We start from the raw sequence: 57671 nt of genomic DNA on the forward strand, positions 1-57671 counted from the left end.
ACCTACCCCGGCGGCGCTCGTCCCAAGCGTGCACGACCGACCCCCCGCCCTCCCGGCTCAGGGCGGGTGAGAGCGGGTGAGAGCGGGTGAGAGCGGGTCAGAGCGGGTCGAGCAGGCGGCGCAGGAAGCGGCGGGTGCGCTCCTCGCGCGGGTCGGCGATCACCTGCGCCGCCGGCCCGCGCTCGGCGACCACGCCGCCGTCGAGGAAGAGCACCTGGTCGGCCACCTGCTGGGCGAACCGGATCTCGTGCGTGACCACCACCATCGTGGTGCCCTGCTCGGCGAGGTCGCGCATGACGGCGAGCACCTCGCCCACCAGCTCCGGGTCGAGCGCGGAGGTCGGCTCGTCGAAGAGCACCACCTGGGGGCGGATCGCCAGCGCCCGCGCGATGCCCACCCGCTGCTGCTGACCGCCGGACAGCTGGGACGGCAGCGCGTCCTCACGGCCCTTCAGACCGACGCGCTCCAGCAGGACCAGCGCCTCCGCGCGGGCCTCCTCCCGCGGGCGGCCCTGCACCACGACCGGCCCCTCGAGGAGGTTCTCCAGCGCCGTGCGGTGCGGGAAGAGGTGGTGGGCCTGGAAGACCATGCCGCTCTGCGCCCGCAGCCCGGCCTCCGCGCGCAGCGCGGCGCGGCGCCCCAGCTGCGGCAGGGCGGAGAAGTCCACGGAGACGTCGCCGATCCGCACCGCGCCCGCCTCCGGACGCTCCAGGGCGTTGAGGCAGCGCAGCACCGTGGTCTTGCCCGAGCCGGACGGCCCGATGAGCACGCTCACGGTGCCGGTCGGCACGGCGAGGTCCACCCCGCGCAGCACGCGGGTCTCGCCGAAGGACTTCTCCAGGCCGGTGGCCTCGAGGAGCGGCCCGCCGCTCCCGCCGCTCCCGCCGCTCCCGCCGCTCACGCGGTCACGTACCTGTTCAAGCGGACCTCCAGCCGGTCCTGCAGCGCCGCGAGCACCGCGCAGACCACCCAGTAGTAGACGGCGGCCAGGCCGTACAGCGTGAGGAACTGGAAGGTGGGCGCGGCGATCTGCTGCGCCACCCGGAACATCTCCGTCACGAGCACCACCGACACCAGGGAGGTGTCCTTGAGCAGCGAGATGAGCGTGTTGCTCAGCGGCGGCACCGCCAGGCGCGCGGCCTGCGGGGCCACCACGCGCCGCAGCGTGGTCCCGTAGCCCATGCCCACCGTGGCGGCGGCCTCCCACTGCCCGCGCGGCACGGACAGGATCGCGCTGCGGACCACCTCCGCGGCGTACCCGCCCACGTTGAGGCTGAGCGCGAGGATGGCGCTCGGCCACGGGGCGATGGTCAGACCGACCGCCGGCAGCGCGTAGAACACGATGAACAGCTGCACCAGCAGCGGCGTCCCGCGGATGGCCGAGACGTACACCCGCGCCGCGCCCGAGACCAGCTTCACGGGTGAGAGCCGCATGAGGGCGACGACGACGGCGATGGCCAGCCCGACGGCGAACGACATCGCCGTCAGGGGGATGGTGCCGAGCACCAGCCCCTGCAGCAGCGGCCACGCCGAGGTGCGCAGCAGGTCCCAGTCGAGCACCGGTCTCCTCCGGGTCCCGGGTCAGCCGCCCGCGTCAGCCCGAGACGTCCTCGCCGAAGTACTTCTGCGAGATCTGGGCGAGCGTCCCGTCGGCCTTGAGCTCGGCGAGCGCCTCGTCGACCTTCGGCGTGAGCTCCGAGCCCTTGGCGAGGGCGAACGCCTGCTGGCTGGTGTCGGTGGTCTTGGCGGCCACCTTCACGGAGGTGTCACCGGTGGTCTTGAGGTAGTCCAGCGCGGCGAGGTCGTCGTTGACGGTGGCGTCGACGCGGCCCTGCTTGAGCAGGGTGACGGCCTGGGCGAACCCCTCCACGCCCTCGACGTCCGCGCCGGCGTCCTTCGCCACCTGCGCCCAGTTGCTGGTCAGCGACTGGGCCGTGGTCTTGCCGGCCAGCGACTGCAGCGACGTGATCGAGGTGTCGTCGGCGCGCGTGATGATCGCGCCGGTGGAGGTCGTGTACGGGGTGGAGAAGTCGTACAGGGCCTGGCGCTCGGGGTTCACCGTGACCTGGTTGGCGATGACGTCGTAGCGGCCCGCCTCCAGCCCCGCGAAGATGGCGTCCCAGGTGACGTCGGTGAACTCCACCTGCATGCCCATCTTCTGCCCGACCGCGGTGATGACGTCGACGTCGTAGCCGGTGAGCTTCCCGCCGTCGGCCTGGTCGTGGTAGGTGAAGGGCGAGTAGGTGCCCTCGGAGGCCACGCGCAGCACGCCGCCCCCTGAGTCGCCGCCGGACGCCGAGCCGGACGGCGCGGCGCTGGAGCTCCCGCCGACGATGCCGTCGGCGGGCGAGCTGCCGCCGCAGGCGGACAGGGCCAGAGCGGCAGCGGCGGCGAGCAGGACGAGGGGGGAGCGGCGGAGCACGGGTGACCTCCGGGGTCGGTGGTGGTGCGAGGGCCCGGGGGTGTCCGGGGCGGGGGCGGCGCTGCGCTGCTGAGCACCGCCCCCGGCTGCAACGCTGGATCAGGCGCGGATCTGCCGCCGGCTCGAGATGACGCCGGTGTCGAAGCCCGCGAGGTGCAGGCCGCCGTGGAACCGGGCGTGCTCGATCTTCACGCAGCGGTCCATGACCACGGAGAGGCCGGCCTCCTCGGCCCGGCGGGCGACCTCCTCGTGCCACGAGCCGAGCTGCAGCCAGAGCACGTTCGGGGCCTTCCCCCCGCCCTTCGACTCGCGCAGGGCGAGCACCTCGTCGAGCACGCTCGGCAGGTCCTCGTGGCGGCGGAAGACGTCCACGACGTCGGGCACCACCGGCAGGTCGGCCAGGCTCGCGTAGACGGGGCGCCCGAGGATCTCCTTGGCGCGCGGGTTGATGAAGTAGACGTCGTAGGGCGAGCTCGACAGCAGGTAGGTCGCCACGAAGAAGCTGGCGCGGGCCTGGTTCTCCGAGGCCCCGACGATGGCGATGCTCGTGGCCTCGCGCAGCAGCGCGAGGCGCTCCGGCGCGGTCGGCCCCACCCAGGTGCGGGTGTTGTCCACGGTGAGAGTCACGCGTCAGCTCTCCTTCACGGCCGCGGTCAGGGCCTGGTCGAGGTCCCAGAGGATGTCGTCGAGGTCTTCCAGCCCGACGGAGATGCGCACCAGCTCCGGCTTCACGCCGCCGGCCTCGAGCTGCTCGGCGCTCAGCTGCTGGTGCGTGGTGGACGCCGGGTGGATGACGAGGGTGCGGGTGTCGCCCACGTTCGCGAGGTGCGAGGCGAGCTGCACCGCCTCGATGAAGCGCCGCCCGGCCTCGCGGTCACCGGCCACGCCGAAGGAGAACACCGACGACGGGCCCAGCGGCAGGTACTTCCTGGCCCGCTCGAAGTGGACGTGCGAGGGCAGGCCCGCCCAGTTGACCCAGGCGACGCGGGGGTCGCGGTCGAGCCACTCGGCCACGCCGCGGGCGTTGCGCAGGTGCTCCTCCATGCGCGGGGCGAGGGTCTCCACGCCCTGCAGCAGCTGGAACGCCGACTGCGCGGACAGCGAGGGCCCGGTGTCGCGCAGCTGCTCGGAGCGCAGCTTGGTGAGGAAGCCGTACTCGCCGAAGTTCTGCCACCAGCGGATGCCGTTGTAGCTGGGCACCGGCTCGGTCATCTGCGGGAAGCGGCCGCTGCCCCAGTCGAACCGGCCGCTCTCCACCACGACGCCGCCGAGGGTGGTCCCGTGGCCGCCGAGGAACTTGGTGGCGGAGTGGATGACGATGTCCGCGCCGTGCTCGATGGGGCGCACGAGGTACGGCGGGGTGAGCGTCGCGTCCACGACGAGCGGCACCCCCGCGGCGTGCGCCACCTCGGCGAGCCCGGCCAGGTCGGCGACCTCGCCCGAGGGGTTGGCCACCACCTCGGTGTAGACGGCCTTGGTCTGGTCGGTGATGGCCGCGGCGTAGTCGGCGGGGTCGGTGCCCGCGACGAACGTCGTGTCGACGCCGAACCGGCGCAGCGTCACGTCGAGCAGCGTCACCGTGCCGCCGTACAGCTGCGAGCTCGCCACGACGTGGTCACCGGCACCGGCCAGCGCGGCCAGCGTGATGAACTCCGCGCTCATGCCCGAGGCGGTGGCGACCGCGCCGATGCCGCCCTCGAGGGAGGCGATGCGCTCCTCGAACGCCGCGACGGTGGGGTTGGCCAGGCGGCTGTAGATGTTGCCGTACTTCTGCAGGCTGAAGAGGTTGGCGGCGTCGGCGGTGTCCTCGAAGACGAACGACGTCGACTGGTAGATCGGCACGGCGCGGGCGCCGGTGGCCGAGTCGGGCGTGCCGCCCGCGTGCAGCGAGCGGGTGCGGAAGCCCCACGTGCGCTCGGCGCCGGGCCTGTCGGCCACGGGGTCGGGGGAGACCGCGCCGGGCACGGTCTGCGGGGTGGCGTCCTCGGTGCTGACCTGGCCCGCGGTCTGCGGGTCCACGGCGGCGCCGCCGGGGGTGTCCTGGCTCATGCGTCCATCCTCTCTCTGGCTGTCGTGGGGTCAGCGGGCCGCGCGGGCGCGACGGGCCTCGATGCCGTCGCGGACGGCGTCGACGGCGCGCTCGTCGGACAGCGACGTCGTGTCGCCCGGCGCCCGCCCCTCGAGCAGGTCCCCGAGGATGCGCCGCATGATCTTGCCGCTGCGGGTCTTGGGCAGGTCGCGGACCACCACGACGTGCTTGGGCTTGGCCACCGGCCCGATGACGGTGGCCACCTGCTGGCGCAGGGCGGCCTCGAGGCCGGCGTGCCCGTCGGCGTCCTCGAGCACCGACCGCCTCGACGGGATGACGAAGGCGGCCACCGCCTGGCCGGTCAGCTCGTCACCGACGCCCACCACGCCGGCCTCGGCGACGTCGGGGTGCGCCACCAGCGCCGACTCCACCTCCGTGGTCGACAGGCGGTGCCCGGAGACGTTGACGACGTCGTCCAGGCGGCCGAGCAGCCACAGGTACCTGTCGGCGTCGTAGCGGGCGCCGTCACCGGCGGCGTAGTAGCCCTGCACGGCGAACTGCCGCCAGTAGGCGTCGCGGTAGCGCTCGGGGTTCCCCCACACCGTGCGGGCCATGCCCGGCCACGGCGTGCGGACGACCAGCCAGCCGCCCTCCCCGGGCTGCACCTCGGCCCCCGTGTCGTCGACGACGGCGGCGTCCAGGCCCGGCAGCGGTCGGGTCGCCGAGCCCGGCTTGAGCGTGGTGGCGCCCGGCAGCGGCGCCACCACCGTGGCGCCCGTCTCGGACTGCCACCACGTGTCGACGACGGGCGCGCTGCCCCCGCCGACGTTCTCGCGGAACCACATCCACACCTCGGGGTTGATGGGCTCCCCGACGCTGCCCAGCAGCTTCAGCGAGGACAGGTCGTACCGGGCGGGCACGTCGTCGCCCCACGTCATGCAGGCCCGCACCAGGGTGGGTGCCGTGTAGTAGGTCGTCACCCGGTGCTTCTCGATGATCTCGAAGTGCCGGCCCGGGGCGGGGAAGTCCGGGACGCCCTCGTACATGACCTGCGTGACGCCGTTGAGCAGCGGCCCGTAGATGGCGAAGGAGTGCGCCGTCACCCAGGCGAGGTCGGCGGTGCACCAGTGGACGTCGGTCTCGGGGTGGGCGTCGAAGTGCGCCCAGTGCGCGTACCGCGCGTGGGTGAGGTAGCCGCCCGTGGTGTGCAGCAGGCCCTTCGGCTTCCCGGTGGAGCCGGAGGTGTAGATGATGAAGAGCGGGTGCTCGGCGGGGAACGCCACGGCCTCGTGGACCGGCTCCGCGACGTCGACGGTCTCGTGCCACCACACGTCGCGGCCCGGCGTCCACGGGATCGCCTCGCCGGCGTAGGCCTCCTCGCCGGTGCGGCGCACCACGAGCACGTGCTCGACGTGGTCGAGCCCGGCGACCGCCTCGTCGACGGCGGCCTTCACCGGCACCGCCCTGCCGCGGCGGAACTGCCCGTCGGTGGCCACGACGACCTTCGCCGTCGTGTCCGCCACCCGGAACCGCAGCGCCTCCGCGGAGAAGCCGCCGAAGACGAGGGAGTGCACCGCGCCGATGCGCGCGCACGCCAGCACCGTCACCAGCGTCTCGGGGATCACCGGCAGGTACAGGACCACGCGGTCACCGGGCTCGACGCCGAGCGCCGTGAGCGCGTTCGCAGCGCGGCTGACCTCGGCGAGCAGGTCGGCGTAGGTGACCGTGCGGGTGTCGCCCCGCTCGCCCTCGAAGTGCGTGGCCACCCGGTCGCCGTTCCCCGCAGCGACGTGCCGGTCCAGGCAGTTGACGGCCGCGTTGAGCGTGCCGCCGTCGAACCACCGCGCCGACGGCACGGACAGCTCCGCGAGCGGGTCCGTGACGTCGGCGCCGTCGGCGAACTCCGGCGGCGACCACTGGAGCACCGTGTGCCACGGCGTCTCCCAGTCCAGGTGCCCCGCCTGCTCCGCCCAGAAGCCCTCCGGGTCCTCCTCGCCCCGCTGGCGCCAGGTCTCCGCGGTCGCGGCGTCGAGGTTGGCCACCCGGGCGACGGCCTCCGGTGCGGGGAAGGTGCGCTCCTCGGCGAGCAGGGTGGTGAGGGTGGCGCTGGAGGGCTGCGCCGAGAGCGGGGCGGCGACGGGGCGGGACATCGGGCGGGTCCTCCGGGCGGGGTCGGGCTTCAGGGGCGAGGGTGGGGTGTGATCTCTGGTGCGCAGCCTGTCGGGCTCGTGCTGCTCGTGGTGGCCACGGCGCTGCACCTGGGCTTCCAGCTGGTGGTGACCGTGCTGGTCTACCCGGCGCTGCTGGCCCCCGAGGCGGCGCAGGACGACGGCGGCGAGGGGGCGGTGCGCGCCGAGGCGCGCTGGCGCCTGGCGCACGAGCGGCACCGCCGGCGGATCACGCCGGTGGTCGCCCTGGTGTACGGGCTGCTCGGGCTCGCTGACGGGTGGGTGCTCGTGGCGGGGCCGCACGACGGGTGGCGGGGCGCAGCAGCGCTGGTGTCGGTGGCCGCGGCCGCCGTCGTCGTCGTGGTGACGGCGACGACGGCCGGCCCGGCGCACGGGGTGCTCGCCAGCCGCGGCCGGTCCGAGGCGCTGGTGCGCCGTCTGCGGCGCGCAGACGCCGTCCGGCTGCTGTTCGCGGCGGTGGCGGCCGGCGCCGCGGTGGCGGCCGTGGTGGTGAGGACCGGCTGAGCGCTCACGCCCACCGCCGCAGCGCCCAGCGCTCGAACAGGCCGACCACGGCGTCGCTGAGCTTGCCCAGCACCGCGAGGGTGATGATCGCCAGGAAGATCCTGTCGGTGCGGCCGTTGTTGACGCTCTCGGTGAGCAGGTAGCCCAGGCCGATGGAGGAGGCGAGCAGCTCCGCGGCCACGAGGAACAGCCAGGACTGCGCCAGCGCCAGCCGCAGCCCCGCGATGACCGCCGGGACCGCTGCGGGCAGCTGCACCTGGGTGAGCAGCGAGACGCCGCGCAGCCCGTAGGCGCGGCCCGCCTCGACGAGCCCGGCGTCGACGTGGCGCAGCGCCGAGGCCGTGGTGGTGAAGACCGGGAAGAAGGCGCCGATGGCGACCAGCGTCAGCTTGGGCGGCTCGCCCAGGCCGATCCAGAGCAGGAGCAGCGGGACCCACGCCAGGGAGGGGACCGCGCGCAGCGCGCCGATCGTCGAGCCGAGCAGGGCGTCCGCCCAGCGCGAGAGCCCCACCAGCGAGCCCACCGCCAGGCCCGCCGCGGCGCCGAGCGCGAAGCCCACGAAGACGCGCTGGGCGGAGATGGCGATGTGCTGCTGCAGCAGGCCGCGCTCCCACAGGTCGCCGGCGGCCCGGACGACGGCGGCGGGGGAGGGCAGCTGGGAGGGCGGGTAGGCGCCGGAGCTCGCGGCCAGCTGCCACGCGGCGAGCAGCACGAGCGGCAGCACCGCGCCCCACCACGGCGAGAGCCGCGTGCGGGCGCCGGCCGCGCTGGCGGCAGCGGCCTTGCGCGGGCCGTGGCCGGCGCGCCGGCCGCGGGGCGACGACGGGTCGTCGGCACCGCCGAGGCCGGCCGCCTCGGCGCTCCGCCCGGTGAGCGCCACGGGGTCGACGGTCACGAGGGGTCGGCCTTCTGCGCGTAGGCCGGCTCGAACAGGCTCTCCAGCGCCGCGTCCACGGTGCCCTGGTCGGCGACGTCGCCGTTGGCCACGAACAGCGGGCCGATCTTCTCCAGCACCGCCGCCTGCGTCGCGCCGGGCACGGGGGAGATGTCGAGCTTGGTGCGCCCCAGCGTGGTGGTGGCCACCTGCGGGTCGATGCCGGCGACCTCCGCCAGCAGCGCGGTGGCGGCCTCGAGGTTGGCGGGGACCCAGGCGCGCGCCTTCTCGTAGGCGTTGACGACGGCCTGGGCGAGGTCGGGGTGCTCGGACAGGAAGTCCTCGCGGGCGTTGAGGACGCCGTAGGAGTTGAAGTCGATGTTGTCGTACACGATCTTCGCGCCGCTCTCGGCCTGCGCGGCCGCCATGATCGGGTCGAGCCCGGCCCAGGCGTCCACGTTGCCGGCGTCCAGCGCGGAGCGGCCGTCGGCGTGCTGGAGGTTCTCCAGGGTGATGTCCGACGTGGTCAGCCCGGCGGTGCCGAGCGCCTGCACGAGGAAGAAGTAGGGGTCGGTGCCGGTGGTGGCGGCCACGCGCTTGCCGCGCAGGTCGGCGACGCCGGTGATGGGGGAGTCCTTCCCGACCACCACGCCGGACCAGTTCGGCTGGCTGAAGACGTCGACCACCTTGATCGGCGATCCGTTCGACCGGGCCAGCAGCGCCGCGGCCCCGGCGGTGGAGCCGATCTGGATGTTGCCGTTGCGGAGGAACTCGTTGGCCTTGTTCGACCCGGCGGACTGCACCCACTCCACGGTGACGCCCTGGCCGCCGAGCTCGGACTCGAGCCAGCCCTGGTCCCGGATGACCAGGCTGAGCGGGTTGTAGGTGGCGAAGTCGAGCGTGAGCGTGCGCGCGGCCTGGGAGCCGGAGGCGGAGCCCTCGGCGGAGGCGGCGGGCGCGGCGCCGGAGGCGTCCTCCCCCTGGGCGCAGGCGGCGAGCCCGGCGGCGCCCAGCGGCGCGAGGGCGAGCAGGCCGAGCAGGGAGCGGCGGGAGGGCTGGCTGGGCAGGGCGGTGCTGGGCATCGGGAGCCTCCGGAGGTCCGTCGAGGTGCAGGCGGGCACGGGGTGGGTGGTCGGGGTGGTGCGTGGGGCGGCGCGGGGCGCCGGCGGGGGTGCGCTCAGGCGCGCGGGACGCCGAGGAGCTCGAGGAGCTCCGCGCGCAGCGAGGCCAGGTGGGCGTCGCCGCGGTCGCGCGGGTGCGCGACGTCCACGGCGGTGGTGCGCAGCACGCCCGCGCCGGCCTCGGGCGGGGCGCCGTCGGGGCGACCCAGGACGACGACGCGGTCGGCCAGGTGCAGCGCCTCGTCGACGTCGTGCGTGACGAGCAGCACGGTGGTCGGCGTGGCCGCCAGGACCTCGAGCAGCAGGTCCTGCATGGTCAGGCGGGTCAGGGCGTCCAGCGCGGCGAACGGCTCGTCGAGGACGAGCACCCCGGGGCGCCGGGCGAGGGCGCGGGCCAGCGCCGCGCGCTGCGCCATGCCCCCCGACACGCTGCGCGGCCGGTGCTCGGAGAAGCGCGCCAGCCCGACGACGTCGAGCAGGGCGGCGACGCGCTCGCGGCCCTCGGCCCTCGGCGTGCCGCGGGGCAGCCCGAGGGCGGTGTTGCCCGCGAGCGTGCGCCAGGGCAGCAGGCGGGGCTCCTGGAAGGCGACGGCGCAGCGCGGGTCGTGGTCTCGCACCGGGCCGCCGTCGAGCAGGACCGTGCCGGAGTCCGGGGAGTCCAGCCCGGCGACGGCGCGCAGCAGCGTCGACTTCCCGCAGCCGGAGGGCCCGAGCAGCGCCACCACCTCGCCGGCGGCGACGTCGAGGTCGACGCCCTCGAGCACGACGTGGTCGCCGAACCGGCGCCCCACGCCCTCGAGCCGGACGGGGACCGCGGCCCCGCCGCCGCGCGCTCCGGGCAGCGCGGTGCCGGTGGGGTGCTGAGCGGGTGCGCTGACGGCGCTGGACACGACGGCCTCCATCGGTCCTGGCGGTAGCACCGGTCCGCGGGGGCCCCACGGGTGGTTGCTGCGGCGTCGCTGAGCCAGGTCTCTCGGCCGCTCGGGATGGTCGTCCCCGATCCTACGGCGTCCGGGCGCGTGCGCTGGTGGGGGAGGTGCCGGCGGCCGCGCGGGCCGGCCCCCGGGGAACCCCGCCGGGTGACCGGGCCGTCGCCCGGGGGCGTCCGCTCGGGGGAGGACACCCCCCGCGCGGGGGGTGGCGTCGCCCGGTCGGAGTGCTCGCCGGTGGACATCCCCTCGGGAGCCCCTCGATGCTCGCCGACGTGGACACCGCGACGGAGCAGCTGATCGCCTCGCTCGAGGCGCTGCTCGACGCCGCCAGCCTCGACGGGCCGACCTCGGAGGTCGTCCCGCTGGAGGACTGGGCCGCTGAGCAGGCATGATGAGGCGGTGGTGACGGACGGCGCCCGGCGCGCCCGGGGCGACCTCGAGCGGGAGGTGCTCGCGGCGCTGACCTCCGCCGGCACCCCCTCCACGCCCGCCGAGGTGCGCGAGCGCCTCGGGACCGGCCTGGCGTACACCACCGTGATGACCACGCTGGTCCGCCTGCACGACAAGGGCCTCGTGGCGCGCGAGCGCGACGGGCGCGCCCACCGCTACTGGGTGGCGGACGCCGCGGACGTCGCCGCGGCCCGGATGCGCCAGGCCCTCGAGGCCAGCGACCGCCGGGACGCCGTGCTGGCCCGCTTCGTCGGGGACCTGTCCCCGGAGGACGTGCCCGTGCTCGAGCGCCTCCTGCGCGACGCCGAGCGGCGCGGCTGAGGGCGGCGGACGTGCTCTACGCGCTGCAGGCGCCTGTGGTCGCCAGCCTCCTGCTCGCGCTGGGCGCCCCCCTCGTGGCGCGCCGGTGCCCGCCCCGGGCGGCCACCGTGGTGCTCGCGGCCTGCGCCGTCGGCACCTCGCTCACCACCGCGGTGGTGCTGCTGCTCCACCTCGTCGTCCTCGTGGCGCGGGTCCCGGCCGTCGCCTCGCTGCTCGGCTACGACGCCCACCGGCTCGCCCACCACGTGCCGGTGCCGGCGGGTGCGTCGCTGCTGGCGGTCGGCGTGCTGGTCGCGGGGGTCGTGCGGGTGCTCGTCCTGCGGCGCCGCCGCGCGGCTGCGCTGCGGGCCGCTGACGACCTCTGCTCCCGCCTGGGCGGCCCGGTGGGCGGCGTCGTGGTGGTCGACGACGGCGCCGAGGCGTTCGCGCTGCCCGGTCGCGGCGGGCGCGTGGTCGTCTCGCGGGCCCTGATGGACGCGCTCCCGGCGCCCGAGCAGGCGGCGCTGCTGGCCCACGAGCGCGCCCACCTGCGCGACCACCACGACCTGCTGCGCTCCGCCACGGCCTGGGCCGCCGCCCTCGACCCGCTGCTGGTGGGCCTGCTGCCCGCGGTGCGCTACGCCAGCGAGCGCTGGGCCGACGAGTCCGCGGCGGCCGTCCTGGGGGACGACCGCCCGCTCGTGGCCCGGGCGGTGGCCCGTGCCGGGCTGCTGCGCAGCGCGGTGGGGGACCGGGGGCCGTGGCGGGGGGTCGCCCTCGCCGGAGGCGAGGGCGACGTGGTGCAGCGGGTGCGGGCCCTGCTCGGCCGCCGTCCCGGCAGCGGCCGGCCCCTCGCGGCTGCCGGTGCCCTGTGCCTGGCCCTGCTGCTCGTCGCCGGCGGGCACGCCGTCGAGGACACCGCGGAGGTGCTCCAGCACGTGCTCAGCGGCGGCCAGGACCTCGACGGCGGGCTGGCCGCCGTGCACCTCGTCCACGCCGCCGGCCACCGGGCGGTGGAGCAGCTGACCGGCTGACCGTCACCCGTCCGGCCCAGCGCTCGCAGGACCCCGGCTGGGAGTTCCCCCGAACTTCTACTACTTTCTCGGTAGTAGTCGATCGGGGGAGCGACGTGGCACGACCGCTGGCGCTGGAAGCGCCGTCCAGGGGCCGCAGGGCTGCTCGCCGGGCTCCCGACGGGGGGCGGCCAGCGCCGGCGGGCACCGGTGCCGCCTTCCGCCCCGACGTCGAGGGGCTGCGGGCCGTCGCACTGGGGCTCGTGCTGCTCTTCCACGTTGGCGTGCCGGGCTCCGGCGGTGGCCGCCTCGGTGTGGACGTGTTCTTCGTCATCTCGGGCTTCCTCATCACCGGGCTGCTCGTGCGCGAGGTGGAGCGGACCGGCCGGGTCGGCCTGGCCGCCTTCTACGCCCGGCGCGCCCGGCGGATCCTGCCCGCCGCCGTCGTCGTCCTGCTCGTGGCCCTCGCCACCACGGCGGCGCTCGCGCCGCAGCTGCTCGGCAGCACCGGGCGCGACGGGACCGCGGCGTCCCTGCAGGTCGCCAACTGGCGCTCGGCGCTGGCAGACCCGGTGCACCTGCACCCCGACGCCTCCGCCAGTCCCCTGCTGCACTACTGGTCGCTGGCGGTGGAGGAGCAGTTCTACCTGCTGTGGCCGCCCCTGGTGCTGCTCGCGGCGGCGGTGGCCCGGAGGCGCGGGACGTCGCTGCGGCGCTCGCTCGCGGTGGCGGCCGGGGCGGTGGCCGTGGTCTCGCTGGCGTGCTCGGTGGTGCTGACGCCGCTGCTGCCCACGCTCGCCTACCTGTCCTCGCCCACCCGCGCGTGGCAGCTCGCCGCCGGTGCGCTGCTCGCGCTCGGAGCGCCCCGGCTGGTCGCCCTCGCGCAGAGCGGCCGGCTCGGTGCCCTGCGGCGCTGGGTGCCCGCCCTGGGCTGGGTGGCGCTCGCCGTGGTGGTGAGCAGCTCGCTGTGGACCGACGACGTCCCCTACCCCGGCTCGGCGGCCCTGGTCCCGACGCTCGCGACCGTCGCGCTCATCGCCGCCGGCACGCCCGGGCTCGCCGAGGGCGCAGCCGCCCCGCGGGGCGCGGGGCGGCTGCTCTCAGCGGGCCCGGTGCGCTGGGCCGGGCGCGCCTCCTACTCCTGGTACCTGTGGCACGTGCCGGTGGTCTTCGCCGGGGAGCAGCTGGGACTGTCCGGCTGGCCGGTCCTGCTGGCCCTGGAGGTGCTGGTGGCGGGTCCCCTGGCCGCCCTCACCCTCGTGGCCGTCGAGCAGCCCTTCCGCAGCTCCCCGCGGTTCGCCGGGGCGCGCCGGGGACTGCTGCTGGGAGCAGCCGCCACCGCCGTGGGCCTGGCGGCGTCGCTGGCGGCGGTGCTGCTCGCGTCGTCCTGACCCCGGGGCCGGTGTGGCCCGCAGGGCCCCCGCGCGGGCCCGTCCTGCACCAGACTCCGGCCGCGTGGAGCACCCGAGCCCCGTCGGCGCCTCGCCGTGGCAGATCTCGACCCTCGGCGCCGCGCGCCTCGACTCACCGCTCGCGCCGCTGATCGAGGCGCGCGAGCGCAGCGAGAACTACGTCGACGAGAGCGACCTGGTCCTCGTCGACGACGTCCTCTCCACGGCGAGCGAGCGCGGCGTGCCCGTCGAGCAGCTGCCGGGCCTGGAGCCGGGCGGGCCCCGGCGCAAGATCTTCTTCGACCCCTCCAAGCTCCGCGTCGGCATCGTCACGTGCGGCGGCCTGTGCCCCGGCCTCAACAACGTGGTGCGCGGCCTCGTGCTCGAGCTGTGGCACCAGTACGGCGTGCGACGGGTCCACGGCTTCCGCAACGGCTACGAGGGCTTCGTGGCGTCCTACGGCCACGAGGTGGTCGACCTCACCCCGGAGTCGGTGCGCGGCATCGACGAGCAGGGCGGCACGGTGCTCGGCACCTCCCGCGGCCAGCAGGACCCGGAGGACGTCGTCGACTGCCTGGAGCGCCTGGGCATCGGGGTGCTCTTCGTGGTGGGCGGCGACGGCTCCATGCGCGGCGCCCTGGGCATCGCGGGGGTCGTGGCGCAGCGCGGCCTGAAGATCAGCGTGGTGGGCGTGCCGAAGACCATCGACAACGACATCCCCTTCATCGACCACAGCTTCGGCTTCCAGACCGCGTTCGCCCGCGCCGCGGAGACCATCCGCTCGGTGGTGGTGGAGGCCCGCTCCACCCCGCACGGCGTGGGGCTGGTGAAGCTCATGGGCCGGCACTCGGGCTTCATCGCCTCCTACGCCGCCCTGGCCCGCAACGACGCCGACTACGTGCTCGTCCCCGAGGTGCCCTTCGGGCTCGAGGACGACGACGGCCGCGAGGGGCTGCTGTCGCTGGTGCAGCGGCGCGTGGCCGAGCGCGGCAACGCCGTGGTGGTGGTGGCCGAGGGCGCCGGGCAGGACCTGGTGCCCGGCGACGGCGTGGACGCCTCCGGCAACGCGGTGCTGGGAGACGTGGGGCGCTACCTGCGGCGCCGCCTGCTCGACTCCTTCGCCGCGGCCGGGCGGCCGGTCAACCTGCGCTACGTCGACCCGAGCTACGCCATCCGCAGCGTGCCCGCCAACGGCTACGACGCCGTGTACTGCCTGCGGCTGGCCCACGCCGCCGTGCACGCGGCGATGGCGGGGCGGACGGCCATGGTGGTGGGCCGCTGGCACGGGCGCTTCGTGCACGTGCCGATCGAGCTGGCCATCAGCCGGCGCAACGTGGTGGACCCCCACGGCGACCTGTGGCTGTCCGTGCTGGAGGCGACGGGCCAGCCGACCCGCGTCGGCTGAGGGTCAGAGCCGCGGCGGGGTGTGTTGGCCCTTGATGACGAAGAACGAGCCGCGGATCGTGCCCGCGAGCTTGGAGCGCTGGCGGGCGAACCTGAAGCGGTCCGCCAGCTCCGCCGGCACCTCCATGCCGTCGGAGAGCTTGAAGCCGACGGCGCGCTTGGAGCCCTCCTCCAGGCCGTAGAGGACGTTGACGCTCAGCCCGCACTCGTAGAAGACGTACGTCCAGCTGGTGCCCTCGACCACGAAGGTGGTCGCCTCCAGCGCAGGTGAGGCGATGACGAGGTCGCGCTCGGCGGCGAGCAGGGACGCGACCCAGCCGGCGAGCTCCGCGCCCGGCCCGCCGGGTCCCGCGGGCTCGGTGGCGAACGCGTGGCCGTGCTTCGTGCGGAAGTAGCGGGCCTCGTTGGCGCGCAGGCCCGCGAGGGCCGGCGCGACGGGGGAGGGCTCCAGGCCCTCGGTGGAGACGGTCGTGAAGTCGACGACGTGCGCGGCGGGGACGGGCATGGCGCGCATCCTGCCGGGGGGTGACGGCCAGGTCATCGGCCGTGCGGGAGGACTGGAGCGGATGACGGGAATCGAACCCGCGTAATCAGTTTGGAAGACTGAGGCTCTACCATTGAGCTACATCCGCACCACCGTCAGTCACGACCCCGGAGACGGGGCCGAGGCGGACGGCGCGGGCACGAGCGTAGCGGCACGGCGCGCGGTCCCGGGCGCGTAGCCTTCATACCGCCCGCTGGGCACGGGGTGTGGCGCAGCCAGGTAGCGCGTCCGCTTTGGGAGCGGAAGGCCCCCGGTTCGAATCCGGGTACCCCGACGAGCGGCGATAAGGTGGCCGGCAGTGCCCGGCGCGGTTCGGTGCTGCCCGCGCGAGCCTGCACCACCACGCCGCCGGCGCGCTCCTCGCGCGCCGGACCTGAACGCCTGGCTGACCGACCGTCTCAAGACCTGGAGAACCCCTGCCGTGAAGAGCGACGTCGAGACCCTCAACCCGACGCGGGTCAAGCTCACCGTCGAGGTGTCCTTCGCCGAGCTGAAGCCGAGCCTCGACAAGGCCTACAAGTCGATCGCCGGCCAGGTCTCGGTGCCGGGCTTCCGCCGCGGCAAGGTGCCCGCGCGCGTGATCGACCAGCGCTTCGGCCGCGGCGTCGTGATCCAGGAGGCCGTCAACGAGGCGCTCCCGGGCTTCTACCAGCAGGCCGTCCAGGAGTCCTCGGTGCGGCCGCTGGGCCAGCCCGAGGTCGAGATCACCGAGGTGCCGGTCGGTGAGGGCGCCGACGCCGGCGAGCTGAAGTTCACCGCCGAGGTGGACGTCCGCCCGACCATCGACCTGCCCGACTTCTCCACCATCGCCGTCTCCGTGGACGACGTGGAGGTCACCGACGCCGACGTCGACGCCAAGCTCGAGGAGCTGCGCGTCCGCTTCGGCACCCTCGTGCCCGTCGAGCGCGCCGTGCAGACCGACGACACCGTCAGCCTCGACCTCAAGGCCGAGGTCGACGGCGAGGAGGTCGACACCGCCGAGGGCATCACCTACGTCGTGGGCCGCGGCACCATGCTCGAGGGCATGGACGACGCCCTCGAGGGCGCCGCCATCGACGAGGAGCGCTCCTTCACCACCACGCTGGCCGGCGGCGAGCGCGCCGGCGAGACCGCCGAGGTCACCGTGGTCGTGAAGTCCGTGAAGGTCCGCGAGCTGCCCGAGCTCGACGACGACTTCGCCCAGCTGGCCAGCGAGTTCGACACCGTCGACGAGCTGCGCGCCGACCTGCGCACCAAGGCGCAGGACGAGGCCGAGTTCCGCCAGGGCGTGCAGGCGCGCGACAAGGTGCTCGAGGCGCTGCTGGAGCAGGTCGAGATCCCCGTGCCGGACGGCGTCGTCGAGGACGAGGTGCACCGCCACCTCGAGAACGAGTCCCGCCTCGAGGACGACGAGCACCGCGCCGAGGTGACCGAGGAGACCCGCCGCGTGCTGCGCACGCAGTTCCTCCTCGACGCCGTGGCCGAGGCCGAGCAGGTGACCGTCGCCCAGCAGGAGCTGGTCGAGTACATCGTCGCCCAGGCCCCCGCCTACGGCATGGACCCGAACTCCTTCGCCCAGGCCATGGACCAGGCCGGCCAGGTGCCGGCGCTGGTGCAGGAGGTCGCCCGCCGCAAGGCGCTGGCCGCCGTCCTGGAGAAGGCGACCGTCACCGACGCCTCCGGCAACAAGGTCGACCTCGGTGACGAGGACGACGACGCCGAGGGCGCCGAGCCCGCGACGGACGAGACCGCCGAGGACGCTGCTGAGGCGCGCGCCGCCGAGGAGAAGCCCAAGCGCACCCGCGCCAAGAAGCCGGCCGCAGACGCCGAGGCCGCCGAGGGCTCCGAGGACGCTGCTGAGGCGCCCGCCGCCGAGGAGAAGCCCAAGCGCACCCGCGCCAAGAAGCCGGCCGCTGACGCCGAGGCCGCCGAGGGCTCCGAGGACGCTGCTGAGGCGCCCGCCGCCGAGGAGAAGCCCAAGCGCACCCGCAAGCCGAAGACCGAGGCCGCCGAGGCCGCAGGCACCGCGGAGGCCGCCGAGGGCGCTGAGGGCTCCGGCACCCAGAGCTGACCCGGCGCTCCGCGCACGCACCGCGGAGCCGCCGCCACCGCCGGACAGGTCAGACCTGACGGGCACGGGGTGGCCCTGTGCCAGCAGCACTGGCACAGGGCCACCCCGTTCTGTTCGCGGACTGGTGCGGAGCCCCCCAGCGGGTCGGCCGGCGCAGCCGGCGCGGGCTCCGGCGGCCGCGGTCGTCGTCGTCCTCCTGACCTGCGGGAGGGCCTCGGCGGCGTGCGCTCGCAGCGAACAGGGGCGCAGACCGGGACTGCCGCGCCTGCGCCCGGCGCTAGGGTCGACAGCGTCGCCAACCCGTCACCGGGGGCGACCACGACGGTGGCCGGAGCGTTCCGGCCTTGACGGATGGAGAGCGACTCCCGTGAGCGATTCCCGGCCGCGCGGACACGAGGCTGCCGACGTGACGGCCCGCAGCCAGCCCTCGTCCCCCATGGGGCTCGACGAGCACATCTACCAGCGCCTGCTGCGCGAGCGGATCATCTGGCTCGGCTCGGACGTCCGCGACGACAACGCCAACGCCATCTGCGCGCAGCTCATGCTGCTCGCCGCGGAGGACCCCGACCGCGACATCTGGCTGTACATCAACAGCCCCGGCGGCTCGGTCACCGCGGGCATGGCGATCTACGACACCATGCAGTACGTCAAGCCCGACGTCGCCACCGTCGCGATGGGCCTGGCGGCCTCCATGGGCCAGTTCCTGCTGGCCAGCGGCGCCAAGGGCAAGCGCTACGCCACCCCCCACGCGCGGATCATGATGCACCAGCCCTCCGGCGGCATCGGGGGCACGGCGAGTGACATCGCCATCCAGGCCGAGCTCATCCTCGACATGAAGCGCACGCTGTCCCAGCTCACCGCTGACCAGACCGGCCAGTCGATCGAGCAGATCAACAAGGACAACGACCGCGACCGCTGGTTCACGGCGGCGCAGGCCAAGGAGTACGGCTTCATCGACCACGTCATCACCAGCGCCGCCGACGTCCCCGAGGGCGGCGGCACCGGTGCGGCCGCGGCCTGAGCACGCGAGCAGAGTCAGGAGCCAGCAGATGAGCAACCCCACCTTCCCGCACGGCGCGCCGTCGTCCCGCTACGTCCTCCCGCAGTTCGAGGAGCGCACGGCGTACGGCTTCAAGCGCCAGGACCCCTACACGCGCCTCTTCGAGGACCGCGTGATCTTCCTGGGCGTCCAGGTCGACGACGCGTCCGCGGACGACGTCATGGCCCAGCTCCTCGTCCTGGAGGCGCAGGACCCCGACCGCGACATCACGCTGTACATCAACAGCCCCGGCGGCTCGATGACGGCGCTGACCGCGATCTACGACACCATGCAGTACATCCGCCCCGACATCCAGACCGTCTGCCTCGGGCAGGCGGCCTCGGCCGCGGCGGTGCTCCTGGCCGCCGGCAGCCCCGGCAAGCGCCTCGCGCTGCCGAACGCCCGCGTGCTCATCCACCAGCCGGCGAGCCCCGGCGGTGACTACGGCCAAGCCTCGGACATCGAGATCCAGGCGGCCGAGGTGCTGCGCATGCGCTCCTGGCTGGAGACCACGCTGGCCAAGCACACCGGCCGCACCGCGGAGCAGATCAAGGTCGACATCGAGCGCGACAAGATCCTCACCGCCGACCAGGCCAAGGACTACGGCCTCGTCGACCAGGTGCTCGAGAGCCGCAAGGCCTCTGCGCTGACCTCCGCGTGACGTGGCGGGCGGTGCCCGGCGGACACACCGCCGGGCACCGCCCGCAACTGCGCTCGTCCCGCTGACAGAGAGTCGTCAGTGGTGTTCCATGGACCTACCCGCGCGGGTGCGCGGGACGACTCGAGGAGGCCCCCCACGTGGCACGGATCGGCGATGGCGCGGACCTGCTCAAGTGCTCGTTCTGCGGCAAGAGCCAGAAGCAGGTCAAGAAGCTGATCGCGGGCCCCGGGGTCTACATCTGCGACGAGTGCATCGACCTGTGCAACGAGATCATCGAGGAGGAGCTCGCTGAGGCCAGCGAGCTCGGCCTGGTCGAGCTGCCCAAGCCGCGCGAGATCTTCAGCTTCCTCGAGCAGTACATCATCGGCCAGGACGACGCCAAGCGGGCGCTGAGCGTGGCCGTCTACAACCACTACAAGCGCATCCAGGCGTCCGACCCGGCCAAGAAGGTCGAGGAGCCGGTCGACATCGCGAAGTCGAACATCCTGCTCATCGGCCCCACCGGCTGCGGCAAGACGTACCTCGCGCAGACGCTGGCCAAGATGCTGAACGTGCCGTTCGCCATCGCCGACGCCACGGCCCTCACCGAGGCGGGCTACGTCGGCGAGGACGTCGAGAACATCCTGCTCAAGCTCATCCAGGCCGCTGACTACGACGTCAAGAAGGCCGAGACGGGCATCATCTACATCGACGAGGTCGACAAGATCGCCCGCAAGAGCGAGAACCCGTCGATCACGCGCGACGTCTCCGGTGAGGGCGTGCAGCAGGCGCTGCTGAAGATCCTCGAGGGGACGACGGCGTCGGTGCCCCCGCAGGGCGGGCGCAAGCACCCGCACCAGGAGTTCATCCAGATCGACACGACGAACGTGCTGTTCATCGTGGGCGGCGCCTTCGCCGGCCTGGAGGAGATGATCCAGGGCCGCATGGGCAAGAAGGGCATCGGCTTCGGCGCCCCGCTGCACGCGGCGTCGGACCTGCCGAGCATGTTCGGCAAGGTCATGCCGGAGGACCTGCTGAAGTTCGGGCTGATCCCGGAGTTCATCGGCCGCCTGCCGGTCATCACCACGGTGCGCGAGCTCGACGCCGACGCCCTGGTCCGCATCCTCACCGAGCCGCGCAACGCGCTGGTCAAGCAGTACCAGCGGATGTTCGAGATCGACGGTGTGGAGCTGGAGTTCTCCGACGAGGCGCTGGTCGCCGTCGCCGAGCAGGCCATCCTGCGCGGCACCGGGGCCCGCGGTCTGCGCGCGATCATGGAGGAGGTCCTCCTCCCGGTGATGTTCGACCTGCCCAGCCGCGACGACGTCGCGCGGGTCGTGGTCGACCGCGACGTCGTGCTGAAGAACGTCAACCCGACGCTGGTGCCCAAGGACAAGGCGTCCGAGGCCCGCAAGCGCGAGCGCCGCGACAAGTCCGCCTGACGGTTCGCCTGCAGGGTGACCGTGGACCCCGTGTCCCGGTCAGGCGCCCCTGACCGGGACCCCGCGTCCACGGTGGGGCCCAGGTCGCGCGTGTGCTGCGCCCACAGGCGCCCGGACGGCCCAGGCCGTCCACAGGTGGTCGACGGTGCGCGGCGGGACGAGACGGCCTGCGGCCAGCCTCGACCAGGTGCGCCCCTCGACCGTCCTGGCAGCCCTGCACGCGGTCGGCGGCGTGGCCACCTGGGAAGCGCTGACCAGCGCCACCAGCTCGAGCGCGGTCTCGCGTCGAGAGCTGGCCCCTGCTGAGCGGGTCGGACCAGCGCGCGCCCGCGGTCGTGGCCGTGCGGCGCTGGGTCACGACCGCCCTGCGCCTCCGTCAGGAGCTCTCACGGCACCCGCGACTGCGTGGGCGCCGAGACCTCGCGGTGCTGCTCGACAGGATCGACGCGGGCTGCCGTAGCGAGCTGGAGCTGTGGGGCTACGACCGGGTGTTCTCCGGACCGCAGTTCGCCGAGCTCGAGCGGCAGGTCCCCGTCCGGGTGGGCGGACGGTCCCACCTGCTCGACTGCTTCGACCGGCGGGCGCTGCTCGCCGTCGAGCTGGACGGGCGCCAGCACCACGACAGCCCTGCGCAGCGGGAGCGGGACCTCGCGCGGGACGCCGCGGTCGCCGAGCTGGGGATCCTCGCGGTGCGGTACGCGCACCGCCGGCTCACCACCGACCCGCGGGGGTGCCGGGAGCAGGTGCTGCGCCTCGCCGAGGTCCGTCGCCGGCAGCCCGGGGACCGCTCGCAGTGACCGTGGACGCTGTGTCCCNNGGGACACAGCGTCCACGGTCGGGCCCGATGAGGGGCCCGAGCGCGTCAGGCGGTGGGGGGAGCCAGCTCGACGTCGGAGACGGTGACCTCAGCGACGTCGGCGCTGGTGATGCGGAGGTCGCGGACGCGGCCGGCGGCGGCCAGGTCCGCGGCCCCGGCCTCGAGCAGCGGCACCAGCGCGGCGGGGGCTGACACCGTGGCGGTGACGACCTCCGTGCGCATCGACGCCTTCGCCTCGCTCTTCGCCTTGCGCACCCCGGCCAGGGCGCGCCCGACAGCGGGCAGCAGGGTCGGGTCGGCGTCGCCGGCGACCTCGGAGAGCGGCTCGGCCGTCGGCCACGGCGCGGTGTGCACCGAGCCCTCCTCGGCGCGCCACCAGCTCCAGACCTCCTCCGTGGCGAACGGCAGGAACGGCGCGAACAGCCGCAGCATCGTGTCGAGCGAGCGGGCCAGCGCGGCCCGGGCCGACGCGGCGGCCGTCTCGCCCTGCGCGCCGTACGCCCGGTCCTTGACGAGTTCGACGTAGTCGTCGCAGAACGCCCAGAAGAAGGCCTCGGCGGCCTGCAGCGCGGCGGTGTGCTCGTACCGCTCGAGCGCGTCCGTCGCCGTCCTCACCACGGAGGCCAGCCCCGCGAGCACCGACCTGTCGATCGGCTCGGTGACCGGTGCGGTGGGGTCGGTGGCGCCCATCGAGAGGGCGAACTTGGAGACGTTGAGCAGCTTGAGCGCCAGGCGGCGCCCGATCTTCATCTGCCCGACCTCGAAGGCGGCGTCGGTCCCCAGGCGCGCGGACGCCGCCCAGTACCGGACGCCGTCGGCGCCGTGCTCCTCCAGCAGTCCCAGCGGCGTGACGACGTTGCCCTTGGACTTGCTCATCTTCTTGCGGTCGGGGTCGAGGATCCAGCCGCTGATGGCGGCGTCCGACCACGGCAGCGACCCGTGCTCGTGGTGGGCGCGCACCACGGTGGAGAACAGCCAGGTCCTGATGATGTCCTGGCCCTGCGGGCGCAGGTCGTAGGGGAAGACCGCGGAGAACAGCTCCGGGTCGCGCTCCCAGCCGCCGGCGATCTGTGGGGTGAGCGAGGAGGTGGCCCAGGTGTCGAAGACGTCGGTCTCCCCGACGAACCCGCCGGCGACCCCGCGCTGGGACTCGCTGAAGCCCGGCGGCACGTCGGTGGAGGGATCCACCGGCAGCGACGCCTCGTCCGGCACGAGCACGTCCTCGTAGGAGACCTCGCCGGACTCGCCCACGCGGTACCAGACCGGGATCGGCACGCCGAAGAAGCGCTGGCGGGAGACCAGCCAGTCTCCGGTGAGCCCGCCGACCCAGTTCTCGTAGCGCACGCGCATGAAGTCGGGGTGGAACCCGAGCTCCTTGCCGCGCGCCAGGAGCTGGTCGCGCAGGTCCTCGAACCCGGCGGCCGAGCGGCCGCCGTTGCGCAGGTACCACTGGCGGGAGGTGACGATCTCGAGGGGCTTGTCGCCCTTCTCGAAGAAGTTGGCCTTGCGCTGCGTCGGCTTGGGGTCGGCCTTCAGCGCCCCGGAGGCCTTGAGGGCGTCGACGACGGCGATGCGCGCCGAGTGCGTGGTCTTGCCCGCGAGCTCGCCGTACGCCTCCGCGCCGGAGCCGCTCAGCCAGGACGGCACCTCCCGCACCAGCCGGCCGTCGCGGGCGACGACGGGGCGGGTCGGCAGGTCGAGGTCGCGCCACCAGGTGACGTCGGTCAGGTCGCCGAAGGTGCAGCACATGGCGATGCCCGCGCCCTTGTCGGGCTCGGCGGCGGGGTGCGCGAGCACCGGCAGCTCCACGCCGAAGACGGGGGAGACCACCGTGGTGCCGAACAGCGGCTGGTAGCGCTCGTCGTCGGGGTGGGCGATGAGCGCCACGCACGCCGGGAGCAGCTCGGGGCGGGTGGTCTCGATGACCACCTCGCCGCTGCCGTCAGCCCTGGTGAACGCCACCTCGTGGTAGGCGCCCGGGTAGTCGCGGGCCTCCAGCTCGGCCTGGGCGACGGCGGTCTGGAACGTGACGTCCCACAGGCCGGGGGCCTGCGCCTGGTACGCGGTGCCCCGGGCGAGGTCGCGCAGGAACATGCGCTGGGAGGCGGCCCGGGCGGGGCCACCGATGGTCGAGTACGTCAGCGACCAGTCGACCGACAGGCCGAGGCGGCGCCACAGCGCCTCGAACTCCTTCTCGTCCTCGGCGGTCAGCTGCTCGCACAGCGCCACGAAGGTGCGGCGCGAGACCGGCACCTGGTCGGCGGCCTTGACCGAGCCCGCGTCACCGGCGTGCGGCGGGGTGAAGCCCTCGCCCTCGTAGGGCAGGGACGGGTCGCAGCGGACGCCGTAGTAGTTCTGCACGCGGCGCTCGGTGGGCAGGCCGTTGTCGTCCCAGCCCATCGGGTAGAAGACGGTGCGCCCGCGCATCCGCTGGAAGCGCGCGACGACGTCGGTGTGCGTGTAGCTGAAGACGTGCCCGACGTGCAGCGAGCCCGACACCGTGGGGGGCGGGGTGTCGACGGCGTACACGCCGCCCGGCTCGGCCAGCGCGTCGGCGCGGTCGAAGGCGTACGTCCCGCGCTCGGTCCACGCGGCGTCCCACGCCGGCTCCAGGCCCTCCAGGGCCGGGCGGTCGGGGACGCCGGTCGAGCTGCCGGTCGGGGAGGTGGGGCGGTCGGTCACGGACACGCCGCCATCCTCCCAGACCTCACGGGAGCAGCGGCCCCACCAGCGACGTGACGGCTCCCGTGCTGGGGTCCTTGGCGTAGAGGTCGCGCACGCCGTTGGTGTCGGCGCTGTTCATCGGCTGGACGGTGATGAGGACGGCGGTGCCGCTTGCCAGGAGGACCACGCGGCCGTACTCGTCTCGGGCGGTGGCCGAGGTGGGGGTGGTCACGAACGCTCCGCTGGCGTCGGAGGTGAGGGGGACCAGGGGGTCGGTGGTGGGTGCTGTGAGGTCGCGGCGGTAGGCGTCGGTCTTGCCGTTGCCGTCGGTGGGGACGGCGCGGGCGGTGGTGAGGTAGGCGGCGTGGCGCCCGTCGGGGCTGAGGGTGACCTGGTGCTCCCAGCGGTTGGTCTGGCCCGAGCCGATGGCCAGGACGTCGCCGGTGGTGAGGTCCTTGCGGTAGGCCAGGGGCGTGGACCAGTTGTCCCCGGGCGCACTGGTGGTGATCTTGTTGACGGTGGAGAAGGCGACGTAGCGGCCGTCGTCGCTGATGGCGAGGTCGCCGGTGTCGGTGTCGACGCCGACGGAGTAGGAGCGGGTGGCGGGGGGTGAGGTGGAGGCGAGCTGTGCCGGCCCGCTGGCGCTGGCGGCTGTTCCGGAGGTGGTGGTGAGGTCCTTGCGGATGGCGGTGACGGGTCCGTCGGGGCCGGTGGCGGTGAACAGGACGTAGCGCCCGTCGGGGGTGAGGGCCAGGGCGGGGCCGACGGCGGTGCGGCCCAGGGAGGTGGCGTTCGCGGCGGTGGAGGCGCGGGTGATGGGGCCCTTGGCGGGGTCGGGGGTGGTGAGGTCCTTGACGTAGAGGTCCATCGCGGTGTCGGTGTCGCTGGTGACCAGGGGTGCCTTGGAGTAGAAGGCGATGCGGGTGCCGTCGGCGGACAGCGCGACGGAGGGGGCGGTGCTGTAGGTGGTGGGGCCGGTGCTGAGCGCGGTGCCGGCCACGCCGGAGCTGGCGGTGGTGGTGGCGCCGGAGGTGGTGGCTGAGACCAGGGTCCAGGTGGTGGGGGTGGTGGACAGGTCGGCGCGGTAGACGTCGGGCAGTCCGTTGGTGTCGGTGGGGGTCAGCTTGTCCTTGGTGGCCAGGGCCATGTAGCGGCCGTCGGCGCTGACGGCGACGTCGGAGGCCTGCAGGTCCGAGGTGGCGCCACCGCTGCCGGTGACGGCCAGGCGCCGCGGGGGCTCCGCCCCCGTCGTGTCGATCCGGTACAGGTCCGAGGCGCGGTTGGTGTCGGTGGTCTCGAGCTTGGCGGCGGTGGCCACCACCACCCAGCGGCCGTCCCGGCTCACCGCCAGGGCGCCGCTCTGCCCGGCGCCCGACGCCGGCACGGACGCGGCCGCGGGCGTCACCGAGACCGAGGCCGAGGCGGTGGAGGTGTTGCCGGACGTGTCGGTCACGACCACGCGGAAGGTGTACGTGGTGCCGTTCGTCAGGCCGCTCACCACCAGGCTCGTCGCCGGAGCGGAGACCGACCCCGCGGTGGTGCCGTCAGCGCGCAGCACGCGGTAGCCGGCCAGGTCGGTGTCGGCCGGAGCGGTCCAGCGGACGGTCGCGCTGCCGCTGCCCGGCGTCGCCGAGACCGCGGTCGGCGCAGCCGGGGCGACCGCGTCGCGCGGCGTCGTCGTCGTCGCACCCGAGGGGGCCGAGCGGTTGCCCGCCGCGTCCACCGCCACCACCGCGTAGGAGTAGGCGCGCCCGTTGGCCAGGCCGGTGTCGGTGTGCGAGGTGGCCGGCGCCGCGACGGTCGCGACCTCCACGCCGTCGCGCAGCACCCGGTAGGTCGCCACGTCGCCGTCCGGGCTCGCCGTCCACGTCAGCGCCACCTGCTGGTCCGCCGGAGCGGCCGTGAGCCCGCTCGCAGCACCGGGGGCGGTGGTGTCCACGGGGGTCGCGCCGGTGGTGGACGTCGTGGACTCGTTGCCGTGGGTGTCGACGGCGGTGACCGCGTAGGTGTGCGGCGCGCCGTTGGCCAGGCCGGTGTCGCGGTAGGAGCTCGGGGTGGTCCCCGGCGCGGCGACCACCGTGATGGTCGTCACCAGCTGGCCGTCGCGGTACACCCGGTAGGACGCGAGGTCGGGCTCGGTGTTCGCCTGCCAGGTCACCTCGACGGCGCCGTCGCCGGCGGTCGACGCGACGCCGCTCGGCGCGGCGGGCGGGGTGAGGTCGGTGGGGGTGGCGCTGACCTGCGGAGAAGAGGCCGCGGAGCCGTTGCCGGCGGCGTCGTAGGCCGCCACCGAGTACTGGTAGGCCGTGTCGTTGGTGAGGCCGGTGTCCGTGTACGTGGTGGCCGGTACCGTCACCGCGGCGACCTCCACCCCGTCGCGCAGCACGCGGTAGGAGGCGAGGTCGGACTCGCTGCCCGCCGTCCAGCTCAGCACGACCCGTCCGTCGCCGCGGGCTGCGCTGACGCCCGTGGGGACGGCGGGCGGGGTCAGGTCTCGGGGCGTCGCGCTGACCGCGGGCGAGCTGGCGGCGGAGGCGTTGCCGTGGGTGTCCACGGCCGCCAGCGCGTAGCCGTACGCGGTGCCGTTGGTGACCGACCTGTCGTCGTAGGTCGTAGTCGGCCGGGTGACGGTCGCGATGACGACGCCGTCGCGCAGCACCTGGTAGGACGCCAGGTCGCTCTCGCTGCTCGGGGTCCACGAGAGGCTGACGACGCCGTCGCCCGCCACCGCCGACGGCGGGGAGGGGACGGCGGGCGGGGTGAGGTCCGTCGGGGTGGCGCTGACGCCCGCCGACGACGGCGAGCTGTTCCCCGCGTGGTCGCGGGCGCGCAGCGTGTACGTGTACCGCGTGTCGTTGGTGAGGCCGGTGTCGGTGAAGGAGGTCGCACCCGCACCGAGGACGGCGCCCTGCACGCGGACCCCGTCGCGGAAGAGGTCGTAGCCGTCGAGGTCGGCCTCGGTGTTCGCGGTCCAGGTCAGGGAGACCTGGGTGTCACCGCGGACCGCGGCCAGGCCGGTCGGGACGGCGGGCGGCGTGGTGTCCGCCGGCGTGGCGGACGCGGCGGGGGAGGAGGCGGCCGAGGCGTTGCCGTGGGTGTCGACGGCCTGCAGCGCGTACTGGTACGTCCTGCCGTTGGTGAGCCCCGTGTCGCTCCAGGTGGTGGTGGGCGCGGTCACGGTGGCGACGGCGGTGCCGTCGCGCAGCACCCGGTAGGAGGCCAGGTCGCCCTCGGGGTTCGCCGTCCAGGCCAGCGCCACCGACCCGTCACCGCGGGTGGCCGTCAGCCCGGTGGGGACGGAGGGCGGTGTGAGGTCCGTGGGGGTGGCGGTGACGGCGGGGGAGGAGGCGGTCGAGGCGTTGCCGGAGGTGTCGAGGGCCTGCAGCGCGTAGCTGTAGGCGGTGTCGTTGGTCAGGCCCGTGTCGGTGAAGCTGCGCGTTCCGGCGGCCGTGGTGGCCACGGCCGTGCCGCCCCGCAGCACCCGGTAGCCGCTGAGGTCGTACTCGGAGTTCGCCGCCCAGCTCAGCGCCACCCGGCCGTCGCCGCGGGTGGCCACCAGGCCGGTGGGAGCCGCTGGCGCCACGGAGTCCCGCGGCACTCCCGAGGCGCTCGCCGAGTCCGCCGAGACGTGTCCCGAGGAGTAGGTGGCCCGCACCGCGGCGCTGTACGTCTGGCCGTTGACGAGCCCGGTCTGCGTGTAGCTGCGCGTCGAGGCGCTCGTGGTGGCGATCTGCCGGCCGCCGCTCCACACCTGGTAGCCGTTGACCGTCGGGTCTGCGGGTGCGCTCCAGCTCAGGGTCAGCTGGCGGTCCGCCGAGGTGATCGCCAGCCCCGTCGGGGACAGGGCGGCGGGCGTGGCGGTGGCGGTGCGGGCCTCGGTGCCGGTGAAGGGCCCCTGCGCTCCGATGCCGAGGAAGCCGCTGTCGTAGGTGACCGTGCGCACGCTGACGGTCCACGCCGTGCCGTTCGCCAGGCCGTCGAGGGTGTAGCCGCTCTGCTGCTCGCCGAAGTCACGTGTCGTGGAGCCGGCGGTGGCCGTCACGCTGTAGCCGCGGACCGAGCTCTCGGAGGAGGCCGGCCAGGAGGCGCTCAGCCGTCCGTCGAGCACCGTGAGGTCCACCCGGCTCGGCGGGGCCGGGTCCTGGAAGCTGGCCAGCACCACGTCCACCTGGGTGGCCGGAGCCCGGTGCGGCGCCGCCCCCAGGACGACGGCGAGGACGGCGCAGAGCGCCACGAGCGGGGTGGCCGAGCGCCTCAGCGCCCCCAGGGCACGGCTGCGGCGTGACCGTCGGGGTCGGTCCTCGCGGTGCGCGGCGACAGGCACGTGTGCTCACTCCTCGGGGGGCGCGGCGCTCGCCGTGCTCGCGAACGACCTCGGCAGCACGGGTCGCGTGCTGGAGGCCGTCCTGCGGTTCCACCCGCCCGCCGTACCCCGCGTCCGTCTCCCGGACCTGCGTGGTGGGATCGGCGCCATGAGCCAGGACGACACCGCCCGCGCCGCCACGCCCACCGCCGTCGTCACCGGGGCCAGCTCCGGCATCGGCGCTGCCACCGTGCGGCGCCTGCGCGCCGAGGGGTACGACGTGCTCGCCGTCGCCCGTCGCGCCGACCGCCTGGACGCCCTCGCGGCCGAGACGGGCTGCACCACCCTCACCGCCGACCTCACCGACCAGACCGACGTCGACCGCCTCCGCGGCGCCGTGGAGGAGCGCTTCGGCGGGGACCTCACCGCGCTGGTGAACAACGCCGGGGGCGCCTTCGGCACCGACACCGTCGAGACCGGCAGGGTGGAGGACTGGCAGCGCATGTTCGACGTCAACGTCCTGGCGACCCTGCGGGTGACGCAGGCCCTCCTGCCGTCGCTGCGCTCCGGACGCGGCGGGGACGTGCTCGTGATGAGCTCCACCGCCGCGCGCATCGCCTACGAGGGCGGGGGCGGGTACACCGCGGCCAAGCACGCCGAGTCGGTCATGGCCGAGACGCTGCGCCTGGAGCTCGCCGGCGACCCGGTGCGCGTGCTCGAGGTGGCGCCGGGCATGGTCAAGACCGAGGAGTTCTCCCTCAACCGCACCGGGGGTGACGCGGCGCGCGCGGAGGCGGTCTACGTCGGCGTGCGCGAGCCCCTGGTGGCCGAGGACGTCGCCGACTGCGTGGCGTGGATGCTCACGCGCCCGCGGCACGTCAACGTGGACCTGCTCGTGGTCCGCCCGCTGGCGCAGGCCGCGCAGCACAAGGTGGTGCGCGAGCGGGACTGAGGACGACGACGGCGGCGGGGGTCAGCGCCCGGGTGCGTCCCGCCGGTCGGCGAACGCCTCGAGCACGCGCCGGCCGGCGTCGAACGTCAGCCGGCACGCCTCTCCGGCGCCGTCGGCGACGACGGCGTCGGAGAGCACCTCGGTGGCCACCGTGGCCGCCGGCCTGGCCGAGGAGCCCTCCAGCGCGGGGGCCAGCGCCTCCAGCCACGCCTGCAGGTCGACCACGCCCTCACCGGGCAGCTGCCGGTGGTGGCGCCCCTCCTCGCGCAGGTCGGCCAGGGGCTCGGGCAGCGCGTCGCACAGCTGGACCGAGACCACCAGGCCGTCGTCCGCGGCCGCCGCCACCTCCTCCAGCGAGCCGCCGGAGCGGTGCCAGTGCCAGGCGTCGAGGATCAGCCCGGAGTTGGGGGCGCCGACGTCCTCGACCAGCGCCCGCGCCGCGGTGAGCGTGCGCAGCTCGGCGTAGGGCATGAACTCCACGCCGATCCGCAGCCCGTGCCGGGCCGCGCGGGTGCACAGCCGCTCGAAGCCGCGCCGCACCACGTCGTCGGGGACGACGTCGAACAGGCCGACGTTGATCTGCTGCGCGCCGGTGAGGTCCGCGAGGTGCAGGAGGATGTCCTCCTCCAGGCGGGTGCCCCGCACGTCGGCGTCGGTCCACCAGTCGCGCAGGAACTCCAGCTCCACCACCTCGAGCCCGGCGCGCGAGAGGTAGCCGCGGATGTCGTCCTCGGCGATGCCGCTGCGGCGCGCGCTGAGGTAGTCCGCGGCGCCCAGCCCGATCCCGGCGTACCCGGCGGAGGCGGCGGCCCGCACCCGCTGGGCGAACCCGGTGGTCTTGAGGGTGAGCGCGGACAGGTGCAGCGGTGGCACCCGGACGGGGGCGGTGGGCTGGCTCTGGATCATGGTGTGGTACTCCGAGCGGTCGACGAGACCTGGCGGGTTCTGCTCAGGACCGTAGGGTTGGGCGCTGATCGAGGGGGGCGCAGATGAGCAGGTCGGGGGCTGATGGGGTGAGCGACCAGGGGTTCGTCGCCCTGACGGCGCAAGGGGTCGCCCAGCACGTCGTGACGCGGGTCCGCAGCGTCGCCGCGGCGCTCCCGGGAGAGCTCGCCGTGGACGACGGGGCGGTGCGGCTCGACTACGCGGAGCTCGAGCGCCGCGCGGCCTCGCTGTCGTCGAGGATCGCCGCCGCAGCGCCCGCCGGCGAGCCGGTGGCGGTGCTGCTCGGCCACGGCGCACCCGCGGCGGTGGCCGTCCTCGCGGTGCTCGGGACGGGGTCCCCCGTCGTCGTCCTCGACCCCACCACGCCCGTCGCCCGCCTGCACCACTACGTCGAGCAGTCCGGAGCCACCACGGTGGTCACCGACGCCTCCCGCGCCGACGACGCCGCCGTGCTGTGCCCCCGCGTGGTCCGCACCGACCGCGCGCTCGTCGCCCTCGGTGACGACGGCGGCGCCGCCGGCGGGTCCTGGCCGCTCGCGCAGGACCGGCTCGACAGCCGCGCGCCGCTCGTCATCGTCTACACCTCCGGGTCCACGGGCCGCCCCAAGGGCGTGGTGGCGCACTCGGAGTCCGTCCTGCACGACGCCACCACCAACGGCAAGGACTGCTACGGCCCCGGCGCCGTCATCGCCAACCTCCTGCCGATGGCCTTCAGCGCCGGCATCGGGCTGCTGCTCGCGGGCATGGCCACGGGGTCTGCGCAGGTGCTCTTCGACCCCCGCACCCGCGCGGTCTCCGAGCTGCCGGCCTGGCTCCTGCGGACGGGTGCCACGGTGCTGGCCGCCAGCCCCGCCATCCTGCGCGGCGCGGTGGCCGCCCTGGCGCCGGGCGAGCAGCTCGGACGCCTGACCGCGGTGACCACCGCGGGGGAGACCATCCACGCCGCCGAGATGGAGCGGCTGCGCACCGCGCTCGGGCCGGGGTGCACGGTCCACAACCGCTACGGCTCCTCCGAGACCTGGCTCATCGCCGAGCACGTCATCGCCCCCGGGGCGCCCGGCCCCACCGGCGCGGTGCCGGTCGGGCTGCCGGTCGACGGCGTCTCGCTGCGCGTGGTCGACGAGGGCGGCCAGCGCCGCACCACCGGCACGGGCCGGCTCGAGGTGACCTCGCGCTGGCTCACCGACGGGTACTGGCGGGCGCCCGAGGCGACCGCTGCCGTGTTCACGCGCCACCCCGACGGGGCCACCTCCTACCTCACCAGCGACACCGCGACCATCGGCGCCGACGGCGTGGTCCGGCTGCTGGGCCGCGTCGACCACAGCGTCAAGATCCGCGGTCACCTCGTGGAGCCCGGCGAGGTCGACGCCGTCCTGCACGCGCTGCCGGACGTCCGGGAGGCCGTCGTCGTCGGCGTGCTGCCGGGCGAGGACGACGTCGACGGCCGCGCGCGGCTCGTCGCCTACGTGGTCCCCGAGGGGCCTGCGCTGCAGGTGCCCCAGCTCCGGCGCGCGGTGCGCTCGGCGCTGCCCGCGTTCATGGTGCCCGAGCAGGTGGTGCTCCTGGAGGCGCTGCCGCGCACGGAGCGCGGCAAGCTCGACAGGTCCGCGCTGCCCACCCCGCCCGCCGTGGTGGTGGGTTCGGTGCCGCCCCGCACCGACTGGGAGCGCGTGGTCGCCGCGTTCGTGGCCCGCGCGCTCGACCTCGACGGCGTCGGCGCGCACGACGACTTCTTCGAGCTCGGCGGCGACTCGCTGGCCGCCGAGGCGCTCCTGGCGTCGATGGCCGCCTCCCTCGACGTGCCCTCCGACGTCCTCACCACCGGGCTCATCGCCGAGAACCCGACCGTGGCCGAGCTGGCGGAGGCGCTGCGCCGCCGCCGCCGCGCCGGGCGCGACGCGGCCGTGGTGACGTTCAACGGCTCCGGCTCGCGCCGGCCGCTGTTCGTGGTGGCCGGGGCCGGCGGTGTCGCGCTGGCGTTCCGCCGCCTGGCGGAGCGGCTCGGCCACGACCAGCCGCTGGTGGCGCTGCAGGCCCGCGGCCTGGAGGGCGGTGGCCGCCCCGAGTGGTCGGTGCGCAGCCGCGCGCGCCACCACCTGGCGCAGCTGCGCCAGGTGCAGCCCCACGGCCCGTACCGCCTCGCGGGGCACTCCCTGGGCGCCCTGGTGGCGCTCGACCTGGCGCACCAGCTGCGCGAGGCCGGTGAGCAGGTGGAGTCCCTCGTGGTCATCGACTCCTTCCCGCCCGACCCGGAGGTGGCGCCGCCGGCGCTGGAGGGCACGCTGCCGCAGCGCGCCAAGACGCTCGCCTCGATCCTGCTCACCGGAGTGGTGCAGAGCCGCGGCCTGGGCCACTACGACAGGTTCCACCTGCAGGGGAAGCTGCTGCAGCGCCGGTACCGCACGCAGCCGTGGGACGGCCGGGCCCTCGTCCTCGTCGCCGCCGACGACCCCGACGCCGAGGCGCGCTCCCGCTGGGCGGACCACCTGCACGGGCCGTGGGCGCTGCACCGCACCGGTGGCGACCACACCGGCGTGCTGCAGGAGCCGCACGTCGGGCCCCTCGCCGAGCTCGTGCGCACGGAGCTGGACGACCTCGACGGCCGCGCCACCGGCGCCGGTCACCGCTCAGCAGGCGCCGCCTGACGTCGTCGTCCTCCTCTCCCGCGGCCGGGAGGAGGGCGACGACGTCAGCGGGGCGCGCGGAAGGTGGCCGCGAGGTCGGCGCCGCCCTGCCCTGCCTCGACCGCCGCGGCGAAGCGGCGCTGCACGGCTTCGGCGACGGCCAGCTCGACGCCCGCGGCCCGTGCCGCCTCGACGATGAGCCGGGTGTCCTTGGCGGCGCCGGCCAGCGGGAACGCCGGCTCGTCGAGCGCGTCCTCGAGCATCGCGGTGCCCTTGAGCTGGACGTACGGCGAGTCCATGGCGCCGCCGCGCACCGCGTCCAGCACGAGGTGCGGGTCCACCCCGAGCGCCCGGGCCAGCACGAGGGACTCCGCCACGGACTCCACGAGCGTGGCGACGAGGTTGTTGCACGCCAGCTTCAGCGCGCTGCCCGCGCCGACCTCGTCCTGCTCGACCGTCCGAGCACCGACCGCGTCGAGCACCGGCCGGGCAGCGTCCCGCGCGGCCGCCGGGCCGGAGGCGAGCACCACGAGCTCCCCCTGCTCGGCGGGTCCCCTGGTGCCCAGCACCGGGGCGTCGAGCAGGCGGGCGCCGTGCGCGTCGGCCCAGGCCGCGACGCGCCGGGTGCCCTCCGGCCCGATGGTGCTGGTCTGGACGACCACGGCGCCGTCCTGCAGGCCCGGCTCCGCCTGCGCCAGCACGTCGAGCACGGCGCCGGCGTCCATGAGCATGACCACCACCACGTCGGCGCCGCGCACGGCCTCGGCGGGGGTGCCGGCGACGGTCGCGACGTCGGCGAGGGGCTCGGCGCGCTCACGGGTGCGGTTCCACACGGTCAGCGGCAGCCCGGCGGCGGCGATGTTCCGCGCCATGCCGGTTCCCATGATGCCCGTCCCCAGCAGCGCGACGGTGGGGGTGGCCTTCGTGTCGGTCATGGTCGAGAGCCTCACCCGCCTCGTCCGGTCTCGCACTCGGGCGCGCGAGTGCGTGACCGGGACCCTCCCACCACGCACTCGGGTGCCCGAGTGCGTGGTGGAGACCCGCGGAAGGCGCACTCGGGCGCGCGAGTGCGGTGGAAGGGGGAGGCGGCCGGGAGGGCCGGCGGCGTAGACTGGCGCTCACAGGCACCGACCCGGCCATCACCGGTGAGCCTCCGGAAGAACAGGGCTCCCACCAGCAGGTGGGCGCCCCCAGTAGAACCGGACGGGAGCAGCCCGTCAGCGCTGCGCGACGAGCGGTCGTCGTCGTCGTCCCCGGCAGGGCCGGGGGAGGCGGTGGCGGCAAGCGGGGTGGTACCGCGGGGCCCGGCCAGCACGGCGGGCGTCGTCCTCGCACCGACCTGTGCATCGAGACGATGACGGATGGTGTGACGTGACCGAGCAGCGCAAGTCCTACCCCCTGGCCTCGGCGCTGGAGAGCGGCGCCGGCGTGCCGGCCTCCCCGAGCTTCCCCGACCTCGAGGCCGCGGTGCTCGCGCACTGGAAGGCCGACGACACCTTCGAGGCGTCCGTCGGCGCCCGCGCGGCCGGCGAGAAGGGGAGCAACGAGTACGTCTTCTACGACGGCCCGCCCTTCGCCAACGGCCTGCCGCACTACGGCCACCTGCTCACCGGGTACGTCAAGGACGTCGTGCCGCGGTACCAGACGATGCTCGGCAAGCGCGTCGAGCGGCGCTTCGGGTGGGACTGCCACGGCCTGCCCGCCGAGGTCGAGGCCGAGCGGCAGCTCGGCATCACGCACAAGAGCCAGATCGAGGAGCTCGGCGTCGCGGCGTTCAACGACGCGTGCCGCACCTCGGTGCTGAAGTACACCGACGAGTGGCGCGACTACGTCACCCGCCAGGCGCGCTGGGTCGACTTCGACCACGACTACAAGACCCTCGACACCGACTACATGGAGTCGGTGATGTGGGCCTTCAGGACCCTGTGGGACAAGGGCCTGGTCTACGAGGGCTTCCGCGTGCTCGCGTACTGCTGGCGCTGCGAGACCCCGCTGTCCAACACCGAGACCCGCATGGACGACGTCTACCGCCAGCGCCAGGACCCGGCCGTCACGGTCGGCATGACGCTGACCAGCGGCGACTGGGCGGGCGCGAAGGCGCTCATCTGGACGACGACGCCGTGGACGCTGCCGTCCAACCTCGCCATGGCCGTCGGGCCGGACGTGGAGTACGTCCTGGTCGAGCCCAGCGAGGGCTCCTTCGCCGGGCAGCGCCTCGTCGTGGCAGCGGCTCGCGTCGGCGCGTACGCCCGCGAGCTGGGCGAGTCGCCGACGGTGCTGGCCACCAAGGTCGGCCGCGAGCTGCTCGGCACCACGTACACCCCGGCCTTCCCGTACTTCACCGGCCGGGAGAACGCCCACCAGGTGCTCGGAGCCGACTACGTCACCACCGACGACGGCACCGGCCTGGTGCACATCGCGCCCGCCTTCGGCGAGGACGACAAGCTCGTCACCGACGCCGCCGGCATCGAGGCGGTCGTGCCCGTGGACGCCAAGGGCGAGTTCGACGCCCGCGTGGCCGACTACGAGGGCCAGCACGTGTTCGACGCCAACGCGGTGATCATCAAGGACCTCAAGGCCGCCACCCGGCGCGAGGGGGGCACGCCCGTCACCGACGGCACCGTGCTGGTCCGCCAGGAGACCTACGACCACCCCTACCCCCACTGCTGGCGCTGCGGCAACGCCCTCATCTACCGCGCCGTGAGCAGCTGGTTCGTCAAGGTGACGGCCATCCGCGACCGCATGGTCGAGCTGAACCAGCAGATCGACTGGGTGCCCGGGCACGTCAAGGACGGCTCGTTCGGCAAGTGGCTCGAGGGCGCCCGTGACTGGTCGATCAGCCGCAACCGGTTCTGGGGCAGCCCGATCCCGGTGTGGACCAGCGACGACCCCACCTACCCGCGGGTCGACGTCTACGGCTCCCTGGCCGAGCTCGAGCGCGACTTCGGCGTGGAGGTCACCGACCTGCACCGCCCCTTCGTCGACGAGCTGACCCGTCCCAACCCGGACGACCCCCGTCCTGAGGGGGAGCGCTCGACCATGCGCCGGGTCCCCGAGGTGCTCGACTGCTGGTTCGAGTCCGGCTCGATGCCGTTCGCCCAGGTCCACTACCCGTTCGAGAACGCCGAGTGGTTCGAGGACCACTACCCGGGCGACTTCATCGTCGAGTACGTCGGCCAGACCCGCGGCTGGTTCTACACGCTGCACGTGCTGGCCACCGCGCTGTTCGACAGGCCGGCGTTCCGCACCGCGCTCGTGCACGGCATCGTGCTCGGCGACGACGGCCGCAAGATGTCCAAGAGCCTGCGCAACTACCCGGACGTCTCGGAGGTCTTCGCCCGCGACGGGGCCGACGCCATGCGCTGGTTCCTCATGTCCAGCCCGATCCTGCGCGGTGGCAACCTCGTCACCACCGAGGCCGGCATCCGCGACGGCGTGCGCCAGGTGCTGCTGCCGCTGTGGAGCACCTGGTACTTCCTCGCCCTCTACGCCGGCGCGCTGCGTCCCGAGGGTGCCCAGGACGACGGCGAGGGCGCTGCCGGTGTGGTGGGCCGCTGGCGCACCGACTCGCCCCACGAGCTCGACAGGTACGTCCTCGCCAGCCTGCGCGACCTCGTCGGGCAGGTGCGCGCCCAGCTCGACGCGCTCGACGTCGCCGGGGCCTGCGAGAGCGTCCGCGTCTTCCTCGACCTGCTCACCAACTGGTACGTGCGGCGCTCGCGGGAGCGGTTCTGGGGCAACGGGCCGGACGCCGTCGACGCCGTCGACACCCTCCACACGGTGCTCGAGGTGCTCACCCGCGTGGTGGCGCCGCTGCTGCCGCTGACCGCGGAGGAGGTCTGGCGCGGCCTGACGGGCGGGCGCAGCGTGCACCTGGCCGACTACCCCTCGCCCGAGGACCTCCCGGCCGACCCCGACCTGGTCGAGGCCATGGACGCCGTCCGCGCCGCCTGCTCCGCCGCCCTCGGCCTGCGCAAGGCCGGCGGCCTGCGGGTGCGCCAGCCGCTGCCGCGCCTGACCGTCGCCGTCCCCGGCGGCCGGTCCGAGGGCGCGCTGGCGCGGCTGACGTCGCTGGTGGCCGACGAGGTCAACGTCAAGGACGTGGTGCTGCTCGACGCCGAGGACGCCTCCGCCGAGCGCTTCGGCGTGCGCCAGCAGCTCACCGTCAACGCGCGGGCGGCCGGCCCGCGCATCGGCAAGCAGGTCCAGCAGGCCATCCAGGCCTCCCGGGCCGGCTCTTTCGACGTCGTCACCGCCCCCGACGGCACCGAGACGGTGGTGGCGGGCGGCATCGAGCTGCTGCCCGGGGAGTACGAGCTGACCACGGTGGTGGCCCAGGACGGCGGCGACGCCGGTGGGGCCGCGCAGCGCGCCACGGCCACGCTGCCCGGCGGGGGCTTCGTCGTCCTGGAGACCGCGGTCGACGACGAGCTCGCAGCCGAGGGGTGGGCCAACGACGTGGTCCGCCTCGTCCAGGACGCCCGCAAGACCGCGGGCCTGCACGTCTCCGACCGGATCGAGCTGGTGCTGGACGTGCCGGACGAGCGGGAGGCTTGGGCCCGCGCCCACGCCGACCGGGTCGCGGCCGAGGTGCTCGCCACGAGCGTGCAGGTGAGGCCGGGCGCGGACGACGTGCTCGTGGGGGTCACGAAGGCGGCCGCGCGATGAGCCGGGTCGCCGGGGGGTCCCCCGAGCGCTCGGCCCAGGAGGCCGAGGAGCGCCGCGCGGCCGCCGAGCGGCTGCGCGCCGTGCACGCCGAGCTGCTCGCCCGCACGCCCGAGAGCGCCGTCCAGCCGCGGCTGGAGCCGGTCCGCGAGGTGCTCGAGCTTCTGGGGGACCCGCAGCGCAGCTACCCGGTCGTCCACCTCACCGGCACCAACGGCAAGACGTCCACCTCGCGGTTCGCCGAGCGGCTGCTGCGCGAGATGAACCTGCGCACCGGGCGCTTCACCAGCCCCCACCTGAGCAGCGTCACCGAGCGCATCAGCATCGACGGCGAGCCGATCTCCGACGAGGGGTTCGTGGCGGTCCACGAGGACGTCGCGCCCTACCTCGCGATCGTGGACGGCCGCCTGCGCCAGGCGGGGCAGGTGCCGCTGACGTACTTCGAGGTGCTGGCGGTGCTGGCGTTCGCGGCGTTCGCCGACGCGCCCGTCGACGTCGCCGTCGTGGAGGTCGGCGTGGGCGGGGAGTGGGACGCGACGAACACCGCCGACGCGACCGTCGCGGTGGTCACCCCGATCTCGCTGGACCACACCGACCTGCTCGGCGACACCGTGGAGGAGATCGCCGAGACCAAGGCCGGCATCTTCACCGAGGGCTGCGCCGTGGTGCTCGCGCAGCAGCCCGTCGAGGCCGCTCAGGTGCTCCTGCGGCGCGCCGTCGAGGTCGGCGCCACCGTGGCCCGCGAGGGCCTGGAGTTCGGCGTGCGCTCGCGGGTGGTCGCCGTCGGCGGGCAGGTGCTGGAGCTGCAGGGGATCGGCGGCACCGTCTACTCCGACGTGCTGCTGACCGCCTTCGGGGAGCACCAGGGCCACAACGCCGCCGTGGCGCTGGCCGCCGTGGAGGCCTTCCTCGGCGGGGAGGGCCTCGAGCCCGACCTCGTGCGCGCCGCCTACGCCGACGTCACCACCCCGGGGCGCCTGGAGGTGGTGCGCCGCTCGCCGGTGGTGCTGGTGGACGCCGCCCACAACACCGGCGGCGCGCAGTCGCTGGTGGCGGCGCTGGAGGACTCCTTCGAGTACACGCGCCTGGTGGGCGTGGTCGCGGTGCTCGAGGGCAAGGACGCGCTCGGCATGCTCGAGGTGCTGGAGCCCGTGCTCGACGAGGTGGTGGTCACCCGGTCCAGCTCGCCGCGGGCGATGCAGGTGGACGACCTCGCCGACATCGCCCTCGACGTCTTCGGGGGCGACCTCGGCGAGCGCGTGCACGTGGCCGAGCGGCTCGACGAGGCGCTGCAGGTGGCCGTGGACAGGTCCGAGTCCGAGGCGCCCGGCGGCCTCGGCGCCGGGGTGCTCGTCACCGGCTCGATCACCCTGGTCGGGGACGCCCGCACGCTCCTGCGGGCCCCGGCGGCCCGCTGAGGAGGAGGTCACCGGTGGAGGAGGACGGGGGATGACCGCTGCGGCCGACCTCCTGCTCGACCGCCTCCGGCGGGCCGGGATGACCGACGTGGTCGGCGTCGCGCCGACCACCGGCGGGCTCGCGGCCACCGCGGGGATCGCCCGGCGGGCCGACGGCTCGTCCGTGTTCGTGAAGACGTTCGCCGACCCCCCCTCGGCGGACGCGTTCCAGCGCGAGGCGGCCGGGCTCGAGGCGCTGCGCGGCCTCGGTGGCCTGCGGACCCCCGAGGTGCTCCTGGCCGACGAGCACGTCCTCGTGCTGGAGGTGCTCGCCCCCCGGCCCGCCGCGGCGTCCTTCTGGACGGACCTCGCCCACGACCTGGCCCGGCTGCACACCACGACCGTCCACCACCGCTTCGGCTGGGACCACGACAACTGGCTGGGGCGCCGGCGGCAGGTGAACACCTGGACCGACGACGGCTTCGCCTTCTTCGCCCAGCACCGCCTGCTGCGCTGGTTCGGGGAGCCGCGGGTCCGCGCGGCGCTCGGCCCGGCGGACCGCGCCGCGCTCGAGCGGCTGTGCGACCGGCTGCCCGAGCTCCTGCCGGACGCCCCGGCGTGCCTGACGCACGGCGACCTCTGGACCCAGAACGTGCTGTCCACCGCCGAGGGCCGCCCCGCGGTGATCGACCCCGCGGTCTCGTTCACCTGGGCGGAGGTGGACCTCGCGCACCTGTGGACCACGGCACCGCCGCCCGGGGCCAGCGCGTTCTTCGACCGGTACGCCGAGCTCACCGGGCTCGACCGCGGGTGGCGCGACCGGATGCCGGTCCTGCAGCTGCGCCAGCACCTGGCGGTCATCGCCCAGTTCGACGACGACTGGGGCGCCGCGGACACCGTGCGCGCCACCCTGGCGCCCTTCAGGTCGGGGCCGCGCGCGCAGCGTCCGTGATCGTCGCAGCGGGGGAGGGGCGACGTAGGCTGGAGCGGTGTCCGAGAGCTCCCAGCAGCCGAGCGCGCCGCAGGCCCGGGGGCCGGCGCAGCAGCGGGCCGAGCTCGGGGAGCTGTCGGTGCCACCGCCCACCATGACCGCCCGGCTCGCAGCGACCACCCTGCTGCTGGAGGCGTTCGCGGTCCTCTTCGGCACCATGGTGGCCGCCGCGTTCCTGCCCGAGCAGGGGGTGGGCCGCGGGCTGGTGTGGGGCGTCGGGCTGGGGCTCGTCGTCGTGTGCGTCCTCGCGTGCGGCGCCGCGCGGAGCCCGCGCGGCGTGGTGGTCGGCAACGCCGTGCAGGTGCTCCTGGTGGCGGTGGGAGCAGCGCTCTGCCTCGTCGTGCTGGAGGCGGGCATCGCCACCCTCGTGGTGGCGCTCGGCTTCGCCGCGCTGTGGTGGTGGCTGGTCTCCATCGGCCACCGCATCGACGCCGACCGGCGCCGCTGGGCCGCCCAGCTGGCCGCCCAGCAGTAGTCAGCGGCGCCAGGCCGGCAGCTGCCGGCCCAGGTCGGCGAACAGCTCCTCGTTGAGCCGGTAGCCGCGACGCGCCTCCTCGACCACCCGGTCGCGCTCGGCCTCGTCCCACGGCGCGGCGTCGAGGGCGGCGCGGTAGCGGTCCCGGTACCGCTTGGGGGAGGGGACCGCGGGGAAGTCCCAGGAGCGCAGCTGCTCCTCGGGCCAGCCGTAGGCGCGGGCCAGGAGCCTGCGCACGACCTGCCCTCCGGACAGGTCGCCGAGGTAGCGCAGGTAGTGGTGGGCCACCAGCCCCGCCGGCCACGCGGCGACCTGCCGCAGCCGCGCCGCGTACGCCTCCGTGGCCGGCAGCGGCACCAGGTGCTCGCGCCAGCCCGCGCCCAGGTGGGCCTGCAGGTCGGCGGAGACGGCCGGCAGCCGCCGCAGGTCGTCGTCGGCGAAGAGGGCGACGACGGCGTCGTGGCGCAGCGCGTCGACGGCCGGCTCGAGCACCGCGTACAGCTGGTGCACCTGCGCGAGGAAGGTGGTCAGCGCCTCCGGCGCCAGCTGCCCGGAGAGCAGCTCCGCCATGAACGGGGCCGACTCGGCCGCGCCGTGCGCCTCAGCCGTCTCCTGGCGCAGGCGGGCGGCGAAGCCCCCACCGGCGCTGCCGCGCTCGTCGTCGTCCACGTCCTCCATGCTCTCCCGGAGGGTCGCGGGTCACCCGCGAGGGGGCAGCCGGGTCGGCCGCGGGAGGGCGCGCCGCTAGGGTCCGGGCCGTGACCACTGAGCCGACCGCTGAGCGCAGCCTCGTCCTCGTCAAGCCCGACGGCGTCCGCCGGGGCCTCACCGGGGCCGTGCTGTCCCGCATCGAGGCGAAGGGGTACCGGGTGGTGGCGCTGCAGCAGCGCGACGCCACCGAGGCCGAGCTGAGCGCCCACTACGCCGAGCACGAGGGCAAGCCGTTCTACGCGCCGCTGCTGGAGTTCATGGCCTCAGGGCCGCTCGTGGCCGTGGTCGTCGAGGGCGAGCGCTGCATCGAGGGCTTCCGCTCCCTGGCCGGTGCCACCGACCCCACCACCGCTGCACCCGGCACCATCCGAGGCGACCTCGGCCGCGACTGGGGCCTGAAGGTCCAGCAGAACCTCGTGCACGGCTCGGACTCCCCGGAGTCGGCCGCCCGCGAGATCGGGATCTGGTTCCCGTCCCTGTGACCTAGGACGTGGTCGTCTGCGCCAGCCGGGCGTAGACGACCACGTTGTCGACGTAGTGGCCGGTGCTCTCGTCGAAGGCCCCGCCGCACGTGATGAGGCGCAGCTCGGGGCCGGCCACCGGGCCGTAGACGGCTCGGGTGGGGAAGGCGTCCTTGGCCACCTGCTGCACGCCGGTGACCTCGAAGACGGCGGTGGTGCCGTCGGCCCGGTCGACGTCCACCTGGGCGCCCACCGCCACCCGCGCCAGGTGGGCGAAGACGCCCGGGCCGCTGCGGGAGTCGACGTGACCGGCGATGACGGCCGGACCGGTGGCGCCCGGGGCCACGCCCTGCGAGAACCACCCGGCCCGCGCGGCGTCGGCCGGCACCTCGAGCGACCCGTCGGACGCGGTGCCCAGGTGCACCAGGTCCGAGGAGATCCCCAGCGACGGCACCCGGACCGCCGTCGGCGCGGCCACCGCGCTGGCGGCCAGCGGCACGACCGCCGGCGCGGGGACCGGCGCGGCGGCGTCCGACGACGCCGAGGACGCCGACGAGGACGCCGACGACGCACCGGCCGCGGCCACGATCGCGGTGCGCTCCTGACCGGTGGAGCCCGCCGGTGCTGGGGACAGGGCGGTGGCCCCCGCCGACGCGCCCACGGCGAGCAGCCCCAGGCAGACCGCCGCGGCGGCCGCGCGGCTGCCGGGGGAGGTGGAGCTCCGCCGCCTCGCGAGGCCGGCGATGCCGTCGGCGAGGCCGTCGAGGAGNNCGGCGTCGGTCGCCAGGCCCACCGCCGTGCCCGCCGCCGCGGAGCCGACCGCCTGCAGCGCCGCCCCTCCGCCGTGCTCGGCCAGGTAGCCGCCGCCGGTGGCGGCGCCGCCCCGCGGCACCACCCCGGAGCCGGTCGCGTCGGTGACCGGCTCGAGCTCCAGACCGCTGGCGCCGTCGGCGAGCACGAGCACGGTGTAGACGCTGCCGCCGGCGAGCGTCGTGGACTCCTGGGTCCTGCGCTGCCCCGTGAAGGCCTCGAAGGTCACCTGCCCGGCTGGCAGGTCGACGTAGCCGGTGGGCTCGGAGAAGGCCGCGTCGGTGGCGACGCTGCGACCGCCGGCGGTGACGTCGGTGGTCTGCCCGGGCTCAGCGGCGGGCAGCACCCTCACCCGCGCGGTGCCCGGGCCGGGAGGGGTGAGGTCGTCCTGGATGGCCGACAGGCGCGGCGCGGTGCTGTCGCCCAGCCCGGCGATCGTGTAGGCGTCCCCGGCCTGGGCGGTGAGCGTCTGCGTGAGCACGGGCGTGGTGCTCGGAGCGGCGCCGACGGGGCGCACCGCGACGGCGTAGGAGCCGGCCGGCAGCGGCTCGTACCCCGTGATGGCGCCGTAGGTGGCCTCCGGTGCCAGGGTCAGCTGGCGGGTGGCGCCGTCGAAGGCGGTGAGGGTGGCGGTCATGGTCACGCCGCCGAAGCCCGGGACGAGGTGGGCCACCCGGATGTACGCGTCGTCGGTGGTGGTCCCGCCCGCCGGCTGCTGGGCGGCGGAGGCCGCGGACGCCGGACCGAGGACCGACACCGCCACCAGGGCGCCGACGAGCAGTCCTCGCCTCGAGGCGCGGGGTGCTGCGCGCACGAGATCTCCTTCCCAGCCGAACGGCGGGCACCGTCTGTGGCGGTGTCGTTGCTCACCGTTGCGTCCGGCCGCGCCCATCATCCCTTCGGCCCACACGCCGCGCCAGACCGGGAGGGGGTCTCCGCCGGGCTCCTCCTGCCCCCGACCGCCGGCCGGGACCGCTGCCCGCGGCTGCTCGGCGGTGCCGTCCGGGTGGGCGTCAGACGCCGGCGGAGGGCAGGACGAGGCGCAGCACCTGCGCCGGGCCATCCCGCTCCTCCTGCGGGGTGGCCCGGTAGGAGGGGTCCTGGGCCGTCAGCTGCCGCTCCAGCTGGGCCAGCGCGTCCGGGTCGGCCCCCACCGGCTGACCCGCGATGCCGTCGATGACCACCGTGCGCAGCGGCTCGGTCCCTCCTCCCCCCGCGGGGAGGTCCGACACCGACAGGGGCTGCTGGGCTGCCAGCTGCGCGAGGAGCGCTGCCAGGCGCAGGTCCACCCGCTGGTCGCGCAGCGCCTCCCGGGCCCGGGGGGAGAAGTCGAGCCGCGGGTTGCGCTGCAGCTCGGCGAGGGCGGCCGCGTCGGCCGCGGTCGCCGTCGCTCGCGGGGGAGCGGAGGTCACCGGGGGCGAGGTGGTCCGGTCCGCACCTGCCGCCAGCGGCACCACCGGCTCGCCGCTGGCGGCGGTGCCGTCCAGCTCGCGCACCTCCACGCGGCCGTCGCCGTCGCCGAAGACGGCGACCGTCCTCGAGCCGGCGAGCGCCTGCGCGGTCCAGCTGCCCGGCGCCGCCTCGTCGCGCAGCGAGGGCCCGGCCACCACCCACTGCGCGGCGACGTCGCCGCTCCCGGCCGCGACGGGGGCCGGCACGAGGCGGGAGGCGAGCTGGGCGGAGCTGGCGAGGTCGTCGTACAGCTCGGGATCCACGGCGACGCCCCCCGGCTGCCCCGCTCGCCCCGGCTGCCCGGCGAGCCAGACTGCGGCGGCCTGCACCGCGCCCTCGGCCGACGACGGGTCCGCGCCCGAGCCCGCGGCACCGGTGCCCGTCCCGTCGGAGCCGGCCGAGGAGGCGCTCGACGGGGTGCTCGCGGAGGTGGCGGGGCCTGAGGTGGGAGGACCCGGCGGCTGGCGCGCGACGGCGACGGCGACCACGGCGGCGGCCACCACGACGAGGCCGAGCGCGAGGAGGGCTGTTCGCCGCCGCACGGCGGTGCCGCGCGGTGCGCGGTGGCGCGCGTGCTCGGGCGCCGGGGCCTGCGGCTCGCTCCGGTGGGCCCGGGGGTCGGGCATCTCGGGGCCTCCGGGGACGGGTGCCCCCATCATCACGCAGTGACCGTCCGGTGGCACGGTGTGGTCGGCGTGTTGCGGGCACGCCCGCCGTCGGTGTCGGGCGGGCGTCGGGCGGGCGTCGGGCGGGCGTCGGGCGGCCCTCGGGGGGCCGGCGGCACCCCTCCCGCCTCCGGTCCCCGGTGCTGGTTCGGCGCCGACGTCCGGGCGGATGGCTACGCTGCCTCGGTGGCAGCGAGCGAGTCCCCGGGTGCGGCGCAGCGGATGACGTACCTCCTGGTGGACGGCGAGAACATCGACGCCACCCTGGGGATGAGCGTGCTGGGACGCCGGCCGGCGCCGGGGGAGCGGCCTCGCTGGGACCGCGTGCGCGACTTCGCGGCCGAGGCGTGGGGCCAGCCCGTGCGGGCGCTGTTCTTCCTCAACGCCACGTCAGGCTCGATGCCGATGAGCTTCGTGCAGGCCCTGCTGGCCATGGACTACCGGCCGATCCCCCTGGCCGGCGGCCCCGGCGAGAAGGTGGTGGACCTGGGCATCCAGCGCACCCTGGACGCCATCGCCGACCGCCCCGGCGACGTGCTGCTGGCCAGCCACGACGGCGACTTCACCGCCCACCTGCGCCGGGTGCTCGAGACCGACGGCCGCCGGGTCGGGCTGCTCGGCTTCCGCGAGTTCGTCAGCTCCACCTTCGGTGACCTGGTGGGTCGCGGGCTGCAGGTCTTCGACCTCGAGGACCACGTCCACGCCTTCACCGAGGTGCTGCCGCGGGTCCGCGTGATCCCGCTGTCCGACTTCGACCCCGAGCGCTACCTCTGAGGCCCGGCTCCCCGGGCGCGCACCCCGTCCAGGGGGGCGCGCCGCGGAGGGGCTGGACGGGCTGTGGGAGGATGGCCGTGGACGGCCGGCACATCACACCTGACGGCAGTCCCGACGACGACCTCGCCGCTCGTGGTGGTGGCCCGACTCCGCGCCGCAGCCCCTCACCGGTGGCTCGCAGGCGCGCAGGCGCGCCGCGCGGGCGGCAGGGGCACCGGTCCCCCGGTGTCCTCAGGCCGCCGCCGACGCCGGGCAGGACCGCGCCGGGGCCACGAACCCAGCGGCGCTCCTTCCCGGCCACCAGACTTCCCCACCGCTCGCGGGCGGTGGGCCGAGCACCCGAGCACCGGTGGTGTGGCCGGTACCCGGGGTGGACGGAGCTCCCGTGAGCACCAGCAACGACGTCGACGACGACGGCACGACCGCCGACGCGGGGACACCGCGGCGCCGCCGCGGGCACCACCGCGCGGTCTCGCGCCCGGCCGGTCCGCCCGCCGTCGCCTTCACGTCCGAGGCCGCTGGCACCGACCAGCCGTCCCCGGACGCCCCGCCTGCGGCGGCCCCCGCCGCGCGCCCGGCGGCCAGCAGCGCCCTGCCGCTGTTCCAGGCGGCCGCCGCTGAGCCGGCCGCCGAGGCCGTCGCCACCGAGGCCCCCGCTGCGAGGACCTCCCGCCGGCGCGGCAGCGCCCCGGCGGCCGACGAGACCGGTGCGGTCGCGGCCGCCGCCCCCGCCGGCTCCGACCGCCCCGACGCCGCGGTCGGCTCGCCGGACGGCGAGCCGACCGCAGGGCGCCGGCCCCGGCGCCGCCGCGCGGCCAGCCGCCCCGCCGGGCCGCCGGTGGAGGCGCCGGAGCCCGCTGCGGGGACCGCCCCGCCGGAGCCCGCCCCCGCGGTGGCCGAGCCGGTCGCCGCTGACGAGCTCGCTGCGGTCGAGGACGTCGTCGAGGACGACGCCCTGGACGCCACCGCGCTCGACGGCGACGCGGCCGAGGCTCTGGACGCCGCGGCCGCCGAGCAGGCGGAGGACCGCGAGCCCGCCGCGAGCACGACCGACGACGCGGTGGACGACAGCGCCGACGAGGCCGGCGACAGCGCCGACGAGGCCGACGACAGCGCCGACGAGGCCGACGACAGCGCCGACGAGGCCGACGACAGCGCCGACGTCGATGACGACGCCGAGGACGGCGGCTCGCGCCCGCGCCGCGGACGCCGCCGCCGCGGTGGTCGGGGCCGCCGCCGCCGCACCGGTGAGGACTCCGACGAGACGACGTCGGAGACCGTCGCCCAGGACGCCGGTGAGGACGCCGAGGCGGTCTCCGGCGACGCCGCTGAGGCGTCCGAGGCCTCCGACGAGACCGACGACGCGGACGCGGCCGACGAGTCCGAGGACTCCGACGACACCGACGACACCGACGACGGCGACGCCGAGGGGGCCTCCTCCACGAGCCGTCGCCGCCGCCGTCGCCGGCGCCGCGGAGGGGGCGACGACGCCGACGAGGCGGGCGAGCCCGAGAGCGGCTCCACCAGCTCCCGGTCCAGGTCCCGCTCGCGCCGCTCGCGCGCGGAGTCCTCCGACAGCGGTGACGTCACCGCGGTGAAGGGCTCGACCCGCCTGGAGGCCAAGCGCCAGCGCCGCCGCGACGGCCGCGACGGGGGACGGCGTCCCCGCGTGCTGTCCGAGGCCGAGTTCCTGGCGCGGCGCGAGAGCGTCGAGCGGACCATGGTCGTGCGCACGCGCGGCGGGCGCTCCCAGGTCGCCGTCCTCGAGGACGGCGTGCTGGTGGAGCACTACTCGGCGCGCAAGCAGCAGACCTCGATGATCGGCAACGTCCACCTCGGCCGCGTGCAGAACGTGCTGCCGAGCATGGAGGCCGCCTTCGTCGACATCGGCCGCGGCCGCAACGCCGTGCTGTACGCCGGCGAGGTGGACTGGGAGGCCGCGGGCCTGTCCGGCCAGGCCAAGAAGATCGAGTCGGCGCTCAAGTCGGGCGACCCGGTGCTGGTGCAGGTCACCAAGGACCCGATCGGCCACAAGGGCGCCCGCCTCACCAGCCAGGTCTCCCTGCCCGGCCGCTACCTCGTGTACGTCCCCGGCGGCACCATGACCGGCATCTCCCGCAAGCTGCCCGACACCGAGCGCTCGCGGCTGAAGTCGATCCTCAAGGAGGTCGTGCCCGAGGACGCCGGCGTCATCGTGCGCACGGCGGCCGAGGGGGCCAGCGAGTCCGAGCTGCGCCGCGACGTCGAGCGCCTCACCGCGCAGTGGGAGGAGATCTCCGCGCGGGCCAAGCAGGTCACCCCGCCGACGCTCCTGCACGGCGAGCCCGACCTCGTCATCAAGGTGGTCCGCGACGTCTTCAACGAGGACTTCGCCCACCTGGTGGTGGAGGGCGAGGAGGCGTGGGGCTCGATCAAGCCCTACGTCGACGCGGTGGCCCCCGACCTCGCCGAGCGCGTCACGCGCTGGGACACCGAGGGCCAGGGCGGCAGCGCCTTCGCCCACCACCGCATCGACGAGCAGATCGCCAAGGCCCTCGAGCGCAAGGTGTGGCTGCCGTCGGGTGGCTCCCTGGTCATCGACAGGACCGAGGCCATGACCGTGGTCGACGTCAACACCGGCCGCTTCACCGGCTCGGGGGGCAACCTCGAGGAGACGGTCACGCGCAACAACCTCGAGGCCGCCGAGGAGATCGTGCGCCAGCTGAGGCTGCGCGACATCGGCGGCATCGTCGTCGTCGACTTCATCGACATGGTGCTCGAGTCCAACCGCGACCTCGTGCTGCGCCGCCTCGTGGAGTGCCTGGGCCGCGACAGGTCCAAGCACCAGGTGGCCGAGGTGACCTCCCTGGGCCTGGTGCAGATGACCCGCAAGCGCGTGGGCCAGGGCCTGCTGGAGACCTTCAGCGAGCCGTGCGAGCACTGCGCCGGGCGCGGGGTGGTGGTGCAGGACGACCTGTCCGGCCACGCCTCCCACAGCGGCGGCGGCAACGGGGGTGGCGGCAACGGGGGTGGCGGCAACGGCGGGCACCCGCCGGTGCCGGGTCCGCCCCGTGGCCGCGGCGAGCAGCGGGCCGGCGACCGGCAGGACAAGGGCGAGCGCCAGGAGCGCGGCGACCGGCAGTCCCGCGCCGAGTCCCGCCCCGAGCCCCGCCCGGAGTCCCGCCCGGAGCCCCGTGTCGAGTCCCGCCCCGAGCAGGACCGCGGCGCGGAGCGGGGTGCGCGCGGCGCGCGGACCGACCGGGCCGAGCGCGGGGACCGGCACGAGAGCGCCGCTGCCACCGACGCGGCCGACGGCGGGGCGCGCGGCGACGGCGAGGCCCGCAGCCGCGAGGAGGCCGCCCGCGACGCGGTCCGCGAGGCCATGAACGGCATCGCCCTCGCCACGCTGAGGCCCGGCCCGAGCGCTCCCGCGCCCCAGGGGCCCTCGCTGGAGGCCGCGGCCCTGCTCGCCGCCCTCGGGGGCGGCCAGCTGTCCCCCGAGGCGCCGCCCGCCGACGGTGCGGTGGAGTCCGAGGACCCCCTGCCCGCCGCGGAGCTCGCGGTGGAGCGCGAGGTGGTCGAGGTGGTCGACGTGGTCGAGGTCGCGACGGTCGAGGTGGAGCTCCCGCCCCCGGGCGACCAGCAGGCCGACCAGCAGGCCGACGACGCCGCGGGGTGGGTGGAGGAGCCGGGTGCCGAGGCCTCCGCCGTCGTCCCCGAGGAGGACGAGGAGGCCCGCGGCTGACGCCGCGCCAGCCGCTTTGACGCTCACGGGGAGCGATCCGTATCCTGGTGCGTCGGTGCGCCCCCGTGCGTCGGTGCCCGCCTGCGGCGAGCACCCCCGGGAGCACCACCGCTGCAGCACACGGCCCACCCCGCTCGGGGTGCAGCGGTGCGCCGAAGACCAGAAGTGACCAGCCAGTCCAGCAGTTCCAGCAGAGAGTGAGCGACACGTGTACGCCATCGTCCGCGCCGGCGGCCGCCAGGAGAAGGTCGCCGTCGGCGACGTGCTCGTCGTCGACCGGGTGGCGGGGGAGGCCGGCTCGTCCGTCTCGCTGACGCCGCTCCTGCTGGTCGACGGTGAGACCGTGACCAGCGCCGCCGACGCCCTGGCCAAGACGACCGTCACCGCCGAGGTCCTCCGGGCCGAGCGCGGCCCGAAGATCGTCATCCAGAAGTACAAGAACAAGACCGGCTACAAGAAGCGCCAGGGCCACCGCCAGGAGCTGACCCGCCTGCGCATCACGGCCATCGGCTGACGCCGACCCGAGCACAGACCGAGCACAGGAGAGCACTGAGATGGCACACAAGAAGGGCGCCAGCTCCAGCCGCAACGGCCGCGACTCGAACGCCCAGCGCCTCGGCGTGAAGCGCTTCGGCGGCCAGGTCGTCGGCGCCGGCGAGATCATCGTCCGCCAGCGCGGCACCCACTTCCACCCGGGCGACAACGTCGGCCGCGGCGGCGACGACACGCTGTTCGCCACGGCTGCGGGCTCGGTGCAGTTCGGCACGCGCGGCGGTCGCCGCGTCGTCGCCGTCGTGCCCGTGGCCGTCGAGGCCTGAGCACAGCGACAGCTTCACCGGGACGCCGCGCCTGACGCGGCGGACCACCGAGGGGGCGGCCGGACCACCGGCCGCCCCCTCGTGCGTACCGCACGCCGGTGCGCACGGACGTGCGACCAGCACGACCGGCTCGACCAGAGGAGATGGCCCGGTGGCGACGTTCGTCGACCGCGTCGTGGTGCACGTGGCAGCGGGCAGCGGCGGCAACGGGTGCGCGTCGGTGCACCGCGAGAAGTTCAAGCCGCTCGGCGGCCCCGACGGCGGCAACGGCGGGCGCGGCGGTGACGTGGTGCTGGAGGTCGACACCTCCACCACCACGCTGCTCGACTACCACCACGCCCCGCACCGCCGCGCCACCAACGGCAAGCAGGGCGCGGGCGGGCACCGCAACGGCGGTGACGGCGAGGACCTCGTGATGGCGGTGCCGGAGGGCACCACGGTCCGCAGCGCCGACGGCGAGATCATCGCCGACCTCGTCGGGCCCGGCACGCGCTTCGTGGTGGCTGCGGGCGGCCGCGGCGGGCTGGGCAACGCCGCGCTCGCCAGCGCCCGGCGCAAGGCGCCCGGGTTCGCCCTGCTGGGCGAGCCCGGCGAGGCCGAGGACGTGGTGCTGGAGCTGCGCAGCCTCGCCGACGTCGCCTTCATCGGCTACCCCAGCGCGGGCAAGTCGAGCCTGGTGGGTGCCCTGTCGGCCGCCAAGCCGAAGATCGCCGACTACCCCTTCACCACGCTCGTGCCCAACCTCGGTGTGGTCACCGCGGGCGACGAGCGCTTCACCGTGGCCGACGTGCCCGGGCTTATCCCCGGCGCCAGCCAGGGCAAGGGGCTCGGCCTGGAGTTCCTGCGCCACGTGGAGCGCTGCGCGGCCCTGGTCCACGTGCTCGACTGCGCCACCCTCGACCCCGGGCGCGACCCCATCACCGACTTCGACGTCATCGAGGCGGAGCTGGCGGCGTACCCGGTCGCGCCCGACGCCACGGGCCCCGCCTCGGTGCCGCTGCCCGACCGTCCTCGCCTCGTGGTGCTCCACAAGGTGGACGTCCCCGAGGCCAAGGAGCTCGCCGAGCTGGTGCGGCCGGAGCTCGAGGCCCGCGGTCTGTCGGTCCTGGAGGTCTCCTCCGCCAGCCACGAGGGGCTGCGCCAGCTGTCCTTCGCGATGGCCGCCCTGGTGAAGCGCGCCCGCGAGGAGGCGCCCGAGGCGCCCGTGGCGCGCACCATCCTGCGCCCGCGCGCGGTCGACGACGCGGGCTTCACGGTGCGGCGCGAGGGTGCGCCCGCGCACGCCGAGGCGCAGGACGACGTGGTGTTCCGCATCCGCGGCGCCAAGCCCGAGCGGTGGGTCCGCCAGACCGACTTCGCCAACGACGAGGCGGTCGGCTACCTCGCCGACAGGCTCGCGCGGCTCGGCGTGGAGGAGGAGCTCTTCAAGGCCGGTGCCGTGGCCGGCTCCACCGTGGTCATCGGCCCGGGGGACGACGCCGTCGTCTTCGACTGGGAGCCCACCCTCGTGGGCACCGACGCGGCCGTGGGCCCCCGGGGCACCGACCTGCGCCTGGAGGGGTCCGGCCGCGCCAGCCGCGAGGAGAAGCGCGAGCTGTACGAGGAGCGCCGCTCCGCCAAGCGCGAGGCCCGCGAGGAGCTGGCCGACGAGCGCCGCGCCGGCATCTGGACCGACGCCGGAGACGAGGGGTGAGCGCAGCCGGCCGCGACGGCGAGGACGGCCGTGAGGTCCCGCCGCGGCTGGCCGACAGGTCCGCCCTGGCCGCGGCCGGCCGCGTCGTCGTCAAGGTGGGCTCCTCGTCCCTGACGCAGCCCAGCGGGGGCATCGACGACGCGCGCCTCATCGCGCTGGTCAACGCGCTCGTCGAGCGCGTGCAGGCCGGGACGCAGGTGGTGCTCGTGTCCTCCGGCGCGATCGCCGCGGGCCTCGGGCCGCTCGGGCTCGCCCGCCGCCCCCGCGACCTGGCCACCCAGCAGGCGGCCGCCAGCGTGGGCCAGGGCCTGCTGGTGGCCCGGTACACCTCCGCCGCGGCCGCCCACGGCCTCACCGTGGGGCAGGTGCTGCTCACCGCCGACGACGTCATCCGGCGCACCCAGTACCGCAACGCCCAGCGCGCCCTGGAGCGGCTGCTCGGGATGGGCGTCCTCCCGGTCGTCAACGAGAACGACACCGTGGCCACCGCCGAGATCCGCTTCGGTGACAACGACCGGCTCGCCGCGCTGGTGGCCCACCTCGTCCACGCCGACGCCCTCGTGCTGCTGTCGGACGTGGACGCCCTCTACGACGGGCCGCCGAGCCGGCCCGGCTCCCGGCGCGTGCCGCTGGTCTCCGGCCCGGCGGACCTGGAGGCCGTCGTGGTGGGCGGCTCCAGCAGCGGCGTGGGCACCGGGGGCATGACCACCAAGCTCGACGCCGCGGCCATCGCGACCGGCGCCGGCATCGCCACCGTCCTGGCCTCGGCGGCGCAGGCCGGGGAGGCGCTGCGCGGCGAGGACGTCGGCACCTGGTTCACCCCCACGGGCAGCCGGCCCCGCACGCGCATGCTCTGGCTCGCGCACGCCGCCAGCCCGCAGGGGACCCTGGTGCTCGACCCGGGCGCCGTGGCCGCCGTGGTGCGCCGTGGCGCGTCGCTGCTGCCCGCGGGCGTGGTGGCCGTCGACGGCTCCTTCGAGGCGGGCGACCCGGTGGACCTGTGCGACGAAAGCGGCCACGCCGTGGCCCGCGGCCTGGTCAACTACTCATCGGCGGAGGTGCCCGACCTGCTCGGGCGCTCGACCCGGGAGCGGCTCGACGCCCTCGGGCCCGGGTACGACCGGGTGCTCGTGCACCGGGACGACCTGGTGCTGCTGCCGCGCCGGCGGCAGGGTGGGACCGGAGACGCGCCCGCCGCCTCGAGAGACCGCCAGCCCGCGGCCACGCCGTAGGACCCCCAGAACGGAGACACCCCCGTGGACGACGCCCCGAGCCAGCCGCAGCCGCCCCGGCTGGTGCTCGCGCCCGGTGGGGGCGAGGGCGGAGACGCGCCCCTGCCCGGCCTCGAGCAGCTGCCCGGCGGCGCCGGGGCGGACTGGGGGCGGTCGCCCCAGCAGCCCGTGCTCTGGCACGTGAGCGTGACCTTCGCCGGCCCTCGGGTGCCCCGCCAGCAGCTCCACGCCGCCCTGGTCCGCCTCGTCGAGGCGCAGCCGTTCCCGGCGACGGTGCGGTACAACGACGAGCGCGCGGAGATCAGCTACTGGGACGAGGCGGAGGACGTCGACGACGCCGCCGCGCTCGGGCTGCGGATGTGGGCGGAGAACCGCCGCACCGCCGACCTGCCGGGCTGGCGCGCGGTGGGCATCGAGGTGGTCGACAGGGAGACGCTGCGCGCCCGCGGCGAGCGGACACCCCCACCGGCCGCCCTGGGCGACGTCAGGCCCTGGTGACCTGGCAGACTGCTGCCGGTAGACGTCCCGCACCCGCCGGTCCCGGCGCCGGTGCCCTGGAACACCTCGTGGAGGCGCTGTGCTGGTCGCCCTGGTCATGAGCGCCACCGGCGCCAACACGCCCGCTGAGCACTCGGGGATGCCCCCGCTCCTGTGGGGCCTCATGGCGTTCGCGGTCTTCCTGCTGCTGCTGGCGATCCTGTGGGCGTTCCGCAGCGTCGGCAACCGCCACTGACCACGCCGCTGACCAGCTCACCGGCCCCGGCGCCGGAGCCCGCCTCCGGCAGGCCCCGGATCGGGGTGATGGGCGGGACGTTCGACCCCGTCCACAACGGCCACCTCGTGGCCGCCAGCGAGGTCGCCGCGCGCTTCGAGCTGGACGAGGTCGTCTTCGTCCCCACCGGCGAGCCGTGGCAGAAGAGCGCGCGGGCCGTGTCACCGGCCGAGCACCGCTACCTCATGACGGTCATCGCCACCGCCTCCAACCCGCGCTTCACCGTGAGCCGGGTGGACGTCGACAGGCCGGGTCCGACGTACACTGTGGACACCCTGTCGGACCTGCGCGCGCAGCGCCCCGACGCGGAGCTGTACTTCATCACGGGCGCTGACGCGCTGGCGCAGATGCTCACGTGGAAGGACGCCGAGCGCCTCGCCGAGCTGGCCAGCCTGGTCGGGGTCACCCGTCCCGGGCACGAGCTCGCGGTCCCCGCCTCCGGCTCGCTGCCCGCCGGGGCGGTGCACCTGCTCGAGGTGCCGGCGCTCGCGATCTCCTCCACGGACTGCCGCGAGCGCGTCCGCCAGGGCCTGCCCGTCTGGTACCTGGTGCCGGACGGGGTGGTCCAGCACATCGCCAAGCACGGCCTCTACCGCGGCTGATCGTCCCGTCGCGGCGACGGTTCGGGCGGCGGGCGCGGTCCGTGCCATCCTGGGTCGGTGACCGCCACCCCCCGAGCCGTGGAGCTGGCCGTCGCGGCCGCTCGCGCGGCCTCCGAGAAGGGCGCCACCGAGGTGCTCGCCCTGGACGTCAGCGAGCAGCTGGTGATCACGGACGTGTTCGTCCTGGCCGCCGCTGCGAACGACCGCCAGGTGCGCGCCGTGGTCGACGCCGTCGAGGACGCGCTGCACCAGCTCGGCGCCGACGTCGTCCGCCGCGAGGGCATGGCCGAGGCCCGCTGGGTGCTGCTCGACTTCTCCGACGTCGTCGTCCACGTCCAGCTCGCCGAGGACCGCCAGTACTACGCGCTCGAGCGGCTCTGGAAGGACGGTCCGGCCATCGAGCTGCCGGAGGACGTCACCGGCCCGAGGAGCGCCCACGACGCCGGAGCGGCGGGGCTCGCGCGGTGACCGCGGCCGGCGGTGGTGCCTCGCGGCTCGTGCTCTGGCGGCACGGACGCACGACCTCCAACGCCGAGGGCCGCTTCCAGGGCCAGCTCGACACCCCCCTCGACGAGGTGGGCCACGCGCAGGCCCGCGCCGCCGCCGTGCAGATCGCGGCGATGCGCCCCGACCGCCTCGTCAGCTCCGACCTGTCCCGGGCCCGTGCCACCGCGGCCCGCCTGGAGGAGCTGACGGACCTGCGCGCCGTGGAGGACCCGGGCCTGCGCGAGCTCGACGCCGGTGCCTGGCAGGGGCTGCTGCACCAGCAGATCGCCGACCACTGGCCCGACGGGCACCGCGCCTGGCGCTCGGGCGAGGACCTGCGCATCGGCGGCGGGGAGAAGCGCAGCGAGCTCGGCGCCCGCGTCGCGGCGTCCCTGGAGCGGCACGCCGCCGCGACCCCAGACGGCGGGCTGCTCGTGGCGGCCTCGCACAGCGGGGCGCTCAGGGCGGGCGTCCTGGCCCTCCTGGGCCTGCCGGCGGAGGCGTGGGCCCAGTTCGCCTCGCTCGGCAACGGCCGCTGGGCCGTGGTGGAGCGCCGGTTCGGCCGGTGGGTGCTGCGCGGCTACGACCTGGGCCCGCGCGGTGTGGGGGAGGAGCGCGAGGGCCGCACGAACGCCGACGGCGCCCACGGCCTCTCCAGCGCGGAGCGGTCGGCGGGCGCCGTCGTCTGACGCGCCGGGCGCGCGGGCGGGGACCCCTGCCCGGGGCACCTCGCAGGAGGCGCTACAGTTGTCGTCACGTCCTGAACGGGGGCTCCTGAGAAGGGGTCGTGATCGGGCGGACGGGGCTGTGGCGCAGCTGGTAGCGCACCTCCATGGCATGGAGGGGGTCAGGGGTTCGAATCCCCTCAGCTCCACCAGGTGGAGAGGGCGGCACCCGCAGGGGTGCCGCCCTCTCGCGTCTCCCGATCAGCCCTCGTACTCGGCGACCAGCTCGCGCTTGAGGACCTTGCCGGAAGGCCCCTGGGGGAGGGCCGGGCGCACGTGCACCACGCGCGGGTACTTGTAGGCGGCCAGGTGCTGGCGCGCCTCGGCCACCATGGCGTCGGGGTCGAAGGAGCGACCGGCCTCAGAGTCCTCCACCACGACGGCGGCGTGCACCTCCTGGCCGTGCTCGTCGTCGGCCACGCCGAAGACCGCCACCGACGCGACGCCGGGGTAGCGGACCAGCACCTCCTCCACCTCGCGGCAGTACACGTTGTACCCGTTGCGGATGATCATGTCCTTGGCGCGGTCGACGATGCGGATGCGCCCCTCGTCGTCCTTCGTCGCGATGTCCCCGGTGCGCAGCCACCCGTCGACCACGGCGTCCTCGGTGGCGTCGGGGTCGCCGAGGTAGCCCTTGAAGAGGTTGTGCCCGCGGACGACCAGCTCGCCGCGCTCCCCGGCGGGCAGCACGGCGATGGTCTCGGGGTGCGCCGGGTCGGTGACCTCCGCCTCGACCCCCCACACCGGGAAGCCCACCGACCCCGCGACCGCGGGCTCGCCGACCCGGTTGAAGGAGGCCACCGGGGAGGTCTCGGTGAGGCCGTACCCCTCGTGCACCGGAGCCCCGAACACCTGCTGGAACCTGTCGAGCACGGCCTCGGGCAGCGCCGCCCCACCGGAGATGGCGTACCTGAGCGGCGGCAGCTGGCCACCGCCCTCACCGTGCGGTCCAGCGGCCTGCAGCAGGGCGCCGTACATGGTGGGAACGCCGATGAAGATGCTCGCGCCCTCGCGCTCCATGATCCCCAGGGCGGTCGCCGGGTCGAACTTCGGCAGGAGCAGCACCGTGGCGCCGACGCGGAAGGCGGTGTTCATGACGCACACCTGCCCGAAGGTGTGGAAGAGCGGCAGGCCGCCGAAGACGACGTCCCCGGTCCTCATGTCGAAGCAGTCGATGAGCACCACGTTGACGTTCTCGACGATCGCCAGGTGGCTGCCGACCGCGCCCTTCGGCCGTCCGGTGGTGCCGGAGGTGTACAGCACCGTGGCCGGCGCCAGCGGCGGCGTCGGCACGAGGCGCTCCAGGGGCTCCGCCGCGCGCGCCTCGTCCTCGAGCCGCGGGGCCGGGACCTTGTCGCGCTGCTCGTCCGGCACCAGCACGGTCACCACCGGCACCCCTGCGGCTGCGGCGGCGGGCAGCGCCGCCGCCAGCACCGGTGCGGCGGCCACGACGAGGGTGGCTCCGGAGTCGCGCACCACGTGCTCGACCTCGTCGGCGGTGAAGAGCAGGTGGACGGGGACGACGACGGCGCCCAGCGCGAGCAGCCCGAAGTAGACGCGGGGGAAGTCCGGCACGTTGGGCACGAGCACGGCCACGCGGTCACCGGGCCCGACGCCCCGGGCGCGGAAGGCGCCGGCGTACGCGCGGGCCTGGTCCCACAGCTGCGCGTACGTGACGCGCTGGTCACCGCAGACGACAGCCGTGCGGTCGGCGTGGCGCACCGCGGAGGCCGCGAGCAGCGAGGCCACCGAGAGCGACCCGAGCCCCGGTCCGGACAGGGCGTCAGCGCGGGGGTCGGGCCACCTGGGCCCGCTCTCGGCGCTGGTGGCGCCCGTGGACGGCGCGGCGGCGGTGGTGGTCACGGGGGTCCTCCCTCCGGCGCCGTCAGCGGTGGCGGCGCCTGGCGCCATGGTGTCCGGTCGGTCGCGACGGGTCCACCCGTACCCCTGCCGGTGGACCCCTCCCGCTGCCATGCTTCGGTGCGCTCCGGCGACGACGGACGCTCATGCACCCGAGGAGGAGCTGTGAAGGGCTTCCGCGAGTTCATCCTGCGCGGCAACGTGGTCGACCTGGCCATCGCCGTGCTCATCGGCGCAGCCTTCGGCGCCCTGGTGAAGTCCTTCACCGAGAACCTGCTCACCCCGCTCCTCGGCGTCTTCGGCGGGGTCAGGGACTTCTCGGCGCTGTCCTTCAGCATCAACGGCAGCGAGTTCGGCATCGGGGCGTTCATCAACGCGGTCATCGCGTTCCTCATCACCGCGGCGGTCCTGTACTTCCTCGTGGTCAAGCCGGTGAACACGCTCATGGCGCGCTACCGCACGCAGCCGGAGCCGAAGGCGCCCGTCCGGGAGTGCCCCGAGTGCCTGTCGAAGATCCCGGTGCAGGCCACGCGCTGCGCCTTCTGCACCGCCCAGGTCGCTCCCGCCGCCTGACGGGTGACCCGGGAGCGGGGCGGGTTCGCCGGGCCCGCGCGCGGGTAGGGGACGGCCATGGCGATGACCACGGAGTCCGGGAAGGTCCGCGAGGGCGAGCTGCCGAGCACGCTGCAGCGCTCGGACGAGAAGGCGC

48 protein-coding genes, 3 tRNA genes and 1 pseudogene (1 of these 52 only partly in view) are annotated in these 57671 nt (G+C 75.2%); 32 read left to right on the forward strand and 20 right to left on the reverse strand.

Features of this window, described 5'->3' with window-relative positions; translation table 11 throughout:
• Nucleotides 1-97: 97 nt before the first annotated feature.
• The 6 genes from FHN55_RS09520 to acs all read right to left on the reverse strand — a co-directional run bounded on the left by FHN55_RS09520 (nucleotide 98) and on the right by acs (nucleotide 6601).
• Complete coding sequence (locus FHN55_RS09520; RefSeq protein ID WP_139712068.1) at nucleotides 98-901, reverse strand: amino acid ABC transporter ATP-binding protein; 804 nt, start codon at nucleotides 899-901, stop codon at nucleotides 98-100.
• A complete protein-coding gene (locus tag FHN55_RS09525; protein ID WP_257570831.1) occupies nucleotides 898-1560 on the reverse strand; it encodes an amino acid ABC transporter permease in 663 nt (220 codons plus the stop codon). Before FHN55_RS09525 ends, FHN55_RS09520 begins: the two co-directional genes overlap by 4 nt.
• 34 nt (nucleotides 1561-1594) lie before the next feature.
• A complete protein-coding gene (locus FHN55_RS09530; protein WP_139712069.1) occupies nucleotides 1595-2422 on the reverse strand; it encodes an amino acid ABC transporter substrate-binding protein in 828 nt (275 codons plus the stop codon).
• 99 nt (nucleotides 2423-2521) lie between these two features.
• Entirely contained in the window at nucleotides 2522-3049 is a 528-nt protein-coding gene (locus FHN55_RS09535) for a CoA-binding protein (protein WP_139712070.1), read from the reverse strand.
• Nucleotides 3050-3052: 3 nt separating this feature from the next.
• On the reverse strand, nucleotides 3053-4471 hold the full coding sequence (locus FHN55_RS09540; protein WP_139712071.1) for an O-acetylhomoserine aminocarboxypropyltransferase/cysteine synthase family protein: 1419 nt from the start codon (nucleotides 4469-4471) through the stop codon (nucleotides 3053-3055).
• Nucleotides 4472-4501: 30 nt separating this feature from the next.
• Nucleotides 4502-6601: an acetate--CoA ligase gene (acs, locus tag FHN55_RS09545; protein WP_139712072.1), complete on the reverse strand. Its 2100-nt coding sequence runs from the start codon at nucleotides 6599-6601 to the stop codon at nucleotides 4502-4504.
• Nucleotides 6602-6649: 48 nt separating this feature from the next.
• Between acs and FHN55_RS09550 the strand changes: the two genes are divergently transcribed.
• On the forward strand, nucleotides 6650-7144 hold the full coding sequence (locus FHN55_RS09550; protein ID WP_218974511.1) for a DUF1772 domain-containing protein: 495 nt from the start codon (nucleotides 6650-6652) through the stop codon (nucleotides 7142-7144).
• Between the two features lie 4 nt (nucleotides 7145-7148).
• On the opposite strand, the gene FHN55_RS09555 is transcribed toward FHN55_RS09550, so the two are convergent.
• The 3 genes from FHN55_RS09555 to FHN55_RS09565 form a co-directional block, all read right to left on the reverse strand.
• Nucleotides 7149-8039 carry an ABC transporter permease gene (locus tag FHN55_RS09555; protein ID WP_218974512.1) on the reverse strand — a complete coding sequence of 297 codons (891 nt, stop codon included), beginning with the start codon at nucleotides 8037-8039 and terminating at the stop codon, nucleotides 7149-7151.
• Complete coding sequence (locus FHN55_RS09560) at nucleotides 8036-9100, reverse strand: aliphatic sulfonate ABC transporter substrate-binding protein (protein ID WP_139712073.1); 1065 nt, start codon at nucleotides 9098-9100, stop codon at nucleotides 8036-8038. Before FHN55_RS09560 ends, FHN55_RS09555 begins: the two co-directional genes overlap by 4 nt.
• A 95-nt stretch (nucleotides 9101-9195) precedes the next feature.
• The gene (locus FHN55_RS09565) at nucleotides 9196-10041 is read right to left on the reverse strand and encodes an ABC transporter ATP-binding protein (RefSeq protein WP_139712074.1); all 846 of its coding nucleotides are present in this window, start codon (nucleotides 10039-10041) and stop codon (nucleotides 9196-9198) included.
• A gap of 432 nt (nucleotides 10042-10473) precedes the next feature.
• Here FHN55_RS09565 and FHN55_RS09570 point away from each other — a divergent pair, with 432 nt between their 5' ends.
• The 4 genes from FHN55_RS09570 (at nucleotide 10474) to FHN55_RS09585 (ending at nucleotide 14630) form a co-directional block, all read left to right on the forward strand.
• On the forward strand, nucleotides 10474-10842 hold the full coding sequence (locus tag FHN55_RS09570; protein ID WP_139712075.1) for a BlaI/MecI/CopY family transcriptional regulator: 369 nt from the start codon (nucleotides 10474-10476) through the stop codon (nucleotides 10840-10842).
• A gap of 11 nt (nucleotides 10843-10853) precedes the next feature.
• Entirely contained in the window at nucleotides 10854-11855 is a 1002-nt protein-coding gene (locus tag FHN55_RS09575) for a M48 family metalloprotease (protein ID WP_139712076.1), read from the forward strand.
• A 95-nt stretch (nucleotides 11856-11950) separates the two neighbouring features.
• Nucleotides 11951-13225, forward strand: a complete 1275-nt coding sequence (locus FHN55_RS09580) for an acyltransferase (RefSeq protein WP_180357732.1) — start codon at nucleotides 11951-11953, stop codon at nucleotides 13223-13225.
• A 64-nt stretch (nucleotides 13226-13289) separates the two neighbouring features.
• Nucleotides 13290-14630, forward strand: a complete 1341-nt coding sequence (locus tag FHN55_RS09585) for an ATP-dependent 6-phosphofructokinase (RefSeq protein WP_139712078.1) — start codon at nucleotides 13290-13292, stop codon at nucleotides 14628-14630.
• A gap of 3 nt (nucleotides 14631-14633) precedes the next feature.
• Here the strand turns inward: FHN55_RS09585 and FHN55_RS09590 are convergent, their stop codons facing one another.
• Both FHN55_RS09590 and FHN55_RS09595 read right to left on the reverse strand, forming a co-directional pair.
• Complete coding sequence (locus FHN55_RS09590; RefSeq protein WP_139712079.1) at nucleotides 14634-15134, reverse strand: phage tail protein; 501 nt, start codon at nucleotides 15132-15134, stop codon at nucleotides 14634-14636.
• A gap of 53 nt (nucleotides 15135-15187) precedes the next feature.
• Nucleotides 15188-15261 (reverse strand) — tRNA-Gly (locus tag FHN55_RS09595).
• 112 nt (nucleotides 15262-15373) lie between these two features.
• Between FHN55_RS09595 and FHN55_RS09600 the strand changes: the two genes are divergently transcribed.
• From FHN55_RS09600 to FHN55_RS09625, 6 genes are all read left to right on the forward strand, one after another.
• A tRNA-Pro gene (locus FHN55_RS09600) sits at nucleotides 15374-15447 on the forward strand.
• Nucleotides 15448-15594: 147 nt separating this feature from the next.
• Complete coding sequence (tig, locus tag FHN55_RS09605) at nucleotides 15595-17223, forward strand: trigger factor (protein WP_139712080.1); 1629 nt, start codon at nucleotides 15595-15597, stop codon at nucleotides 17221-17223.
• Nucleotides 17224-17659: 436 nt separating this feature from the next.
• Nucleotides 17660-18244: an ATP-dependent Clp protease proteolytic subunit gene (locus FHN55_RS09610; RefSeq protein WP_139712189.1), complete on the forward strand. Its 585-nt coding sequence runs from the start codon at nucleotides 17660-17662 to the stop codon at nucleotides 18242-18244.
• A gap of 28 nt (nucleotides 18245-18272) precedes the next feature.
• On the forward strand, nucleotides 18273-18923 hold the full coding sequence (locus FHN55_RS09615) for an ATP-dependent Clp protease proteolytic subunit (protein ID WP_139712081.1): 651 nt from the start codon (nucleotides 18273-18275) through the stop codon (nucleotides 18921-18923).
• A 137-nt stretch (nucleotides 18924-19060) separates the two neighbouring features.
• The gene (clpX, locus tag FHN55_RS09620) at nucleotides 19061-20344 is read left to right on the forward strand and encodes an ATP-dependent Clp protease ATP-binding subunit ClpX (RefSeq protein ID WP_139712082.1); all 1284 of its coding nucleotides are present in this window, start codon (nucleotides 19061-19063) and stop codon (nucleotides 20342-20344) included.
• A 425-nt stretch (nucleotides 20345-20769) separates the two neighbouring features.
• Nucleotides 20770-21141, forward strand: coding sequence for a DUF559 domain-containing protein (locus tag FHN55_RS09625; protein WP_218974513.1), 372 nt, complete (start codon nucleotides 20770-20772; stop codon nucleotides 21139-21141).
• Between the two features lie 65 nt (nucleotides 21142-21206).
• Here FHN55_RS09625 and valS read toward each other — a convergent pair whose 3' ends face one another.
• Complete coding sequence (gene valS, locus FHN55_RS09630) at nucleotides 21207-23849, reverse strand: valine--tRNA ligase (RefSeq protein ID WP_257570832.1); 2643 nt, start codon at nucleotides 23847-23849, stop codon at nucleotides 21207-21209.
• A gap of 19 nt (nucleotides 23850-23868) precedes the next feature.
• Nucleotides 23869-28149 carry a fibronectin type III domain-containing protein gene (locus FHN55_RS24115; protein WP_180357733.1) on the reverse strand — a complete coding sequence of 1427 codons (4281 nt, stop codon included), beginning with the start codon at nucleotides 28147-28149 and terminating at the stop codon, nucleotides 23869-23871.
• A gap of 148 nt (nucleotides 28150-28297) precedes the next feature.
• Here FHN55_RS24115 and FHN55_RS09655 point away from each other — a divergent pair, with 148 nt between their 5' ends.
• On the forward strand, nucleotides 28298-29080 hold the full coding sequence (locus FHN55_RS09655; protein ID WP_139712084.1) for an SDR family oxidoreductase: 783 nt from the start codon (nucleotides 28298-28300) through the stop codon (nucleotides 29078-29080).
• A 21-nt stretch (nucleotides 29081-29101) separates the two neighbouring features.
• Here the strand turns inward: FHN55_RS09655 and FHN55_RS09660 are convergent, their stop codons facing one another.
• Nucleotides 29102-29986: a sugar phosphate isomerase/epimerase gene (locus FHN55_RS09660; protein ID WP_139712085.1), complete on the reverse strand. Its 885-nt coding sequence runs from the start codon at nucleotides 29984-29986 to the stop codon at nucleotides 29102-29104.
• 107 nt (nucleotides 29987-30093) lie between these two features.
• Between FHN55_RS09660 and FHN55_RS09665 the strand changes: the two genes are divergently transcribed.
• Nucleotides 30094-32670: an AMP-binding protein gene (locus FHN55_RS09665; RefSeq protein ID WP_180357734.1), complete on the forward strand. Its 2577-nt coding sequence runs from the start codon at nucleotides 30094-30096 to the stop codon at nucleotides 32668-32670.
• 44 nt (nucleotides 32671-32714) lie between these two features.
• Here the strand turns inward: FHN55_RS09665 and FHN55_RS09670 are convergent, their stop codons facing one another.
• A complete protein-coding gene (locus FHN55_RS09670; protein ID WP_373995716.1) occupies nucleotides 32715-33620 on the reverse strand; it encodes an NAD(P)-dependent oxidoreductase in 906 nt (301 codons plus the stop codon).
• A gap of 400 nt (nucleotides 33621-34020) precedes the next feature.
• Between FHN55_RS09670 and ileS the strand changes: the two genes are divergently transcribed.
• Genes ileS through FHN55_RS09690 form a run of 4 tightly spaced genes read left to right on the forward strand, consistent with a single transcriptional unit; the run spans nucleotide 34021 to nucleotide 40177 of the window.
• A complete protein-coding gene (gene ileS, locus FHN55_RS09675) occupies nucleotides 34021-37317 on the forward strand; it encodes an isoleucine--tRNA ligase (protein ID WP_218974514.1) in 3297 nt (1098 codons plus the stop codon).
• Nucleotides 37314-38732 (forward strand): folylpolyglutamate synthase/dihydrofolate synthase family protein, encoded by a 1419-nt coding sequence (locus FHN55_RS09680; RefSeq protein ID WP_139712088.1) that lies wholly within the window; start codon nucleotides 37314-37316, stop codon nucleotides 38730-38732. The genes ileS and FHN55_RS09680 overlap by 4 nt, the downstream gene beginning before the upstream one ends.
• A 31-nt stretch (nucleotides 38733-38763) precedes the next feature.
• On the forward strand, nucleotides 38764-39663 hold the full coding sequence (locus FHN55_RS09685; protein WP_139712089.1) for a fructosamine kinase family protein: 900 nt from the start codon (nucleotides 38764-38766) through the stop codon (nucleotides 39661-39663).
• 37 nt (nucleotides 39664-39700) lie between these two features.
• Nucleotides 39701-40177, forward strand: a complete 477-nt coding sequence (locus tag FHN55_RS09690) for a DUF4233 domain-containing protein (RefSeq protein WP_139712090.1) — start codon at nucleotides 39701-39703, stop codon at nucleotides 40175-40177.
• Here FHN55_RS09690 and FHN55_RS09695 read toward each other — a convergent pair whose 3' ends face one another.
• Nucleotides 40178-40846, reverse strand: a complete 669-nt coding sequence (locus FHN55_RS09695) for a heme oxygenase (biliverdin-producing) (RefSeq protein WP_257570833.1) — start codon at nucleotides 40844-40846, stop codon at nucleotides 40178-40180. It abuts the gene before it with no gap.
• 89 nt (nucleotides 40847-40935) lie between these two features.
• On the opposite strand from FHN55_RS09695, the gene ndk reads away from it, so the two are divergent.
• Nucleotides 40936-41370, forward strand: a complete 435-nt coding sequence (gene ndk, locus FHN55_RS09700; protein WP_139712092.1) for a nucleoside-diphosphate kinase — start codon at nucleotides 40936-40938, stop codon at nucleotides 41368-41370.
• Nucleotide 41371: 1 nt separating this feature from the next.
• Here ndk and FHN55_RS23245 read toward each other — a convergent pair.
• From FHN55_RS23245 to FHN55_RS09710, 3 genes and pseudogenes are all read right to left on the reverse strand, one after another.
• Nucleotides 41372-42118, reverse strand: a 747-nt coding sequence (locus FHN55_RS23245) for a class F sortase (protein WP_306821798.1), incomplete at its 5' end; no start/stop codon positions are given.
• Nucleotides 42119-42120: 2 nt separating this feature from the next.
• Nucleotides 42121-43222 (reverse strand): annotated as a pseudogene (locus tag FHN55_RS24250) (DUF4397 domain-containing protein); the annotation flags it as partial.
• Nucleotides 43173-44273 (reverse strand): hypothetical protein, encoded by a 1101-nt coding sequence (locus FHN55_RS09710; RefSeq protein WP_218974515.1) that lies wholly within the window; start codon nucleotides 44271-44273, stop codon nucleotides 43173-43175. The pseudogene FHN55_RS24250 and the gene FHN55_RS09710, both read right to left, overlap by 50 nt.
• 189 nt (nucleotides 44274-44462) lie before the next feature.
• Here FHN55_RS09710 and FHN55_RS09715 point away from each other — a divergent pair, with 189 nt between their 5' ends.
• The 12 genes from FHN55_RS09715 to FHN55_RS09765 all read left to right on the forward strand — a co-directional run bounded on the left by FHN55_RS09715 (nucleotide 44463) and on the right by FHN55_RS09765 (nucleotide 55254).
• A complete protein-coding gene (locus FHN55_RS09715; protein WP_257570835.1) occupies nucleotides 44463-45050 on the forward strand; it encodes an NYN domain-containing protein in 588 nt (195 codons plus the stop codon).
• A gap of 385 nt (nucleotides 45051-45435) precedes the next feature.
• Nucleotides 45436-48774 (forward strand): Rne/Rng family ribonuclease, encoded by a 3339-nt coding sequence (locus tag FHN55_RS09720; RefSeq protein ID WP_257570836.1) that lies wholly within the window; start codon nucleotides 45436-45438, stop codon nucleotides 48772-48774.
• 208 nt (nucleotides 48775-48982) lie between these two features.
• Nucleotides 48983-49288, forward strand: a complete 306-nt coding sequence (gene rplU, locus FHN55_RS09725) for a 50S ribosomal protein L21 (protein ID WP_139712096.1) — start codon at nucleotides 48983-48985, stop codon at nucleotides 49286-49288.
• A gap of 40 nt (nucleotides 49289-49328) precedes the next feature.
• A complete protein-coding gene (gene rpmA, locus FHN55_RS09730) occupies nucleotides 49329-49592 on the forward strand; it encodes a 50S ribosomal protein L27 (RefSeq protein ID WP_139712097.1) in 264 nt (87 codons plus the stop codon).
• Between the two features lie 151 nt (nucleotides 49593-49743).
• On the forward strand, nucleotides 49744-51285 hold the full coding sequence (gene obgE / locus FHN55_RS09735; protein ID WP_139712098.1) for a GTPase ObgE: 1542 nt from the start codon (nucleotides 49744-49746) through the stop codon (nucleotides 51283-51285).
• 65 nt (nucleotides 51286-51350) lie between these two features.
• Nucleotides 51351-52517, forward strand: coding sequence for a glutamate 5-kinase (proB, locus tag FHN55_RS09740; protein WP_218974531.1), 1167 nt, complete (start codon nucleotides 51351-51353; stop codon nucleotides 52515-52517).
• Nucleotides 52518-52541: 24 nt separating this feature from the next.
• Nucleotides 52542-53015 carry a hypothetical protein gene (locus FHN55_RS09745; protein ID WP_139712099.1) on the forward strand — a complete coding sequence of 158 codons (474 nt, stop codon included), beginning with the start codon at nucleotides 52542-52544 and terminating at the stop codon, nucleotides 53013-53015.
• A gap of 79 nt (nucleotides 53016-53094) precedes the next feature.
• On the forward strand, nucleotides 53095-53250 hold the full coding sequence (locus FHN55_RS22620) for a hypothetical protein (RefSeq protein WP_180357724.1): 156 nt from the start codon (nucleotides 53095-53097) through the stop codon (nucleotides 53248-53250).
• On the forward strand, nucleotides 53247-53891 hold the full coding sequence (gene nadD, locus FHN55_RS09750; protein WP_257570852.1) for a nicotinate-nucleotide adenylyltransferase: 645 nt from the start codon (nucleotides 53247-53249) through the stop codon (nucleotides 53889-53891). The genes FHN55_RS22620 and nadD overlap by 4 nt, the downstream gene beginning before the upstream one ends.
• Nucleotides 53892-53948: 57 nt before the next feature.
• Nucleotides 53949-54359, forward strand: coding sequence for a ribosome silencing factor (rsfS, locus tag FHN55_RS09755; protein WP_139712101.1), 411 nt, complete (start codon nucleotides 53949-53951; stop codon nucleotides 54357-54359).
• Complete coding sequence (locus tag FHN55_RS09760) at nucleotides 54356-55066, forward strand: histidine phosphatase family protein (protein ID WP_180357736.1); 711 nt, start codon at nucleotides 54356-54358, stop codon at nucleotides 55064-55066. The genes rsfS and FHN55_RS09760 overlap by 4 nt, the downstream gene beginning before the upstream one ends.
• Nucleotides 55067-55178: 112 nt before the next feature.
• A tRNA-Ala gene (locus FHN55_RS09765) sits at nucleotides 55179-55254 on the forward strand.
• Between the two features lie 49 nt (nucleotides 55255-55303).
• Here FHN55_RS09765 and FHN55_RS09770 read toward each other — a convergent pair.
• The gene (locus tag FHN55_RS09770; protein ID WP_257570837.1) at nucleotides 55304-56965 is read right to left on the reverse strand and encodes a long-chain fatty acid--CoA ligase; all 1662 of its coding nucleotides are present in this window, start codon (nucleotides 56963-56965) and stop codon (nucleotides 55304-55306) included.
• 162 nt (nucleotides 56966-57127) lie between these two features.
• Between FHN55_RS09770 and mscL the strand changes: the two genes are divergently transcribed.
• Together mscL and FHN55_RS09780 are read left to right on the forward strand one after the other, a co-directional pair.
• Entirely contained in the window at nucleotides 57128-57535 is a 408-nt protein-coding gene (gene mscL, locus FHN55_RS09775; protein ID WP_139712103.1) for a large conductance mechanosensitive channel protein MscL, read from the forward strand.
• Between the two features lie 57 nt (nucleotides 57536-57592).
• On the forward strand, nucleotides 57593-57671 hold the 5' portion of the coding sequence (locus FHN55_RS09780) for a ChaB family protein (RefSeq protein ID WP_139712104.1). 365 nt of this gene lie beyond the right edge of the window; 79 of the gene's 444 nt are visible here — the first part of the coding sequence; it begins with the start codon at nucleotides 57593-57595; its stop codon lies beyond the right edge, outside the window.

The organism is Streptomyces sp. NP160, assembly GCF_006335115.1.
In the GTDB taxonomy this organism is placed as follows: Bacteria; Actinomycetota; Actinomycetes; order Actinomycetales; family Quadrisphaeraceae; genus Quadrisphaera.

Coding starts and splice junctions, on each gene's coding strand:
- rpmA (WP_139712097.1), top strand. CDS start 49,329: ATGGCACACAAGAAGGGCGCCAGCTCCAGCCGCAACGGCCGCGACTCG.
- FHN55_RS09610 (WP_139712189.1), top strand. CDS start 17,660: ATGGGGCTCGACGAGCACATCTACCAGCGCCTGCTGCGCGAGCGGATC.
- FHN55_RS09655 (WP_139712084.1), top strand. CDS start 28,298: ATGAGCCAGGACGACACCGCCCGCGCCGCCACGCCCACCGCCGTCGTC.
- FHN55_RS09685 (WP_139712089.1), top strand. CDS start 38,764: ATGACCGCTGCGGCCGACCTCCTGCTCGACCGCCTCCGGCGGGCCGGG.
- FHN55_RS09680 (WP_139712088.1), top strand. CDS start 37,314: ATGAGCCGGGTCGCCGGGGGGTCCCCCGAGCGCTCGGCCCAGGAGGCC.
- FHN55_RS09615 (WP_139712081.1), top strand. CDS start 18,273: ATGAGCAACCCCACCTTCCCGCACGGCGCGCCGTCGTCCCGCTACGTC.
- FHN55_RS09565 (WP_139712074.1), bottom strand. CDS start 10,041: ATGGAGGCCGTCGTGTCCAGCGCCGTCAGCGCACCCGCTCAGCACCCC.
- FHN55_RS09540 (WP_139712071.1), bottom strand. CDS start 4,471: ATGAGCCAGGACACCCCCGGCGGCGCCGCCGTGGACCCGCAGACCGCG.
- FHN55_RS09560 (WP_139712073.1), bottom strand. CDS start 9,100: ATGCCCAGCACCGCCCTGCCCAGCCAGCCCTCCCGCCGCTCCCTGCTC.
- FHN55_RS09590 (WP_139712079.1), bottom strand. CDS start 15,134: ATGCCCGTCCCCGCCGCGCACGTCGTCGACTTCACGACCGTCTCCACC.
- acs (WP_139712072.1), bottom strand. CDS start 6,601: ATGTCCCGCCCCGTCGCCGCCCCGCTCTCGGCGCAGCCCTCCAGCGCC.
- FHN55_RS09660 (WP_139712085.1), bottom strand. CDS start 29,986: ATGATCCAGAGCCAGCCCACCGCCCCCGTCCGGGTGCCACCGCTGCAC.